Origin of the sequence: Sphaerisporangium melleum, assembly GCF_014646695.1 — a bacterium.
In the GTDB taxonomy this organism is placed as follows: Bacteria; Actinomycetota; Actinomycetes; order Streptosporangiales; family Streptosporangiaceae; genus Sphaerisporangium; species Sphaerisporangium melleum.
This window is the reverse complement of the sequence record NZ_BMNT01000003.1, coordinates 171,399-229,069: the sequence shown is the minus strand read 5'-3', so window position 1 is coordinate 229,069 and position 57,671 is coordinate 171,399. Positions and strand designations below refer to the sequence as shown.

General features: G+C 72.3%; 39 protein-coding genes (1 of these 39 only partly in view). 19 read left to right on the top strand and 20 right to left on the bottom strand.

Annotated elements, in window-relative coordinates:
• The 5 genes in view from IEY93_RS03995 to IEY93_RS03975 are tightly spaced (at most 60 nt apart) and all read right to left on the bottom strand, a layout consistent with a single transcriptional unit that may run on beyond the window.
• Nucleotides 1–789, bottom strand: partial view of a tyrosine-protein kinase domain-containing protein gene (locus IEY93_RS03995; protein WP_189161555.1) — the 5' portion only. The gene continues 597 nt to the left of window position 1, outside the view; 789 of the gene's 1,386 nt are visible here — the first part of the coding sequence; the start codon lies at nucleotides 787–789; its stop codon lies beyond the left edge, outside the window.
• Between the two features lie 4 nt (nucleotides 790–793).
• Entirely contained in the window at nucleotides 794–1,828 is a 1,035-nt protein-coding gene (locus IEY93_RS03990; RefSeq protein WP_189161554.1) for a glycosyltransferase family 4 protein, read from the bottom strand.
• On the bottom strand, nucleotides 1,825–2,820 hold the full coding sequence (locus tag IEY93_RS03985; protein ID WP_189161553.1) for an NAD-dependent epimerase/dehydratase family protein: 996 nt from the start codon (nucleotides 2,818–2,820) through the stop codon (nucleotides 1,825–1,827). The genes IEY93_RS03990 and IEY93_RS03985 overlap by 4 nt, the downstream gene beginning before the upstream one ends.
• 60 nt (nucleotides 2,821–2,880) lie before the next feature.
• The gene (locus tag IEY93_RS03980) at nucleotides 2,881–3,846 is read right to left on the bottom strand and encodes an NAD-dependent epimerase/dehydratase family protein (protein ID WP_189161552.1); all 966 of its coding nucleotides are present in this window, start codon (nucleotides 3,844–3,846) and stop codon (nucleotides 2,881–2,883) included.
• A complete protein-coding gene (locus IEY93_RS03975) occupies nucleotides 3,843–5,060 on the bottom strand; it encodes a glycosyltransferase (RefSeq protein ID WP_229690833.1) in 1,218 nt (405 codons plus the stop codon). Before IEY93_RS03975 ends, IEY93_RS03980 begins: the two co-directional genes overlap by 4 nt.
• Before the next feature lie 280 nt (nucleotides 5,061–5,340).
• Between IEY93_RS03975 and IEY93_RS03970 the strand changes: the two genes are divergently transcribed.
• Nucleotides 5,341–6,708, top strand: coding sequence for a hypothetical protein (locus tag IEY93_RS03970; RefSeq protein ID WP_189161550.1), 1,368 nt, complete (start codon nucleotides 5,341–5,343; stop codon nucleotides 6,706–6,708).
• Nucleotides 6,709–7,887: 1,179 nt separating this feature from the next.
• Here IEY93_RS03970 and IEY93_RS37810 read toward each other — a convergent pair.
• From IEY93_RS37810 to IEY93_RS03950, 3 genes are read right to left on the bottom strand one after another with little or no spacing between them, the layout of a single operon-like run.
• A complete protein-coding gene (locus tag IEY93_RS37810) occupies nucleotides 7,888–9,108 on the bottom strand; it encodes a glycosyltransferase (RefSeq protein WP_229690832.1) in 1,221 nt (406 codons plus the stop codon).
• Nucleotides 9,105–10,124 carry a polysaccharide deacetylase family protein gene (locus IEY93_RS03955; RefSeq protein WP_189161548.1) on the bottom strand — a complete coding sequence of 340 codons (1,020 nt, stop codon included), beginning with the start codon at nucleotides 10,122–10,124 and terminating at the stop codon, nucleotides 9,105–9,107. Before IEY93_RS03955 ends, IEY93_RS37810 begins: the two co-directional genes overlap by 4 nt.
• Complete coding sequence (locus tag IEY93_RS03950) at nucleotides 10,117–11,067, bottom strand: sulfotransferase family protein (RefSeq protein ID WP_189161547.1); 951 nt, start codon at nucleotides 11,065–11,067, stop codon at nucleotides 10,117–10,119. Before IEY93_RS03950 ends, IEY93_RS03955 begins: the two co-directional genes overlap by 8 nt.
• 311 nt (nucleotides 11,068–11,378) lie before the next feature.
• Between IEY93_RS03950 and IEY93_RS03945 the strand changes: the two genes are divergently transcribed.
• On the top strand, nucleotides 11,379–12,446 hold the full coding sequence (locus IEY93_RS03945; RefSeq protein WP_189161546.1) for a glucose-1-phosphate thymidylyltransferase: 1,068 nt from the start codon (nucleotides 11,379–11,381) through the stop codon (nucleotides 12,444–12,446).
• Nucleotides 12,443–13,423: a dTDP-glucose 4,6-dehydratase gene (rfbB, locus tag IEY93_RS03940; protein WP_189161545.1), complete on the top strand. Its 981-nt coding sequence runs from the start codon at nucleotides 12,443–12,445 to the stop codon at nucleotides 13,421–13,423. Before IEY93_RS03945 ends, rfbB begins: the two co-directional genes overlap by 4 nt.
• Before the next feature lie 8 nt (nucleotides 13,424–13,431).
• On the opposite strand, the gene IEY93_RS03935 is transcribed toward rfbB, so the two are convergent.
• Together IEY93_RS03935 and IEY93_RS03930 are read right to left on the bottom strand one after the other, a co-directional pair.
• Complete coding sequence (locus IEY93_RS03935; RefSeq protein ID WP_189161544.1) at nucleotides 13,432–15,789, bottom strand: hypothetical protein; 2,358 nt, start codon at nucleotides 15,787–15,789, stop codon at nucleotides 13,432–13,434.
• Nucleotides 15,790–15,889: 100 nt separating this feature from the next.
• Complete coding sequence (locus tag IEY93_RS03930; protein WP_189161543.1) at nucleotides 15,890–16,585, bottom strand: class I SAM-dependent methyltransferase; 696 nt, start codon at nucleotides 16,583–16,585, stop codon at nucleotides 15,890–15,892.
• A gap of 257 nt (nucleotides 16,586–16,842) precedes the next feature.
• On the opposite strand from IEY93_RS03930, the gene rffA reads away from it, so the two are divergent.
• Entirely contained in the window at nucleotides 16,843–18,003 is a 1,161-nt protein-coding gene (rffA, locus tag IEY93_RS03925; protein WP_189161542.1) for a dTDP-4-amino-4,6-dideoxygalactose transaminase, read from the top strand.
• A complete protein-coding gene (locus tag IEY93_RS03920) occupies nucleotides 18,003–18,806 on the top strand; it encodes a GNAT family N-acetyltransferase (RefSeq protein WP_189161541.1) in 804 nt (267 codons plus the stop codon). Before rffA ends, IEY93_RS03920 begins: the two co-directional genes overlap by 1 nt.
• Before the next feature lie 28 nt (nucleotides 18,807–18,834).
• Here the strand turns inward: IEY93_RS03920 and IEY93_RS03915 are convergent, their stop codons facing one another.
• The 3 genes from IEY93_RS03915 to IEY93_RS03905 all read right to left on the bottom strand — a co-directional run bounded on the left by IEY93_RS03915 (nucleotide 18,835) and on the right by IEY93_RS03905 (nucleotide 23,925).
• Nucleotides 18,835–19,764: a glycosyltransferase family 2 protein gene (locus IEY93_RS03915; RefSeq protein WP_189161540.1), complete on the bottom strand. Its 930-nt coding sequence runs from the start codon at nucleotides 19,762–19,764 to the stop codon at nucleotides 18,835–18,837.
• Nucleotides 19,765–20,158: 394 nt separating this feature from the next.
• Nucleotides 20,159–22,543 carry a hypothetical protein gene (locus IEY93_RS03910; RefSeq protein WP_189161539.1) on the bottom strand — a complete coding sequence of 795 codons (2,385 nt, stop codon included), beginning with the start codon at nucleotides 22,541–22,543 and terminating at the stop codon, nucleotides 20,159–20,161.
• Between the two features lie 122 nt (nucleotides 22,544–22,665).
• A complete protein-coding gene (locus IEY93_RS03905; protein WP_189161538.1) occupies nucleotides 22,666–23,925 on the bottom strand; it encodes a nucleotide sugar dehydrogenase in 1,260 nt (419 codons plus the stop codon).
• Between IEY93_RS03905 and IEY93_RS03900 the strand changes: the two genes are divergently transcribed.
• The 4 genes from IEY93_RS03900 to IEY93_RS03885 all read left to right on the top strand — a co-directional run bounded on the left by IEY93_RS03900 (nucleotide 23,924) and on the right by IEY93_RS03885 (nucleotide 27,766).
• Nucleotides 23,924–24,241, top strand: coding sequence for a hypothetical protein (locus tag IEY93_RS03900; RefSeq protein WP_189161537.1), 318 nt, complete (start codon nucleotides 23,924–23,926; stop codon nucleotides 24,239–24,241). The two genes, IEY93_RS03905 and IEY93_RS03900, sit on opposite strands and share 2 nt — an antisense overlap.
• 20 nt (nucleotides 24,242–24,261) lie before the next feature.
• Nucleotides 24,262–25,797, top strand: a complete 1,536-nt coding sequence (locus IEY93_RS03895; protein WP_189161536.1) for a hypothetical protein — start codon at nucleotides 24,262–24,264, stop codon at nucleotides 25,795–25,797.
• A 473-nt stretch (nucleotides 25,798–26,270) separates the two neighbouring features.
• On the top strand, nucleotides 26,271–27,053 hold the full coding sequence (locus IEY93_RS03890) for a hypothetical protein (protein ID WP_189161535.1): 783 nt from the start codon (nucleotides 26,271–26,273) through the stop codon (nucleotides 27,051–27,053).
• A gap of 68 nt (nucleotides 27,054–27,121) precedes the next feature.
• On the top strand, nucleotides 27,122–27,766 hold the full coding sequence (locus IEY93_RS03885; protein ID WP_189161534.1) for a hypothetical protein: 645 nt from the start codon (nucleotides 27,122–27,124) through the stop codon (nucleotides 27,764–27,766).
• 180 nt (nucleotides 27,767–27,946) lie between these two features.
• On the opposite strand, the gene IEY93_RS03880 is transcribed toward IEY93_RS03885, so the two are convergent.
• Both IEY93_RS03880 and IEY93_RS03875 read right to left on the bottom strand, forming a co-directional pair.
• Entirely contained in the window at nucleotides 27,947–28,663 is a 717-nt protein-coding gene (locus tag IEY93_RS03880; protein WP_189161533.1) for a VIT1/CCC1 transporter family protein, read from the bottom strand.
• Between the two features lie 276 nt (nucleotides 28,664–28,939).
• Nucleotides 28,940–30,361, bottom strand: coding sequence for an aldehyde dehydrogenase family protein (locus IEY93_RS03875; protein ID WP_189161532.1), 1,422 nt, complete (start codon nucleotides 30,359–30,361; stop codon nucleotides 28,940–28,942).
• Between the two features lie 209 nt (nucleotides 30,362–30,570).
• Between IEY93_RS03875 and IEY93_RS03870 the strand changes: the two genes are divergently transcribed.
• Nucleotides 30,571–31,404, top strand: coding sequence for a helix-turn-helix transcriptional regulator (locus IEY93_RS03870; protein ID WP_189161531.1), 834 nt, complete (start codon nucleotides 30,571–30,573; stop codon nucleotides 31,402–31,404).
• A gap of 40 nt (nucleotides 31,405–31,444) precedes the next feature.
• Here the strand turns inward: IEY93_RS03870 and IEY93_RS03865 are convergent, their stop codons facing one another.
• Both IEY93_RS03865 and IEY93_RS03860 read right to left on the bottom strand, forming a co-directional pair.
• Nucleotides 31,445–32,191, bottom strand: coding sequence for an SDR family NAD(P)-dependent oxidoreductase (locus IEY93_RS03865; RefSeq protein ID WP_189161530.1), 747 nt, complete (start codon nucleotides 32,189–32,191; stop codon nucleotides 31,445–31,447).
• Nucleotides 32,192–32,292: 101 nt separating this feature from the next.
• The gene (locus IEY93_RS03860; protein ID WP_189161529.1) at nucleotides 32,293–33,078 is read right to left on the bottom strand and encodes a pirin family protein; all 786 of its coding nucleotides are present in this window, start codon (nucleotides 33,076–33,078) and stop codon (nucleotides 32,293–32,295) included.
• Between the two features lie 503 nt (nucleotides 33,079–33,581).
• Between IEY93_RS03860 and IEY93_RS03855 the strand changes: the two genes are divergently transcribed.
• A complete protein-coding gene (locus IEY93_RS03855) occupies nucleotides 33,582–34,262 on the top strand; it encodes a hypothetical protein (protein WP_229690831.1) in 681 nt (226 codons plus the stop codon).
• A 17-nt stretch (nucleotides 34,263–34,279) separates the two neighbouring features.
• Nucleotides 34,280–37,501 carry an AAA family ATPase gene (locus IEY93_RS03850; RefSeq protein ID WP_229690830.1) on the top strand — a complete coding sequence of 1,074 codons (3,222 nt, stop codon included), beginning with the start codon at nucleotides 34,280–34,282 and terminating at the stop codon, nucleotides 37,499–37,501.
• A 15-nt stretch (nucleotides 37,502–37,516) separates the two neighbouring features.
• Here IEY93_RS03850 and IEY93_RS03845 read toward each other — a convergent pair whose 3' ends face one another.
• Complete coding sequence (locus tag IEY93_RS03845) at nucleotides 37,517–39,058, bottom strand: aldehyde dehydrogenase family protein (protein ID WP_203967938.1); 1,542 nt, start codon at nucleotides 39,056–39,058, stop codon at nucleotides 37,517–37,519.
• 239 nt (nucleotides 39,059–39,297) lie between these two features.
• A complete protein-coding gene (locus IEY93_RS03840) occupies nucleotides 39,298–39,642 on the bottom strand; it encodes a cupin domain-containing protein (RefSeq protein ID WP_307837542.1) in 345 nt (114 codons plus the stop codon).
• 377 nt (nucleotides 39,643–40,019) lie between these two features.
• On the opposite strand from IEY93_RS03840, the gene IEY93_RS03835 reads away from it, so the two are divergent.
• Both IEY93_RS03835 and IEY93_RS03830 read left to right on the top strand, forming a co-directional pair.
• Nucleotides 40,020–46,835 carry a beta strand repeat-containing protein gene (locus IEY93_RS03835; RefSeq protein ID WP_189161526.1) on the top strand — a complete coding sequence of 2,272 codons (6,816 nt, stop codon included), beginning with the start codon at nucleotides 40,020–40,022 and terminating at the stop codon, nucleotides 46,833–46,835.
• Nucleotides 46,836–47,277: 442 nt separating this feature from the next.
• On the top strand, nucleotides 47,278–47,745 hold the full coding sequence (locus IEY93_RS03830; RefSeq protein ID WP_189161525.1) for a hypothetical protein: 468 nt from the start codon (nucleotides 47,278–47,280) through the stop codon (nucleotides 47,743–47,745).
• A 466-nt stretch (nucleotides 47,746–48,211) separates the two neighbouring features.
• Here the strand turns inward: IEY93_RS03830 and IEY93_RS03825 are convergent, their stop codons facing one another.
• Nucleotides 48,212–48,565 carry a VOC family protein gene (locus IEY93_RS03825; RefSeq protein ID WP_189161524.1) on the bottom strand — a complete coding sequence of 118 codons (354 nt, stop codon included), beginning with the start codon at nucleotides 48,563–48,565 and terminating at the stop codon, nucleotides 48,212–48,214.
• A 110-nt stretch (nucleotides 48,566–48,675) separates the two neighbouring features.
• On the opposite strand from IEY93_RS03825, the gene IEY93_RS37805 reads away from it, so the two are divergent.
• The 5 genes from IEY93_RS37805 (at nucleotide 48,676) to IEY93_RS03795 (ending at nucleotide 57,642) form a co-directional block, all read left to right on the top strand.
• Nucleotides 48,676–50,316 carry an SWIM zinc finger family protein gene (locus IEY93_RS37805; RefSeq protein ID WP_372444396.1) on the top strand — a complete coding sequence of 547 codons (1,641 nt, stop codon included), beginning with the start codon at nucleotides 48,676–48,678 and terminating at the stop codon, nucleotides 50,314–50,316.
• A complete protein-coding gene (locus tag IEY93_RS03810) occupies nucleotides 50,313–52,001 on the top strand; it encodes a DUF5691 domain-containing protein (RefSeq protein WP_189161523.1) in 1,689 nt (562 codons plus the stop codon). Before IEY93_RS37805 ends, IEY93_RS03810 begins: the two co-directional genes overlap by 4 nt.
• 129 nt (nucleotides 52,002–52,130) lie before the next feature.
• A complete protein-coding gene (locus IEY93_RS03805) occupies nucleotides 52,131–53,192 on the top strand; it encodes an ATP-binding protein (protein WP_189161522.1) in 1,062 nt (353 codons plus the stop codon).
• 289 nt (nucleotides 53,193–53,481) lie between these two features.
• Nucleotides 53,482–56,163: a DUF5682 family protein gene (locus IEY93_RS03800; RefSeq protein ID WP_189161521.1), complete on the top strand. Its 2,682-nt coding sequence runs from the start codon at nucleotides 53,482–53,484 to the stop codon at nucleotides 56,161–56,163.
• A 306-nt stretch (nucleotides 56,164–56,469) separates the two neighbouring features.
• Nucleotides 56,470–57,642, top strand: a complete 1,173-nt coding sequence (locus tag IEY93_RS03795) for a VWA domain-containing protein (RefSeq protein WP_189161611.1) — start codon at nucleotides 56,470–56,472, stop codon at nucleotides 57,640–57,642.
• The last annotated feature ends 29 nt before the right edge of the window (nucleotides 57,643–57,671 follow it).

Below are 57,671 nucleotides of genomic sequence, written 5' to 3'. Positions count from 1 at the left end.
GATCAGCAGGGACCGCGGCCGGCGGTCCACGCCGATGAACTGCAGGTTGGTGCGCAACGAGCGGAACGCCTCGGCGCGGGTCGAGTGGCCGTCATGCCGCAGGACCAAAGGACGCTGCCGCGCGTCCCGCTCGTAGGCGATGATGCCCAGGGTGGGGCTGCCGGACGTCTCCTGCAGGGCCGCGTTCGTCTTGACCGTGATGTCCAGCCGGTCCCGCAGCACGAAGCAGGTGAAGGCGACGGTCAGCCCGGCGAGCAGGGCGACCAGCAGATTCATCAGCGGGCGCGGGCTCACCGGGTCCTTGGGGACGGTCGCCGGGTCCACCACCCGGATCTTCACGTTCCAGGTGCCCGAGCGGTACGGCCGCTCCAGCTCGTCCACCACGCGCGGGAACTCCGCCCCCAGCCGGTTCGCCAGCCACGTCGCGCGCGCCGGGTCGGTGTCGGTGACCGTCACCCTGAGCAGCGTGGTCAGCGGCACCGCCTCGACCTTGACGCTCGCCGCCACCCGCTCGATCTCCTGGCCCTTGGCCACCCGGCCGATCACGCGGTTGCTGGTCAGCAGGCTGGCGTAGGACTGCACCCGCTGCTGCGACAGCGCCCCTGCCTGGATGGCCGTGGACAGCCCGCCCTCCTTGTCGTGGCCGTACACCAGCAGGCTGGTCGTCGCCTGGTACTGCGGGGGCGTCTGGGCGGTGACGGCCAGTGCCGCGGCCACCGAGACCAGCACCGCCAAGATGACGAACCCCCAGTTCCGGCGGGCCAGTCGGAGAAGGTAGATCAGTTGCACGGGGTCATCGCCTTTCAGTGATGCCGATCGGAGGTTGCTTGGACGGGACGGCCGTGGTGCGCGCCCGGTGCGACAGGCCGACGAGCACGATCGCCGCGACGACCGCGGCCGCCGTCGTGACGGCGGGTGTGACCAGGTGCAGTGCCATCGCCAGCTGGAGCGCGCCCGCCGCACACGCGGTCGCGGCGAGGGTCAGGGCGCTGAGGCGCTTGCCGAGGCCGAGGGAGTTGAGGCGGTGGGAGAGATGGTCGGTGCCGCCCTGGAGCAGGGGCCGCCCGGCTCTGGCCCGGGAGAGCATGACGACGCAGGTGTCGACGGTGGCCACGAAGGTCGGCAGCAGCAGGCCGGCGACGACACCGGCGGCGTCGCCTTCCGCGGTCAGCACCACGGCCGAGGAGGCGAGGACGAACCCGATGAACAGCGACCCCGAGTCGCCCATGAAGATCCTGGCCGGCGCCCAGTTGTGCGGCAGGAACCCGAGGCCGGCGCCGCAGAGCGATGCCAGGAGCAGGGCGACGGCGAGCTCGCCGCTCACGATGGCCGTGATCGAGAGCAGCCCGGCCCCCGCCAGGGTGATCGCGCCGAGGGAGCCGTCGGCGTTGTCCAGCAGGTTGAACGAGTTGGTGATCACCACGATCCACAGGACCGTGAACGGGGCGTCCAGCCAGCCGTCGGTGAGCGGAGCCCGCACGCCGGCCAGCACCACCCCGGTGGCCGCGACCGACTCGACGCCGAGGCGGGTGAGCGGGGAGAGCGGGACGACGTCGTCGATCAGGCCGAGCAGGCCGACGGCGATGGCGGCGCAGAGCACCACGGCGGTCGTGTAGTCCCACAGTCCGGCCCAGATGAGCGTGGGCACGACCGTGCCGAGCATGATCGCGATGCCGCCGAGGTAGGGGACCGGCCGGCTGTGCGCCTTGCGCGGCGTGGGATGGTCGATGAGATCCCAGCGGGTGGCGAGCCTGCCCAGCGGCCGGGTGGTCGCGGCGGCGAGCAGCAGACCGGCCACCACGGCGGAGAGGATCGTCCAGTGGTTCATCCGGTGGCCCTGGCCTCGTCGCGCGCTTCGGCGATGGTCTCGGTGAGGATGTCCAGCAGGGTGCGGTGCGGCGTCCATCCGGTGAGCGCCCGCAGTTTGGCGGTGTCCGGGACGCGCCGCAGCATGTCCTCGAAGCCCGTCACGTACGCCTCGCCGTAGGGGATGTGCTCGATCCCGCTGGTCGACCCGGTGAGGTCGCAGATGGTCTTGGCCAGCTCCAGGATGCTGACCTCGTCGGAGGAGCCGACGTTGTAGGTCTCGCCGATCGCCCGTGCGTCGTCCAGCAGGGCCAGCAGCGCCTGCACGACGTCCTTGACGTGGGCGAAACACCGGGTCTGGGTGCCGTCGCCGAAGACGGTGAGCGGCAGGCCGCCGAGCGCCTGCCTGATGAGCCGGGGGATGACCATGCCGTAGGCGGGGCTCTGCCGCGGCCCGACCGTGTTGAACAGGCGGACGATGATCGTCGGCAGGTCGCGTTCCCGGTGGTAGGCGTTGGCGAGGATCTCGTCGACGGCCTTGGCGGTGCTGTAGGCCCAGCGCACGACGGCCGGGCTGCCGAGGATGCGCTCGGAGTTCTCCGACAGCGGGCCGGCGGAGTTCTTGCCGTAGATCTCGCTCGTGCTGGTGATCAGGATCTTGCGCCGGTAGCGGTGCGCGGCCTCGATGACGATCTCCGAGCCGCGGATGTTGGTGGTGAGCGACCGCAGCGGGTACTCGACGATCAGCTTGACGCCGACCGCGGCGGCCAGGTGCACCACGACATCGCACTGGTGCACCAGCTCGTCCACGACCAGCTCGTCCAGCACCGACCCCTGGACGAACCGCAGGCGCGGGTGCCCGGCGAGGTGGGCGATGTTGGCCCGGCGTCCGGTCGACAGGTTGTCCAGGATGACGACGGAGTCACCGCGCGCGAGCAAGGAGTCGGTGAGGTGGGATCCGATGAACCCGCTCCCACCGGTGATGAGGTACGTCTTTCCTGCCAGGTCGTGCACGACTCCTCCTCGTGAGCATGCAAGGACGAACTAGGTGGTGGGTGCGCCGGTCGCGCTCGATCAGACGCCCGCTTGGAGCTCACGGCCGGCGTTCGTGCCGGTCAGGGTCTCGAACCAGGCCACGGTCCTGCGCAGCCCCTCCTCCAGGGGCAGCGCCCGCAGACCGGGGAAGAGGGACTCCAGCAGCCGGGGCGAGGACCGGGAGTCGCGGATGTCGCCCGGGCGCGACGGGAGGAAGACCGCCTCGACCGGGCGGCCGAGCACGCTCTCCAGCGCGCTCCGGAGCTCCAGGAGGGACACGCGCGTGCCGAAGGCCAGATTGACGGGCCTGCGGCTGGTCACCCCGTGGACGGCCGCGTGGGTGAGGACGCCGGTCACCGACTCGACGTAGGTGAAGTCCCGGGTCTGGGTGCCGTCGCCGTGGATGGTGACCGGCGCGCCGCGCAGCGCGGCGGAGACGAACGCCGGGACCACCGCGGCGTACGCGTGGCCGGCCGGCTGCAGCGGCCCGTAGACGTTGAAGAAGCGGAACGGCAGCACCGGAATGCCGAAGCTCTCGGCGTAGGCGAGAGCGTAGCCCTCCGCCGCGAGCTTGCCCGCGCCGTACGGGCTGAGCGGGCGGGCCGGCAGGTCCTCGTGCTTGAACGCCTCGGCGGCGTTCCCGTACACCGAGGACGACGAGGCGAGCACCAGGTGCGGCCGGTGGCGCCGGCACGCCTCCAGCACGTTCAGCGTGCCGGTGACGTTCACGGCGTGCGAGCTCATCGGGTCCTTCAGCGAGCGGGGCACCGACGGGATGGCGGCCAGGTGGATCACCGAGGTGGCCGCGGCGACCAGCTCGCCGACCAGGTCCCGGTCCAGCACGCTGCCGCGGACGAGGACGGCGCCCGTGCCGTCCAGGTTGCGCGGGTCGCCGGTGCTCAGGTCGTCCAGCACCGTGACGCCGCGCACCTGCGGCCGGCCGGCCAGGGCCCGGCACAGGTTCGCGCCGATGAAGCCCGCGCCGCCGGTCACCAGGACCCTCATATCCGCGCTCCCTCGGGCGCGGTGGAAAGGCCGCGGTCCTGCGCGGCCGTCCGGTACAGGTTCTCGGTGTCGGCCACCAGGCGGTCCGCGGCGAACGCCGAGGCCGTCCAGCGCCGGGCGGCCTCGCCCATCCGCCCGGCGAGCGCCGGATCGGACAGCAGCCGCACCACGTGCCGCGCGAGGTGGCCGGGGGCGCGGTCGGCGAGCAGGCCGGTCCGGCCGTCCAGCACGACCTCCTCGACGCTGCCCACCCGCGTGGAGACGACCGGGGTGCCCGTCATGCCCGCCTCGATGAGACTGAGCGGGGTTCCCTCGTTGTCGGAGGTCAGCAGCACCACGTCCGCGGCCGCGTACACCGCCTCGGTGTCCTTGCGCCAGCCGAGCAGCCGCACCTCGCCGGGCAGCCGGGCGGCCTCACGTTCGACCTCGTCGTACAGGTCGCCGCCGCCGCACAGGACGAACCGGCAGTCCGGCACCCGCTGGAACACCGCGCGCGCGGTGGCGAGCAGCCGGTCGGGCCGCTTCACTTTGGTGAGCCGGCCGACGAAGGCCACGACCGGCGCGTCCTGCGGCAGGCCGAGCTGGAGCCGGGCCGCGGCGCGGGTCGGCACCGGCCGGATGCGGACGCCCGGCGGGATCACCGTGTACTGCGCGGGGCGCCCGATCTTCGCGGCGAGCAGGTCGTCGCGGACCCGCTCGCCGACGGTCACCAGCCGGCAGGTCATCGGGGCCAGCAGCCGCTCGAAGGTCACATAGGCCGCCCGCTTGGGCCGGCTGAAGTACCCGTCCAGCAGGTGCCCGTGGAAGGTGTGCACCCGCGCCGACGGGACGCCGGACAGCGCCGAGGCGATGCGGCCGAGCGCGCCCGCCTTGGCCGTCCGGGTGTGCAGGACGTGCGGGCGGAAATGGCAGATGGCGGTGGCCAGGTGGGCCAGCGCGGCGAGGTCCTTGGCCGGGCTGACCGACCTGCCGAGCCCCGGCACCCGGTGGACGCGGCCGGGCGGCGCCTTCCCGCCGTCACCGCCGGCGAACTCCGGACCGGCGCCGTGCAGCCTGAGGTGGTCGCCCTCCTCCTCGTCGATGTCGCCGACGTACAGGCGGTGGTCGAACGCGTCGCGGTTCAGCCGCCCGATCAGTCCGGATATCTGGGTCGCCGGGCCTCCGACGTTCAACCGCGCGATGATCTCCATGACGCGGATCCGGCTCTCTGGCATCACGCGAGCTCCTTGACGGTGTGCCTGGTCACGTCGAAGAAGCTAGCTCGCCATTTGTGCCGTTCACCGGCACCATCGCGAGGGCCGCGAAGTGTTTCCTCATTCGCTACGCACTCATGGCCGATCTGTGGTACCCGTGCCGGCCCACGGCCGCGGGCGCCGCCTGCGGGACGTACGGGAAAGAGTGCGCATCGCGGAGGTCATCGTCAGGTCAGCGCCCCTCGTCCCGCAGGTCCTCCCCGGGGCGTGGAGGTTAGCGTCGTGCGGACCGTTCAAGCCCGTGACGTGCGCGTTCCACGGGCCGGACCTGGTGGTCCCGATGCCGGCGGAGGTCTCGGCTCTCATGCAACTCCTGATCGTCGTCATGTTCTTCGGGGCGCTGGCCCTGCTCGTCCGAGGCGTCGTCGGGGCGGGCATGGCGCGGCGGGTGCTGCCGGTGCTGCTGCTCGCGCTGGCCGTCCGCCTGGTCGTCTACCTGGTGCTGGACCGCGGCGCGCTGATCGGCTACGGCGGGGACAACGTCGGGTACGAGCTGCTGGGCATCGAGATCGCCGAGAGGTGGCAGGCCGAGGGCATCTCCTACGTCACCGCCGACGGCGTCGGGCGTCCGTACTCGGTGCCTCTGCACTCCAACCTGTTCGCGCTGGTGGTCTACCTGTGCGGCGGCCCGGCCCCGATGGCCTGCACCGCTTTCGTCGGCTTCCTGGCCTGCGTGCTGTGCCTGATCCTGTACCGGTTCGCGCTGCTCATCGGCGCCGACGAGCGGGGGGCGTTCCGGCTGCTGGCGGTGATGGCGTTCATGCCGGCCTTCCTGCTGCACACCGCCGACACCTACAAGGACGGGTTCAACGCGCTGTTCGTGGTGGCCGCGCTCGCCCTCGGCGTCTCGCTCACCCGCCGGTACGCCCTGTGGAAGCTCCTGCTGCTGCCGCCGCTGCTCTGGTGTGTGTGGGGGGTGCGCCCGTACATGGTGTACATGTGCCTGCTGCCGCTGGCCCTCGGGATGACCGGGCTCAAGCGGCTGATCTCCCTGCGCGCCATGGTCATCACGATCGTGGCGCTGTTCGTCGTGCTGTTCGACCCGGCGTCGTTGCAGGAGAGCGCGCCGATGGAGGACATGTGGAGCCGGCTCGCGCAGGGCCAGTCCTCTGCCGCGCTGAACTCCAACGCCGGCCTTTCCGGCATCGCGCGGGGCTCGGGCGTCCGCTTTGAGGACGGCGGCAACGTCTGGAGCCACCTCGGCCCGAAGATCTTCTACACGATCCTGTCGCCGTTCCCGTGGACCGGGGGGAGCCTGGCGCTGCAACTCGGCAAGATCGACACCTTGGTGTGGTACATGCTGCTGGCGCTGGCGGTGGCCGGCGCCCGCAGGCTGTGGTCCACCGACCGCAGCACGCTGCTGATCCTGCTGCTGTTCATCGTCCCGGCCACGGTCGTCTACGCCAGCACGATGGCCAACATCGGCCTGATCTTCCGGCAGCGGATGCCGGTGGTCATGGTGACGAGCCTGCTGGCGGCGGTCGCCTGGTCGGGTGCTCGCCGCGACGGGCCTGCGGCCGGCGAGCCACCGGTCCCGTCCGAGCCGGACGAGGAGCCACGGGTCGTCTCCGAGCCGGACGAGGCGCCGAGCCCGGCGGGCGCGAGGTGACGACGTCCCTGCCCGGATTCGCACAGACCGTCGCACGCCGCCTGCTGCGCGTGCTGCTCTCGGCGCTGAGCGGCGTGCTGATCGCGCACGCGCTGGGCCCGGACGGCAGGGGCGACTACGCGATCATCACCACGACCGTGCTCCTGGCCATGGTCATCGGCCATTTCTCCATCGAGCGGACGCAGATCGCGTGGTGGGCCGACGAGGACCGCCGTCCCCCGCTCACGGTGAACGCCCTGGTCATCGGCGCCGTCCTCGGCACCGTCACCGCGCTGACGGGCATCGCGCTCACCTTGGCCGGCGTGCTGCCGACCCGTTCGCCGCTGCTGTGCGTCGCACTGCTCGCCGTGCCGTTCGCGGTCGTCACCGTCAACCTCACCGCGATCGCGCTCCTGCGCGCCCAGGTGAGCCTGGTCACGCGTGGCTCGGTCATCTCCGGGCTGCTCCAGTTCGTCCCGGCGGTGCTGCTCGCCGCCACCCACCACCTCACGCTGAGCGCCGCCGTGCTCTCCTGGGCGGTCTCCCTGTCGGTGCCCGCCGTCCTGCTCGCGCGGGCGCTCGGCCCGTTCCCGCTCCGGGGAGGCGACGTCCGCCTCGCCCGGGCCCAGCTCGCGGTCGGCGGCCGTCAGCACGTCGGGCTGGTGGCCTTCCACTTCCTGCTGATCGTGGACGTCCTGCTGCTCCACGAACTGGACTCGGCCGCGGCGGCGGGGATCTACGCCGTCGCCGTCACCCTGCTCGAACTGACCCGGATCCCCGGTGAGTCGCTGACGCAGATCGTCCTGGCCCGGCAGGCGGTGGCCGACCTGCCCGACGCCGAGCAGGTCACCGCCCGCACCGTGCGCCTCAACCTGCTGCTGTCCTCAGGGCTCATCGCCTGCCTCATGGCCGTGTCGCCGCTGCTGATCCCGCTGCTCTACGGCCGGGCCTTCGCCGGCAGCGTCGCCCCGCTGCTGGCCCTGGCCCCCGGGATGGTGATCCTCATCGTGCTGCGTCCCATCGAGCAGCACCTGGTGCGGCTGGACCGGCCGGGCACCCTGACGGTGATCGCCGTCACCGCCCTCGCGGTCAACGTCGCGCTCAACCTCCTGCTGATCCCGCACTTCGGCGCGGTGGGCGCCGGCCTGGTGTCGAGCGTGAGCTACGCGCTCATGGCGATCCTGGAGGCGAGGTGGTTCGTCAGGTCCGCCGGCCTGTCCTACGCCCAGCTGGTTCCGCGGCCGGCCGACCTGGGGCGGATGCTGCGTGCGCTACGCCGCGACGTGGCCGCCGCCGGAAGAGGAGCCCGGAAGGAGCCGGGCCGATCTCGTCGTACAGCCGATCGAACCACAGCGCGGCCTCGCTGATGTCGTAGCGCTCGCCGCTCCGCCGGGCGCCCTCGCGCAGCCGCGCGTGCACCTCCGGACGCATCGCCTCCCGGATGGCCGCCGCGAACGCCGGGGTGTCGCCCGGCGGGGTGAGCAGGCCGTTGCGGCCGTCCGCCACGATGTCGGGCACCCCGCCGACCCGGGTGGACACCACGGGCACCCCGGCGGCGAGCGCCTCCATCACGACGACGGGCAGCCCTTCGTAGGTCGAGCAGAGCGCGAGCAGGTCGGCGCAGGCGATCAGGCGCGCGGCCTCCGGGACGTTCCCGAGCAGGCGCACCCGGTCCAGCCCGAGCTCGGCGACCCGCCGCTCGGCCCGCGCCCGCAGCGGGCCGGACCCGGCGAGCAGGAAGGTGGCGCAGGTGTCGCGGACGGCCGGCTCGGCGGCGGCCTCGATGAGGAACGCCTGGTTCTTGACCGCGCGGAAGTTCCCGGCGTGCACGACGAGGAAGGCGTCGCGGGGGACTCCCCACTCCTTCCGGATCACCTCCGCCTCGGCGGCCCACCGGCGCTGGGCCGCGACATCGACACCGTGCACCCGCGTGGCGAGGCCACGCGACCCCCAGGTGGTCACGCTCCGGGCGACCTGCGGCGACACCGCCACCGTACGGGCGTCCAGCCGGCCCGTCATCCGGTCCAGCAGCAGTGTCGGCGGCCGGAACCGCACACTGTGCACCGTGGACACCAGCACCGGCCGCCGGCGCCACAACCGCGACAGCGGGCGGAGCACGGCCGCCGGGAGCGGGGAGTGGTTGTTGACCACGTCCGGGCGCAGCCGCCGGACCACGCCGGGCAGCTTGAGCAGCCGGAGCGGGCGCGGGCACGCGGTGAGGTCGACCAGGGTGATGCCCGCCCGGCGCAGCCCCGCCACGACGACCGTCGGCGCCGCCTCCAGGCAGACGACCGTGTAGCGCGTGGGGTGGGCCGACGCGCGCAGCCGGGAGGCCAGGAGTGTTTCGGCGCCGCCCACCGCGGCCAGCGATTTGATCACTTCGCAGACGCGCACCGGCTCCGTCCGCGCGTCCCCGCTCACCCGGCGCGTCCGGCGAGCGCGGTGAACCGGGCGCGGTACTCGGCCAGCGTGCGCCCCTGGAAACGGCCGGCCACGAAGGCGAACAGGTGCTCCATGTCCCGATAGAGCGCCTCCACACCGCGCCGGGTACGGAAGTACGGACTGCCGCCGGGCATCAGCTCCGAGGAGTGCAGCATGAACTCCACATGGTCGCGGCCGGACCGCAGCGCCTCGCCGGCGAGGGCGGCCATCGCCCGCCGGTTGCGCCCGTTCGGCCGCATCCAGCTCACCTCGGGCAGCAGCCGGGCCGCCACCCGCCGCGGCAGGCCGGTGCGCGGCAGCGCGGCGATCACCCGCTCGGCGGCCGGTGGACGCGTGCGGCGCGCGATGGTCATCGGCACCTCCAGCAGCGGCGGGTCACCCGGTGCGGCGATGTCACGCGGGTCGACGAAGTACGGGTTCTCGGGGAAGAAGGTGTAGTCCCGCGGGCCGCGCCCGCCGGGCGCGCCGGAGCAGCCCCGCCACGAGACGTGCGGGGTGACCGAGCAGTCCACCAGGTAGCCGTGCTCGATCAGCAGCCGCGCGTACCGCTCGTCCAGCATCCACCGGCCCGCCCGGTGGCTCACCGGGGTGACGCCGAAGGTCTCCGACAGCACGGTGGTCGCGGTCTCGATCTTCGCGGCCATCACCTCCCGCGGGTACTCCAGCAGGAACGGCTTGTACCGGTGGTCGTCGGCCGTGAGCGGCACGAGCGGCGGGGTCGTCCACGCGTGCAGGTGCATGCCGAGCTCGGCCGTGCCCCGCTCCAGCACGCCGTGCCCGAACCGCTGGAACAGCGGGCTGCGCGCCATCGCCCAGTCGACCAGGTAGGTGGGCCGCAGCCCGTACCGCTCGCACAGCTCCTGGAACCGCGGCAGGAAGGCCGCGTTGCGCGTGGTGACCGGGCCTGAGCCGCGCCACGCGTCGTCCGCCTCGACGTCGATGGTGATGACGAAGGACGGGCGTGCGGCGTCCGGCGCCGCGGGCCGGTCAGCCATCGCGGTCGGGGGCGTAGCCGCGCGCGGCGAGGTGCGCGCCGAGGGACCGGTTCAGCAGCGCGATCTGGCCGGGGGTGAGGTCGCGGCGGAACGCGTCGACCCGCCCGGTACGGAAGGCGTGCCGGGCGAAGCCGCGCTCGAAGGCGGGCGACCAGGGCAGGCCGAGGAAGTCCAGGATCTCGCCGAACCGTTCGCGCGGGTCGGCGACCAGGTCCTCGTAGCGCACCTCCAGCCACAGGTGCGGGGGAACGCTCGCCGCGGCCGCGTCATAGGCGTCCATGAGCAGCTTCCACCCGATCGCGGCCAGGTGCACCAGGGAGTGGCCCTCGCGCTCCCACTCCCGCGCGTACGCCGGGGGCAGCGGGCCGTAGTGCCAGCCGGAGGGCCCGAGGTGGCCCCGCCACCACCACATCTGCAGCCAGGAGTTCACCACCGCGCGGCCGTCCCGCACGATGTGCACGAAGCGGGCCTGCGGGAAGACCTCGTGCAGGAGACCGGCGCGCGGCCACCCGGTGAACTTGTGCACGTACCGCGTCACCGCCTGGTCCGCCGCCCGGCGCCGGTAGAAGGCCGTGAGCCGCCGGGCCAGCCACGGTGAGGCGTCGGCGGCGACGAGTTCCCGGAACGGGTCGACGATCGCGGGGGACACCTCACGGGCGAGCGCCGCCTGCACCTCGCTCGGCCGCACCCGCCTGCGCGGGAACTCCGGAGGGCACCTGCGGTACACCGCCGCGGCCAGCCGCCGCACCCGCGGCGGCACCCCCGGCAGGCGGTCGTCCAGGTTGGTGGGGAAGCCCACGCCGGGGTGCCGGGCCAGCACGTCGTACAGGAGCGTGGAACCACAGCGCCCGGTGCCCAGCACGAAGCCCAGTTCCGGCTCTCCACTCGCCGGCCTGTGGGGCGCTCCGGGGCGGCTCATCGTGGCGACCGGGGAATGGTCCATCTGGTGCCTCCAGGTTCCGCTGCGGGATGCGCGCGATGCGGCCTCGCCGATGGACTCACATCACCAGGGAAACGTGTACACCGGCCCGCGCGGGTCCCCCGGGCACGTCCAGCGTGCTTGTCGAGTCGCGACCCTATTCATAGGGCGCGTTGACCGGTGGTGTCACGGCCGCGCCCGCCGGGTGTGTCAGCGTTTCCCTCGCGCGGCGGCGAAAGGCGAGCGGGAACGGGCCGCCGATCCACCCCCGGCGTGGACCGTGGCCGGCCTGACCGGCCACCGCCGGGTCGTGTCCCGCGGAAAGGACTCTCTGCATGAAGGCACTTGTGCTCGCGGGCGGCCGTGGAACGAGGTTGCGCCCGCTGACCCACACCTCGGCGAAACAGCTGGTGCCGGTCGCCAACAAGCCGGTCCTCTACTACGGGCTGGAGGCGATCCGCGAGGCGGGCATCACCAGCGTGGGGATCATCACCGGTGACACCGGTCACGAGGTCCGGGAGGCGGTGGGGGACGGCTCGCGGTTCGGGCTTGAGGTGACCTATATTCCCCAGGAGGCCCCCCTGGGGCTGGCCCACTGCGTCCTGATCGCCCGCGAGTTCCTGGCGGGCGACCCGTTCGTGATGTACCTCGGCGACAACTTCCTGGTCGGCGGGATCAGCGGCCTGGTGAGCTCGTTCGAGCGGGGCGGCTACGACGCGCAGATCCTGCTCACCAGGGTCGCCGAGCCGCAGTACTACGGGGTCGCGGAGATCGGGCCCGGCGGGGAGATCCTGCGGCTGCAGGAGAAGCCGGAGTTCCCGGCCAGTGACCTGGCCATCGTGGGGGTGTACACCTTCTCCCCGGCCGTCCACGAGGCGGTCGCGGCGATCAGGCCGTCCGCGCGCGGGGAACTGGAGATCACCGACGCGATCCAGTGGCTGGTCGAGCACGGGTACCAGGTCCACTCGCACCTGGTCGAGGGCTACTGGAAGGACACCGGGCGGCTGCAGGACATCCTGGAGTGCAACCGCATGGTGCTGGAGCGGGTCGAGCCCGACGTCGCGGGCACCGTCGACCAGATGAGCGAGGTCACCGGGCGGGTCGTGCTGGAACGGGGCGCGGTGGTGGAGAACTCCGTGCTGCGCGGCCCGATCGTCGTGGGGGCCGACGCCAAGATCACATCGTCGTACGTCGGGCCCTTCACCTCCATCGGCCCGAGGTGCGTCCTGCGCAACGCCGAGATCGAGTACTCGATCGTGCTGGACGACTCGCGGGTGGAGGGCGTCTCGCGGATCGCGCACTCGCTCATCGGCCGCAACGTCGAGGTGAGCCGGGCCGCGGGTGTGTCCAACACCCACGAGCTCATGATTGGCGACCACAGCAAGATACAGGTGAAGGCATGAGGGTCCTGGTCACCGGCGCCGCCGGGTTCATCGGGTCGCACTACGCCCGCTCGCTCCTCGCCGGGTGCTACCCCGGGTACGAGGACGCCCAGGTGACGGTCCTGGACAAGCTCACCTACGCCGGGAACCCGGCCAACCTGCGGCCGGTGGAGGGCCACCCCCGGTACGCCTTCGTCCACGGCGACGTCACCGACGCGGCGCTGCTGGCGCGGGTGGTCCCCGGCCACGACGTGGTGCTGAACTTCGCCGCCGAGACGCACGTCGACCGGTCCATCTCCGGGGCGGGCGACTTCGCCACCACCAACGTGCTCGGCACCCAGCGGCTGCTGCAGGCCGCCCTGGACGCGCAGGTCCGCAGGTTCGTGCAGGTGTCCACCGACGAGGTGTACGGCTCGGTGGCCGAGGGGGCCTGGACCGAGCGGGAGCCGCTCGAACCCAACTCGCCCTACTCGGCGGCCAAGGCCGGGGCGGACCTGATGTGCCGGGCCTACCACCGGACCTACGGGCTGGACGTCCGGGTGACCCGGTGCTCCAACAACTACGGCCCTTACCAGTACCCGGAGAAGGTCATCCCGCTGTTCGTGACCAACCTGCTGGACGGCCGGAAGGTGCCGCTGTACGGGGACGGGCTCAACGTGCGGGAGTGGCTGCACGTCGACGACCACTGCCGGGGGATCCAGCTCGTGCTGGACAAGGGGAGCGCCGGTGAGGTGTACAACATCGGCGGCGGCGTCGAGCTGACCAACCGGGAGCTCACCGAACGGCTGCTCGCCGCGCTCGGCGCCGGCTGGGAGATGGTGGAACACGTTCCGGACCGGCCCGGGCACGACCGCCGCTACGCCGTGGACGACCGCAAGATCAGATCGCTCGGTTACGAGCCGGCGGTGCCCTTCGAGCGCGGGCTCGCCGAGGTGGTCCGCTGGTACCGCGACCACCAGGAGTGGTGGCGCCCGCTGAGGGGGACGCCGGGGGGATGACGTCCTCCTCAGCCGCCTGAGCGGTCCGGGATCCGGTAGACGTCGTAGTCGCCGGAGCGGTACATCAGGGTCGCGAACCGGCCGAGGTCGGTGCCGGGCACCACCAGCAGCCGGTCGGCCAGCAGCCAGCGCACGTGGTAGCGGTCGCGCAGCCGCGCGACCGCCGCCGCCGTCGGCCGGTTGATGGCCGTGTCGTTGTCGCGCAGCCGCTCGGGGTCCCAGAACGGCAGGTGCAGAAAGCCCTGCTCGGGACGCCAGGAGTCGTTGGTCTTCTGGCTGGTGGACCACCCTTCGACGAGCATGCGCCGCTCGGTCAGCGCGGCGCCCAGGAACTGCCCGGGGTAGCACGGATCCAGTCCCGGCCGGCAGTGGTTGTTGGTGGCCACCAGATCATCCGGGGTGGAGTGCGCGCGCAGCCACCGCGCCGCGTCCAGGGTGCCGGCCGGCACCGACGCCAGCTCGCTGTCCATGCCGCGGCCGACCAGCTCGATGCCCCGCGCGGCGACCTTGCCGGGAAACCAGAGCACTCGGGCGTAGCCGCACGCCAGCAGGGCGACGGCGGTGCATCCGGTCACCATCAGGGCCGCGGCGCGGGCCCGGCCGAGGGTGCGGGCCATGATCACTGCGGCCACGCCGGCCACGATCGCCAGCGTGAGGTACGGCAGCCACAGCACGGCCGGTGACCTGCCGGGGGGAAGCGGGATGGTGACCCCCCAGCCGACCGCGATGACGCAGACGGTCGCCACCGCGCCGCCGGCGGCGAAGGCGGCCGCCCTGGCGGAGACCCGGGCGCGGCGCAGCGAGCGCATGGTGCCGTGCACCGCGAGGATCACCAGGTACGGGTAGGCGGCCCAGGAGAACAGGAAGTTGCTGTACCCGGGGTGGGTGAACACGATCGTGACCGCGTGCCCGGCGAGTGCCATGCCCAGGATGAACACCACCGCCGGCCGCGCGGCCGTGCGCCGGTCGCGCAGCAGCGCGACGACGCCGCACCATAGCACCGCGAGGGACAGCACGAACACCACCGCGAGGCCGAGCACCTGCGCGAAGGGGGCCTCGGTCATCGGCCGGCCGGTGAGCGACGCCCACCGTTCCTGCATGGTGCCCCACGGCATCAGGAGCATGCCCTGCCGGGCCATGCCGAACAGGACGGTCTGCGCGAAGACCAGGCAGGCGGCGCACACCGCGGCGACCGTGACCGCCGGCCACAACGGCCGCCGTCCGGAGTAGAGCCGTACCAGGATCACCGCGACCGTCCCCGCCAGCAGCACCGGCAGGTACACGGCCTTGCCACCCATGATCGTCACCATCAGCACGCCGATGAGCAGCCAGGGGCCGAGCCGGCGCGGTGCGCGGTGGGTGAGCACCTCCAGCAGCGGGATCATCAGGGCGGCGAACAGCAGCCCGCCGAAGGTCTGGGCGGGACCACGCCAGGCGGTGCCCTGCAGGCTTCCCCAGCCGAGGACCATGGTGGGGCTCAGGTAGAGACTCGGGCTGCTCACCAGCACCGTGCCGAAGACGACGGCCGGAGCGCCCCGCCAGGTGCCCATCACCCGGCGGGACGCCATCCCGACCAGCACCAGCAGCGCGGCCAGCATCGGCAGCATGGCCAGCCGGGACAGCATCACCAGCGGCTCGATGCCGGTGAGCCAGCTCGCCGCCGCCATGTGCGCGTAGACGAACCAGTGGTAGAGCAGCGGCTCTCCGGCCGTCATGGGGAACTGCGGCGGGAAGTGGTGCTTGAGCTCCACCACCAGGGCCAGGTGCATTCCGACGTCGTGGCCGCCGGCCCCCAGCAGCGGCCAGGTGAGCGCGTTGTTGCGGAAGTAGGGGATGCCGCTCCAGCACAGCAGGAACACGAAGGTCAGCGCCAGGCACCACGACCACCACAGCGGGGCGCGCACCCTGGCCGCGCTCTTCCAGTGCCGGCGCAGCGCCGGGATCGCCAGGAAGGCCAGGTAGGTGGCGACCGGCCAGATCAGCACCAGCCGGGGAACGCCCAGCGCCCGCGCGGGAAGGTAGGTCAGGACCTCGACGGCGTACCCGAGGGCGAGGCCGAGCGCGACCTCCTCGGCCCTGGTCCTGGTTCCCCGGTACAGCGCGCGGACCAGCAGGGTGCCGGGCACCGCCAGGGCGAGCACGACGTACAGGCCGAACAGCGCCATGTCGGCGACCGGCGTGCCGAACACGATCAGCATGCCCACCGTGGCGGCGAGCGTGAACGCCGGCGCGGCCAGGCGCGCGGCCGGTGCCCGCCATCGGCCGGGCCGTCCGGGAAGGCGCCGCCGGCCGGGCCGTCGGTCCTGCTCCACCGGGCCGGGGATTCCCGGCCGGGTGGAGGGGTGAAGTTTCGGAGTATCGACCATGGTCGCGATTCTGATGATCAAGACCCCGCGGGCGGGCTCCGCGACACGTGGCCCGCCCGGTCATCGCCGCATTTTTAACCGGCCGTGTGCCGGGGTGTCGTCAGGGGCGGTGCGCCCGCAGCATGATGGACACGCCGGGCAGCGCGCCGACCGGCAGGTAGCGCTCCATCGCGATGACCGTCCGCAGGCAGGCGTTCAGCACGGGCGGCACCTCGCCGACGGCGTTGCCCTGGTGCTTGCGCCGGTGCCAGGCCGCGGCCGGGCGCAGCAGTACGTTCCAGCTCCACATGCGGTCGACGACCAGGCCGCTTCCGGCGATGAGAGCCTTCAGCTCCGGTTTGGTGTAGCGGCGGAAATGGCCGCTGATCACGTCGTGCTCCGACCACAGGCGCATGTCGCACGGAACCGCGATGAGGGCGGTGCCCCCGGGACGCAGCACCCGGGCCAGCTCGCGAGCGGCCTGGTCGTCCTCCTTGATGTGCTCCAGCACGTCGAAGGCGACGATGAGGTCGAATCCGGCGTCGGGGAACGGCAGGTCCCGCGCGTCGGCGTGGATCGCGTCCAGGCCGCGTTCCCGGGCGATCTCCACCGCCTCCGGCGAGTAGTCCGCGACCTTGACGTCCCAGCCGCGCCGCCGGAGCACCCGCGCGTTGCCGCCGCCGGCGCCGCCGACGTCCAGCGCCCTGCCCGTACGGCCGAGCCGCCGGACATGGCGATCGATGATCGCCCGCCGTTCCTGGAACCACCAGTGCCGGTCCTCGACGGTGGCCGTGAGTCGTAGAAGTGTGTCTTCCATGCGATCCCTCCCGGGACATGGCTACACGGTCAGGGACGACGGCCGTGGCCGCCGTCCGCCGCCTTGCCGGAACGGTTCCCCAAGAATGACCACGGGGTGACATTCCGGTCCGCGCCGCCGGACCGTTTCACCCGGATATCTCATCGCCGCCGGTCGCACCGCCGGCGGCCGGGCTGAAAAGGGTTCCACTGCTTGGGCAAGAAAACCCCAAAGCCCGGCAGTTCGATCGCGACCCGGCCGGTCGATTGCTGTTCGTTATGCGCGTGACCACATCAGAGCTGACCCCGATTCCGTTCAACCGGACGTACGTGGCGGAGAACCAGCACGAATACGTGCTGTCCGCCATGCACGGCAAATGGGCCTCCGGTTACGGCCGGTTCAACGAGCAGGCGACCGACCTCATCAGGAAGATATCGGGGGCCGAGCACGCGGTGCTCACCACCTCCGGGAGCACCGCCCTGGACCTCGCCGCGTTCCTGGTCGACGTCGAGCCCGGCGACGAGGTGCTCGTCCCGTCCTACACCTTCGTGGCGGTGGCCAACGTGTGGGCCGTGCGCGGCGCCGTCCCGGTGTTCGTCGACTGCCGTCCCGACACCCTCAACATCGACGAGGAGGCGATCGAGGCCGCGATCACCAGTCGGACCAGGGCGATCGTCGCCATGCACTACGGCGGTGTCGCCTGTGAGATGACGCGGCTCGTCAAGATCGCCGAGCGGTACGACCTGGCGCTGGTCGAGGACAACGCGCACGGCTTCGGCGCGTCCTACCACGGCCGGCCGCTGGGCACCTTCGGGAACCTCGCCGCGCTGAGCTTCCACGCCTCCAAGAACGTGCAGTGCGGCGAGGGCGGCGGGGTGATGCTGCCGGACGCCGAGATCGCCAGGCGGGCGGACATCGCCCGGGAGAACGGTACGAACCGGCGGGAGTTCTTCCGCGGCCAGGTGGACAAGTACCGCTGGATCGAGAAGGGGGCCAACTACATGCTCGCCGAGCTGCTGGCGGCGCAGTTGACCGCCCAGCTCGAGGCGTTCGACGAGATCCAGCGGCAGCGGCACGAGGTGTGGCGCTTCTACGACGAGGAGCTCGCGGACTGGGCGGCGGCGAACGGGGTGGCGCGGCCCGGCGTTCCGGACGGGTGCGACCACGCGGCGCACCTTTACTACCTGCTGCTGCCCGACCTGGCGAGCCGTGAGGGCATGATCGCGCACCTCGCGCGGCACGGGGTGCAGGCCCACTTCCACTACATGCCGCTGCACAACTCGGTGGCGGGGCTGCGGTTCGGCCGCGTCGCCCCCGATGGCTGCCCGGTCGCCGAGAGCGTGAGCGACCGCCTGATCCGGCTGCCGCTGTACGCCGGACTGACCGAGGGGGAACGGGAGCGGGTCGTGCGTGCGGTGACCGGCTACCGGGTGCGCTGATGTCCTGGAGCCAGGTGACCTCGGCGACTCCCGCCCGGACGGAGCCCTCTCCACTCGACTCGGCGCGGTTCGGGCGCTCGGTCGAGCGCCTCACCGTGGGCGGCGGCGACGACGGCGACGGCGGCGACGGCGCGGTGCCGTTCGCCGCGGTGGCGGCGGCGATCCGGGAGTCGGCGGCGGACGTGATCGTGCTGCGCTATCCGGCGCGGCGGATGGAGTGGTTCGCCCGGCTGCTCGCCCTCGGCCGCACCGTACTGCTGGCCGACTCCCTGGTGTACTGGCGGCTGGAGGCGGGGCGCGGCCGGCAGGTCCCGCCGGTGCCGGGGCTGTGGACCGAGCCGTTGCGGGACCCCGCGGCGGTCGAGCCCGCGGTCCTTTCGATCTTCGCCGGGTACCGGTCGCACTATCTGGCCAACCCGCTGTTCGGCGACGCCGACGTCATCGCGGGGTACGCCGAGTGGGCGCGCGGGTCGGCGGTCGCGGGAGACTGCCTGGGCCTGCTGCGTGCCGCGCCGGGAGTGGGCGGGCCGCGGGTGGCCGGGCTCGCCACCGTGGCCGACGACGGGCCCTCGACGGAGATCCTGCTGGCCGGGGTGATGCCGCGCGAGCAGGGCCGCGGGCGGTACGCGCACATCCTGCGGGCCGTGGAGGAGCGGACGCTGGCGCGTGGCGGCACGCAGGTCGTCATCTCGACGCAGGGCCATCACACCAGCGTGCAACGCGCCTGGGCGAGGTACGGCTTCGAGCCGGTGCTCACCCTGCTCACCGTGCACCTGCTGCGCGCGGGGCTCTGCCCGTCCTGACCGGCCGGGGTGCGCCGCTCGCCGCGGCTCACACCTTGACCGACGCTCCGGTCCGCTCGCGGATCACGTACGTCGGCCGTCCCATGCCGTTGGTGTGCAGGCGGCCGACGTACTCGCCGAGCAGCCCGATGGCCATGAGCTGCGCCGAGGAGAACATGGCGATCATCAGGCAGATGCTGGTGAATCCCGCCACCGTGGTGTCGCCGGCCGCGAAGCTCCACAGCACCAGCGCGCCGAGGACCACTCCGATCAGCCCGACGGCGAAGCCCAGATAGCTGGCCGCCCGCAGCGGCAGGGCGCTGAAGCCGAACAGCATGTTGGCCGTGTGCCGGACCAGCATCCGCAGGTTGTAGTTGGACGGACCGTCGCGGTGATCCATGCGCACCCGTACCGGACCCACCCGCGTGGTCGCCCAGGACAGCGCGACGTCGATGGAGGCGTGCGGGCCGGAGAACCCGTCGAAACCGTCGCGCAGATGGGTGCGGAAGGCGCGGAAGGCGCTGATCATCCCGGCGGTGCGGATGCCGAGCACGCCGGACATGGCCGCTTTCACCGACCGGGAGGCGAGGCTGCGCAGCGGGCCGTGCTCCTCGGCGTACGGCACGCCGTAGACCAGGTCGAGGTCGTCGCGCAGCCCGGCCAGCAGCGCCGGGATCTGCTCCGGCGGATGCTGCAGGTCGTCGTCCATCGTGACCGTGACCTCGAACCGCGCGTCCCGCAGCCCGGCGAGCAGCGCGTTGTGCTGCCCGTAGTTGCGCGAGAGCCGCAACGCGCGCACGTGGGGGAACCTGGCGGCGAGCCCGGCGGCCACCTCCCAGGTGTCGTCCGGGCTGCCGTCCACGACGAGGACCACCTCGTACGGGGCGTACCGGCCGTCCATCACGGCGACGACCCTGCTCACCAGGTCCGGCAGGGTCCGCGTGGAGCGGTAGCACGGGATGACCACCGACACTGACATTCGTTCCCCCATTGCTCGGCGTTCGTCGGCGAGACGGTTATTGCGATGTTCGCGACATGACATTCGGCCGCGCTTCGGGGGGAACGCACATGGTCGGAACCGAAGGTCGGGCCGGTCGCGACGCGGTGACCTGGTCCGGCTCGGCCGGCCCGGGGTCCCGCGTTCGGTGGCCACCCCATCACATATCTGGCGGGCGACGTTTTCCCGGCGCTCCTGTCCTACGTCATCTTGGTCGCGCGATTGCCCCCGGCGGGCGATCGGGTGCCCTGTCTTTGTGCCGCGCTGGTGAGCCGTGCACCGACCGCGCCGCCGGTTCGTCCCTCAGGCCGGCCAGCGGAGTTCCCGGCGGAACCCGGTCACGGTCCGCCGATGCCGCACGGTTCAATGTGATGTCCTAGCCGGTCGCAGGCCGGGGGGAGGGGCCGCCGGCCGCGGGCACCTGGTAGACGGCGCAGTCGCCCGAGCGGAACCGCAGCGCCGCGAAGTCGGCGATCCGCGCCCCCGGCGGGACGTGGCGCTCGTCGGAGAGCAGCCAGCGCACCCCGTAGCGGTCCCGCAGCACGGCCACCGCGTCCGCCGAAGGCGCGGTGAAGACCACGTTGTTGGCCCGCAGCCGCTCCTGGTCCCAGAACGGGACCCCTTCGAACCCGGCGTTGGTCTTCGAGCGGTCCAGGGCGGTCGGGGTGTACCCCCACCCGGCGATCAGCATCCGCCGTTCGGACAGCGCCGCGGTCCAGAACTCCCGGCTGTCGCACGGGTTCTCGTGCCCCCACCGGCACTGGTCGTTGGTGGCGACCAGGTCATCGGGCCGGGAATGGTCGCGCAGCCATCGCGCGGCGGCGAGCAGGCCGCGCGGCACGGCGTCGGGCTCGGTGCGGATATGGGTGTACATGCCGCGGTCCAGGCCGTGGAACACGGTCAGCTCGGTGCGGGTCGCCCAGGCCGCGATCGGTCCCACCCCCACCGCCGCCGCGATCAGCAGCGCCCAGGGCCGGGGCCGCCGCCGGATCAGCGCGAACGCCGGCACCGCCGCCGCGGCGATGGCGGCCAGGGCCAGATACGGCAGGTAGAGGAGGTACTCCGGCTCGCCGGGCCGCAGGGGCACCCGAACACCGCAGACGAACCGGATCAGATAGGCCACCGCCACGCCCGCCCCCGCCGCGGCGATCGCGAAGGCCGGTGTCACCCGTTGCCGGCGGGCCAGGGTCAGGTATCCGAGTACCGACAGCATCGCCAGGTAGGGCATGACCGCCACCAGGAAGTACACCTGGTTGAACGAGATCGGGCTGCCGAGCAGCAGGCTCAAGGCGAAGCCCGGCACCGCCATGCCGAGAGCGAGCACCGCGGGCACGCGCAGCGCGAGCCGGCGGTCGGCCACCAGCCCGGCCACGCCGCACCACATGAACGCCCAGCCCACCAGATACAGCACGGTGATGCCGGCGATCGCGGGCAGCGGAGCCCGGGACACGTCGCCTCCGGTCAGCATCGCCCAGGAGGAGCGGGCGATGGACATCGGATCCAGCGCGACCCCCTGCCGCACCCTGCCGTACAGCACGATCTGCGCGAACGCCAGGAACACCAGGCAGACGGCCATGACCGCCAGCGCCCGCCGTGGCGGTCTGCGCCGCCGGACCACCTCGACGGCGACGAACACCGTGAGCCCGGCGAGCAGCAGCGGAATGTAGATCGCCTTGCCGCCCATCACCACGAGCAGAAGGACCACCAGCATGGTCCAGGCTCCGGCGCCCGCCCCCGGGCGGGCGAGGATCCGGGCGAGCGGCAGCAGCAGCGCGGCGAACAGCAGGGCGCCGAACGTCGTGGTGGGAGTGCTCCACGGGACGACGTGGATGCCCGTCCAGATCAGCAGCCCGTTGGCGTTGACGTAGAGGCTCGGCATCGCGGCGAACACCATGAGCGCGACCGACAGCGCCGCCCCCGCCCACGAGCCGATGATCCGGCGCGCGACCATCGCGACCAGGACGAGGAAGGCGGCGTACATCGGCAGCGTGCCGAGGCGGAACAGCAGGATCAGCGGCTCGATGCCGGTGATCCAGCTCGACGCCGCGTAGTGCGCGTACATGAACCAGTGGTAGTAGAGGGGTTCACCGGCCACCTGCGGGACATGCGGCGGGAAGTGGTGCTTGATCTCGGTGAGCAGGGACAGGTTGTAGGCGTTGTCGAGGTGCGCCGTCCCGGCCGCCGGCCAGGTGACGGCGGCCGACCTGAAGAACATCAGCGCGCTGGTCCCCAGCATGTAGGTCATCATCAGGCTCAGGAACCACGGCCACCAGGCCGGAGCCTGCCCGCGCCGGCCGGCCCCCCTCCAGTGCCTTCTCAGGGACGGCACCACGAGGAAGGCCGTGTACGTGGCGGCCGGCCACACCAGCACCAGCAGGGGGGCGCCCGCGGCGCGGGCCGCGATATAGGTGAGGATCTCCACCGCGTACCCGAAGGTCAGCCCCAGCGCGGCGTCCTCCACGAGGGTCCGCGCGGTCAGCGCGCGGCAGGTCAGCGCGCGCACCAGCAGCGTGCCGGGCACCAGGACGCACACGGTGAGGTACCCGAAGAAGGTCGCCAGGTCGGTCAGCGACGTCCCGTAGTGGTGCAGGACGGTGACCGCGAGCGCGGCCACCGCGGTGCCGGGCACCCACCCCGACGTGACGAGACGCCGCCCCCGGCGCACTGGGGGAAGGACGGCGGCGGGGGGATGGGGGGCGATCGTCAGGGTGCCCGGGTGCGGGCTCTTCGTGGAGCCGCCGAGCGGCGGAGAATCGGACATGTGCGTAGTCTCGTGGCCGGTACTCACCCGGCCGGGACGCCACCTGCGATGATCGTCATGCCCTTGCCGACGCTTTTCCTCCAGCTAGGGTCACCGCGGCCCCGGTCGGCGCGTGCCGGTGGTCAGAGCCGTTCGACGTTGGCGCCGCGGCACCGGTCGCGGGTGTCGAACACGAACGCGCCGGCCCGCTGGATCAGGTCGAAGTCGAAGGCGTCGTGGTCGGTGAGCACGACCACCGCGTCCGCTCGGGTGATCTCGCCGGGCGTCGGCTCGGTCATCTCGATGTCGATCGGCAGCAGGTGCGGGTCGACGTGCGGGTCGGCGGCCAGCACGGTGGCGCCGAGCTTGCGCAGCGCCCTGGCGACCTCGACGGCCGGCGACTCGCGCACGTCGCCGGTGTTCTTCTTGTACGCCAGGCCCAGCAGCAGCAGGCGGCTGCCCTTGACCGGCTTGGACCGCTGGTTGAGGGCCAGGGTGAGCCGGTGCACGACGTGCTCGGGCATGTGGTCGTTGATGTCGTTGGCCAGCTCGACGAAGCGGAAGTTGTGCCCGAGGGTGTTCTTGACCTTCCACGACAGGTAGGACGGGTCGACGGGCAGGCAGTGGCCGCCGACGCCGGGGCCCGGGGTGAAGCGCATGTAGCCGAACGGCTTGGTGGAGGCCGCGTCGATGGCCTCCCACACGTCGATGTCGAGCTGCCTGGCGAAGATGGACAGCTCGTTCACCAGCGCCACGTTCACGTGGCGGAACATGTTCTCCAGCAGCTTGCACAGCTCGGCCACCTGCGGGGACGAGACGGGCACGGTGTGGTCGACCAGCCGCCGGTAGAACGCGTCCACCCTGGCCAGCGAGGTCTCGTCGATCCCCGAGACGACCTTGGGGGTGTTGTCCAGGCGCCACCGCTCGTTTCCCGGGTCGATGCGCTCGGGGCTGTAGCCGAGCAGGAAGTCCTCCGGGGCGCGCAGGCCCGACCCCTCCTCCAGCAGCGGGAGGAGGTACTCCTGCGTGGTGCCGGGATAGGTGGTCGATTCGAGGATCACCAGGGCCCCGGGCGAGAGGTAGGGGGCGATCGAGCGGCCGGCGTCCGCCACGTGGCGCAGGTCGGGGGCGCCGTCTCTGAGTGGAGTGGGCACCGTGATGACGCACACATCGAAACCTTGGGCCTGGGCGTAGTCGGTGGCGGCGCGGTAGCGGCCGCTGCGGTGGGCGGCGTCCAGAACGTCGCTCCCGACGTCCTGGACGTAGGTCTCGCCGGTGTTGAGCCTCTTCACCCGCCATTCGTCGACGTCGATCCCGACCACGGTGAATCCCGCGGCGACCGCGCGCATCGCGAGCGGGAGGCCGACGTATCCCTGTCCGACGACGACGACCTTGTCACCCATGTTCCGCCTCCCGGATTCGCACACGAAGGCCGACTTTAAACGCCCGCCGCACCGGCACGGTGTTCGGCCGGAAATCGGGCGTGTCGCGATCAGGATGACGAATCACTATCCATACGGTTTTTTCGTATTTCCCGGCACGGGGGAGATCCACCGAGGCATTGACCCGTTCTTTCGCCGGCGGCCGGTTTACCGGGCGGCTGATTCCGCGACCGGCGCCGAGATCGATCGCCTCGATAAAACTCTCTCATCCACCGGTGGCGTCATCGGCCAGGCCGCCGGTGCGTCGCATAGGAAGGTGCCCGTTGTCTTTTCGTGATTCATTCGGGAGGTGGCGCGATGCGCCAAGGGAGAAATGTCATCGGCAGCCGCGGGAGCCGTGGAGCCGTGCGCTTCGGCGGCGGGGTGGTGCTCGCGACGGCGCTGACCCTCGCGGCGTCCGGGACCGGGCCGGCCGGAGCGGTCACCGGAACGCCGGGCCCGGGAGCGGGCGAGCCGGGTCCGGCGGTGGTGCACCGGCCCGGTGACCCGAAACCGGACGCGACCAAGAAACCGGGCGTGGCCAAGAAGCCGGGTGCGGCGAGCCCGTCCAAGACCAAGGCCGGCGCGAAGAAGGTTCCCGCCGACACCGCGCTTCCGCCGACGGGAGTGCGCACCGGCCTCGACGTGTTCACGCCGATCCTGTTCAACCAGACGGTGGGACCCAACATCGGCCTGCACGCCTGGGTCATCGCCCACCATGGCAATGTCTCGCAGACCGCGCCGAAGATCTCCTGCGTCAACGTCGCCGACGGCACGTTCTGCCGCGACCCGGCAGGCCTGCCCACCACCTGGCCGAAGGGCCTGAACACCACGGGCGGAGTGCTGCCCGCCGTCAGCAACCTCGCCACCACCCAGGCTCCGGCGTTCGTGTTGCACCCCGTGGACACGAGTCACGTCTTCTATCCCGCGGTCACCACCTCGGCGGTCGGGGTGTTCCCCGACGGGTCGGTCGGCGCCAACTGCTTCGACATGAGCGTCCAGCAGGGCTGTGGGTACACGCCGCTCGCGTCGCTCACCAACAACGCCGGGGAGAGCAACGTCAACGGCCTCACCGGTTTCGCGCTGGTGGGCAACAACATCTACGGCACCACCACCAGCGGGCTCGAACTGTGCATGAACATCCTCACGTTCGTCCCGTGCAACGGCCAGCCGTACACCACCGGTTTCCAGCCCAACAACGACGTCGCGGGGCTCGGCCCCGCCGACTACCTCGGGGCGACCACGACGATCAACGGGCGGGTCTACGTCTCGTCGAATCCGTCCGCCAACTCGACCGTCCAGCATCCACCGGTCCTGAACTGCTTCGACCCGGTCGTCAACGCGCCGTGCGAGGGATGGACATCGCAGGCGGACGGCGGGGCGAACGCCTCCCGGATCCTGGCGATCTTCGCGCAGCGGGACGAGGCCGACAACGAGGTCGGGGTCTGCACCGTGACCGGGCTGAAGTCCAACGCGTCGCCGGTCGTGACCTGCCACGACTTCACCGGCGCGGTCGTGGCGACCCCGGCCGGACTGCAGGGGATCTTCCCCTCGGGAGGGTACGGCAGCGTGGTCTTCGCGCCGGCCAACGCCGTCGTCGCCGGGCAGCGGCGCCTGTACTTCCCGTTCTACACCGAGGACAGGACATACCTGGGCGACACGCTCTGCTACAACTGGGCCACCACCTCGGCCTGTGCCGGCTTCCCCAACCCCTCCCCGCATCCCACGGTGAACAACGGCAGAACCACGGACTACGGCTACGCCTACAACGCGTCCGTCGGATGCCTGATCGGGGCCGGTGACAAGAGCTACGTCTTCGCGGTGAACCCGCAGAGCGGAGCCACCACCTGCTGACGCACACCCGTCCAGATGGACGATGACACCTGGTCGCCGAGGCGGCCGGCCGTCGAACGGCCGGCCGCCTCCGGCGTTCCCCGACCGGGTTCACCGACCAGAACAGATCTCCCTATCGCCTGCACAGGTGAATCTCGCTGGCATTCCGGGCATTGTAGCTTTGTCGTGATTCAGGGCGTGAAGACCGGCCCCGCGCGCAGGTGATTTCCCCATCGTGCGGCCAAGGCCCGGCTTTCCTGTCGTTCGTTTACACCGCTGAGGTGGGATCAGGGCGGATAATCGCCGATCGTGGCCTGTCGCGTCGTTCGCGTAAAGCTCTCGTGCGCGGCGAGTGCGCCTGGCGGTGGTGCGTCGTCGCGTCGAATAGAAAGAAGCCGAACCCCGCGACGCCCATCACGAAATGAGGTGGCTCTGTGCGTCGAATCGCACATCAATCCGGACTTTCCACGAATGTTCTCCCGCGGATCAGGCCGGTGACGACCCTTGCCGTCGCGATGCTGCTTTCCCTGCCCGTGGGCGCGGCCTACGCGGCCTCCACCCCGCCCGGCCCGCGGGCGGACGCCGCGCCGGTCGCGGCCGCGACACCGAAACCGGGCACGGGCGATCCCAAGCCCACGGCGAAGGAGAAGCTGAAGCCCGCGCCGGGGATCCATATCCCCTCGTGGCACAAACCCGTGAAACCGCCGACGTCGCTCGACCTCAAACGCAAGATGCGGCGGGGCATGCCACCGGAGGGCATCCACTCGGCGATCGACTCCTTCGCGCCGCTGCTGTTCCTGCAGAGCGGGCCGAACCCGGGCCTGCAGGCCTGGTCCATCGCTCACCACGCCTTCGCGGTGCCGTCGGCCCCCAAGGTCACCTGCATCAACATCGCCGACGGCACTCACTGCACCAACCCGGAGGGCGGCGCGACCACCTGGCCCAAACCACTGAGCACCCAGCCGGGGTCGCTCTCCACCGTCCCCGGCGACATCTCGACGACCCAGGTGCCGCAGTACGTCATCAACCCGCTGGACACCTCGCTCATCCTGTATCCGGCGGTGACCAAGACGCCGTTCGCGGGGTTCCCGGACGGTTCGGTGGGCGTCGGCTGCCTGCTGCTCGCGGCGCAGTACAACTGCGGGTACCACCCGCTGGCGCCGCTGACCAACAATGCCGGGCAGAGCAACACCAACGGCCTGACCGGGTTCGTGCAGGTGGGCAACGAGCTCTACGGCGCGACCACCAGCGGCCTGGAGCTCTGCTACAACAGCTGACGCTGATTCCCTGCGCCGGCCAGCCGTTCAACAACTCGGGCATCATCCCGAACAACGACAAGGCGGGAGTGGGGCCGCAGGACTTCCTGGGCGTCACCGCGGCCGTGAACGACAAGGTGTACATCTCATCGAACAACAGTTCGACGAACGACACCATGCCGCACCCGCCGACCGTCACCTGCTTCGACCCGGCCATCAAGGCGCCGTGCGCGGGCTGGACGCCGCAGGCGGACGGCGGGCCCAACGCCACCCGCATTCTGGCGATCTTCACGGAACGGGACGCCGCCGACAACGCCATCGGCGTGTGCACCGTGGCGGGGCAGTCCACCACCGACGCGCCTGTGGTCACCTGTCACCGCTTCGACGGAACGATCCACCCGACACCGCCGGGCCTGCAGGACATCTTCCCGTCGGGCGGCAAGGGCAGCGTGGTCTTCCAGCCCGCCGACATCGTCTACAGCCAGCGGCACCGGCTGTACTTCCCGTTCTACACCGAGGACTACAAGTTCCCCGGGAACACCCTCTGCTACAGCTGGACCGCTCAGGCGGCCTGCCCGGGCTACCCGCAGCCGGCCGGGCATCCGCTGGTCAACGGCGGGAAGACCCTCGACTACGGCTACGTCTTCTACCAGCCCACCGGATGCCTGTTCGGCTCCGGCCACTTCGGCTGGATCTTCGGTGTCCATCCGACGAACGGGACGAGCACCTGCTGAGCCGCTGATGTCCTGGTGCTCGCCCGTCACCGGCCGGGAACGACGGCCGGTGACGGGCGAGGCCCCGCGATCCATCGGCACCGCGAGAGGGGTGACCTCAGGCGCGCCGGCCGGTCCGCTTTGTGGCGGACCGGCCGGCGTCGTCGCGTTCGCGACCTGGGTGCCCGCCGCCGGGCCTGATCAGGAGACGACGGTGCCGACGAGGTGGCCGATCTGGTGGGTGGCCAGGGCCGCGGCGCCGCCGAGCAGGAGCTGGCGGGCGCCGCCGAGCGCGACGGGACGATCGGTGAGCCGGGCGACCAGCGCCCCGGTGCCGAACAATCCCAGCGCGGTGAGCGCCACGGCGGCGGCGAGGGAGTCCACGCCGAGCAGGAACGGCAGCAGGGGGATGAGCGCGCCGAGCGCGAAGGCCAGGAACGACGACGCGGCCGCCACCCAGGGCGAGGGCAGGTCGTCGGGGTCGACGCCGAGCTCCTCACGGGCGTGCACCCGCCAGGCGACGTCCTCGTCCTGGTGCACCTGGCGCGCCACCTCGCGCGCCAGGTCGGCGGTGAGGCCGCGCGCCTGGTAGATCGTCGCCAGCTCCCGCTCCTCGGCCTCGGGGTTCCTGGCGATCCGCAGCCGCTCCACCGCGATCTCGGCCTGGGTCATCTCGGTCTGCGAGCGCACCGAGGTGTACTCGCCGGCGGCCATCGAGAACGCCCCGGCGGCGAGCCCGGCGAGGCCGGTGACCGCCACGGCACGGACGCCCGCGCTGCCGCCGACCACGCCCGCGATCAGCGCGGCGTTGGACACCAGCCCGTCCATGACGCCGAACACCGCCGGGCGCAGCCAGCCGCCGGTCAGGTCTCTGCGCTCGTACGGCGCCTCGGTGAGCCGAGGGTGAACGGCGGTCATGCCAGGGCTCCGCCCGACCTCGAGACGATCATGCACTGCCTGGCCTCCGTCGCGCCGCCGCCGCTCACCGGAGGGCCCACGCGCGGTGCCGCCTCTTCGGTGGAGATCGATCCGAACAGGACGTTTCTATCGGCCGACTCGCCTCAGAAGCCGCGAACGACGCCAAAGACACAGCACAACTATGCTCAACGAAATCCGCCCGCTATCCGTACTTCCCGCCAAAGCGTCTTCCGCCCCGCGCCGCCGCCCGCACGGCGGCGGCGCGGGGCGGAAAGGTCAGCGCTGAATGGACTTGACCTCCAGGTACTCCTCCAGGCCGAGCACGCCGAACTCACGCCCGTTGCCGGACTGCTTGTAGCCGCCGAACGGCGCCAGGACGTTCCAGGAGCCGCCGTTGACGTCCACCTGGCCGGCCCGCAGCCGCCGGGCGACCGCCAGCGCGCGCTCCCGGCCGCCGAACACGCCGCTGGTGAGCCCGTAGGGAGTGCCGTTGGCGATCTCCACGGCCTGGTCCACCGTGTCGTAGGGAGTGATCGTCAGGACCGGCCCGAAGATCTCCTCCTGGGCGATCACCGACTCCGGGTCCACGCGCGCGAAGATCGTCGGCCGCACGTACGCGCCCTCGTCCAGCCCGTCCGGCCGGCCCGGGCCGCCGAACACCAGGGTGGCGCCGTCGGCGACGCCCCGTTCGATGTAGCCGTTCACCTTCTCGCGGTGCCGCTCGGAGACCATCGGGCCGACGACGGTCGACTCCTGCGCCGGGTCGCCGACGGTGTACGCGGCGGCCGCGGCGACGGCCAGCTCCACCACCCGGTCGTGCAGCGCGGCGGGGACGATCATCCGGGGCCACGAGCCGCAGACCTGCCCGCCGTTGGTGAAGGCCATCTGCACGCCGTGCGCCACGGCCTGGGCCAGGTCGGCGTCGTCCAGGATCACGTTGGCGCCCTTGCCGCCGAGCTCCAGCGCGACCCGCTTGACGGTCTGGGACGCGACGGCCGCGATCCGCCGGCCCGCACGGGTGGAGCCGGTGAACGACACCATGTCGATGCCGGGGTGCGCGGTGATGGCCTCGCCCACCACCTCGCCGGTGCCGTGCACGATGTTGAACACCCCGGCGGGCAGGCCCGCCTCGGCGGTGACCTCGGCCAGGATGCCCGCCGTCAGCGGCGCGATCTCCGACGGCTTGAGGACCATGGTGTCGCCCGCGACCAGGGCGGGCGCCAGCTTGGAGACGATCTGCTGCAGCGGGAAGTTCCACGGCGTGATCGCGCCGACCACGCCGATCGGCTCCCGTACGACCAGCGAGGTGCCGATCTCCTCGGTCCAGCGGAACTCCTCGGCCAGCGCGGCGAAGGAGGAGGCCACGGCGACCGGGAAGGTCGCCTGCGCGGCGCGGGACAGGCTGATGGGCGCGCCCATCTCGGCGGTGATGGTGGTGGCGATCTCCTCGGCCCGGGCGTGCAGGCCCTCGGCGATGCGGCGGACGACGGCGGCGCGCTCGGCCGGGCCGGTCGCGGCCCAGGCGGGGAAGGCCGCCCGGGCGGCGGCGACGGCCCGGTCCACGTCGGCGGCGGTGCCCGCGGGCACCTGGGCGATGGTCGTGCCGTTCGCGGGGTTCACCACGTCGATCAGGTCGGCCGCCGTGCCGGCCCGGCCGTCGATCCAGTGGGCCGCGGTGGTGTGTGCTGTAGTGCTCATGTCTCGACCCTGGCCCGGGCGGGCGGCGGGAGGAATGCCTCGTCGAACCATGTCATCGCAGTACATGGCTATGGCGGGCCGGCGCGGCGACCCTGGTATCGGGAGGAAACCACCCCGCCGCGACGTTGTTGTGTCAGGCGGCCGGGGAGAACCACCGGAGAAGAGACCGTCCGGGTGACACCGGCCGCAGACACAAGGAGCGCGACGCCGTGGACCGGGCCCGACTCGCCGACTTCCTGCGCAGCCGCCGCGAGGCGCTGCAACCCGAGGACGTGGGGCTGCCCCGCGGCGGGCGGCGGCGCACCGGCGGGCTGCGCCGCGAGGAGGTCGCCGTACTGTCCGACATGTCGGTCGACTACTACAGCCGGCTGGAGCAGCCGCACGGGCCGCACCCGTCCGAGCAGATGCTGGCGGCGCTCGCCCGCGGGCTGCGGCTGTCCCTGGAGGAACGCGACCACCTGTTCCGGCTCGCCGGGTACGCCACCCCGCAGCGGGCCATGCGCGCCGATCACATCAACCCCGGGATGATGCGCATCTTCGACGGGCTGGCGGACGCCGCGGCCCAGGTGGTGAACCACGTCGGCGAGACCCTGCGGCAGACCCGGCTGTCCCGGGCGCTGATCGGCGACGAGACCGCCCGCACCGGGATGGACCGCAGCATGCACTACCGGTGGTTCACCGACCCCGGGACCCGGGCGATCTACCCCGAGGACGACCACGCCCTGCACAGCAGGCTGCTCGCGGCGAACCTGCACGAGGTCTACACTCGCGACGACGAGGACCCGCGAGCCGCGGCGATCGTCGCGGCGCTGCTCGACCGGAGCGAGGAGTTCGCCCGGCTCTGGCGCGAGCACCCGGTCATGGGCCCGTACTGCCCGCCGAAACGGATCAGGCACCCCGAGCTCGGCCTCATCGAACTGCACTGCCAGACCCTGGTCGACCCCGGCCAGTCGCAGATGCTGGTCGTCTACACCGCCCCGTCGGGCACCGACAGCCACGACAAACTCCGCCTGCTGTCCGTCATCGGCGACCAGCGCCTCTGACACCGCACGCGTCCCGCCTCAGCCGGCGGCCGGTGTGCGCTCAGGAGTCGCGGACGATGTCGCGGCGGAGCAGGCGGCGCGGTGCGTACCGGGCGATGGCGGCGACCACCTTGTAGCGGATGTCGGGCACGCTGACCGGCACACCCCGGGCGAAGTCGCGCATGGCGGTGCGCACGACGCGGTCGGCCGACAGCCACAGCAGCTCAGGGATGTGCGACATGTCGAGCTCGGCCCGCTCGTGGAACTCGGTGCGTACGAAACCCGGGCACAGCGCCATGACCCGCACCCGGGGCTCGGGGATGTGGCCGGTGAGCGACTCGCTGAAGTTGACCACCCACGCCTTGGACGCGCTGTAGGTGCCGTAGGGCAGGAACGCCGCGACCGACGCGACGTTGATCACCCCGCCGCGTCCCCGCGCGCGGATGGCGGGCAGCGCCGCCATGGTCAGCCGGAGCACGGCCTCGCAGTGCAGGCGCAGCATGGTGATCTCGTCGGCGATCGGCACCTCCAGCGCCTTGCCGTGGTGGCCGAACCCGGCGTTGTTCACCAGCAGGTCGACCCCCTCGCGCAGCCGGCGCTCCGCGGCGGTCATGCCCTCGTCGGTGGCCAGGTCGGCCGGCAGCACCTCACAGGCCACGCCGTAGCGGCGGTGCAGCGCGTCGGCGGCGTCGGCCAGGCGCTTGCCGTCCCGGGCGACCAGGACCAGCGAGAACCCGTCGGCGGCAAGCCTGCGGGCGAAGGCGGCGCCGAGGCCGGCCGTGGCGCCGGTGATCAGTGCGGTGGGCATGCAGGAAGACTAGCGACACCGGGCGGGGCCGGGTCGCACGGCCCGTGTGCTGGTGACCCGGCGGCGGTGGCGGATCGCGCGCGCCGCCGCCGGGGGCCTTGTCAGAAGGCGTCCGCGGGGACCGTGCCCAGGCGTCCCGCCTGGAAGTCCTCGAACGCCTTCACCAGCTCGGCGTGGCTGTTCATCACGAACGGGCCGTAGTGCGCCATCGGCTCGCGGATCGGCAGGCCGCCGAGCAGGACGACCTCGAAGCCGGCGCTGCGGGAGTCCTGGTTCTCGGCGGCGCGGATGGTGATCGCGTCACCGTCGCCGAAGACGACCGACCGTCCCAGGCCGAAGGGCCGCTTCTCCGTGCCCGCGAAGCCCTCGCCGGCCAGGCCGTACGCCAGGGCGTTGAAGTCCGGCCGCCAGGGCAGCGTGACCTCGGCGCCGGGGCTCAGCGTGGCGTGGATCATCGTGATCGGGGTGTGCGTGATGCCCGGCCCCTGGTGGCCGTCCAGCTCGCCCGCGATGATCCGCAGGAGCGCGCCGCCGTCGTCGGAGGTCAGCAGCTTGACGTTGCCGCCGCGGATGTCCTGGTAGCGAGGGTCGGACATCTTGTCCTTGGCCGGCAGGTTGACCCACAGCTGCAGGCCGTGGAAGAGCCCGCCGGACATGACCAGCTCCTCGGGCGGGACCTCGATGTGCAGCAGCCCCGAGCCCGCCGTCATCCACTGGGTGTCGCCGTTGGTGATGGTGCCGCCGCCACCGTGGGAGTCCCGGTGCACGAAGGTGCCGTCGATGCCGGACGGGGCCTTGACCACTTGCAGGACACGACGCTGCCGGGCGGTGGCGGGAGTGGTGACGCGGGGGAGCACGAGCGGGTTGTCTACCGTCACGGCGGGCATGACGTCTCCTTCATCGGTTGAGGGCGAGGGTTCGCGCGGGTGGGCGGCGCGCGGAGGGGGAGAAGGCCGGGCGGCGTCAGGGCTTCGCGGTCACGGCCTGCATGGGTGGTCCCTCCTTCGACGGGCGGCGGGGGCGCCGTCCGATACGACGATACTCCACCTAACAGATATTGATGTTTCAACTATTCCCGCTCGCGGCCACCGTCCCGCCGTGGCCGGAAGGACGATCCAGGCAGGACTGCGGCGCACCCCGGGCGGGCCGGCGACTCGCGGGCGCGTCCTGATCCGGGTGTGAGCGTAGGAGGCGGGGCGGCGGGTGGGAGCAGGGGCGGCGGCGGATCTCACAGCGCGCTATGCCGTGATGTGTAACAAGTGGAGCTAATTTTCCGCCGCGATTTGGTCAAGATTTCCCCATGGGCGCCAGGGGAGCGGCCCTCCGAAAACGGGCACACCTCCTATGTTGACCCGCAAAGCGGAGGTATGGCCCCTTGGGAAGAGCGCGGGTGGGGTCACGGCTGGTCACCACGGCGACCGCGATCGCCGTGCTGGCCGCCGTCCTGGCCGGCTGTGCCGGTGCCGAATTCACCTACGTGATGGGCAGTGACGGGCAGAGCTACTTCAAGGTGCCCGCGTCGTGGCGGAAGGTCGACCAGAAAGCCCTGGACCGCGAGGTCTTCGGCGACCTGAGCTCGGCCACCGCCCAAGCCCGCAAGCAACTGTCCTGGACCGTCGGCTACGACGGGTTCCGCGAGCCCTCGGCCGACCACCTGCTTGGCGGCAAGGGCGACGAACCCTTCGTCTTCGCCATGGTCTCCACCCTCACCGAGACGCAACGGGACGCGGTCTCCCTCGACACGCTGCGGAACACGGTGCTGCCGGTCGCCGTCGACGACGAGACGCGCGAGAAGCTGGAGGACACCTCCGGCTACCCGTACAAAGGCTTCGAACTCCTCAAAGACGAGGTGTTGCAACCCGGGGACGGCGTGCGGGGCGTCCACGTGGTCTACAACCTGAAGGTCCTCGGAGGTCCCGTGCAGACCTTCGACCAGACCACCTACCTCGCCGCGGACGGGACGCGCGTATCGGTCCTCCTCATCCGCTGCTCGGCCACGTGCTACCGCGCGCGTGCCGGGGAGCTCGACAGGATCGCGCAGTCCTTCAAGGTCAAGCGAGTTCCCGGGTGACCGGGTGAGGAGCACCGATGACACAAGCCCCCGCCCCTGACCAGCCGACGGGCCTGCGCGCCCCCGACTCCGGCCCCGGCGCCGGGGGACGGGGCGCCATGCCGCTCTGGGACCGGACCAAGTTCCTGCTCGCGCTCACGATCGCGTTCTTCGTGCTGGTGTGGAGCGCCATGGCGGAGTACGAGGGCATCATGCCCTTCGGCGACGCCGTACGCGTGGCCGCCGCCGGCCGCGCCGGCACGATCATCCTGGCCCTGATGGGCGCCGAGGTGCTGCGGCAGATCCACTTCCTCATCAGCGAGCGCTCACCCGGCTACCACCGGTTCTGGACGCAGAAGGTCTTCGGCGGGTTCGAGCGGTGGAGCCGCCGCCGGTTCAGTGACTGGAACCGCTACCGCATCGCCAGGGCGCTGAAGTGGCTGTTCTGGATCACCGTGCTCGCCCTGGTGCTCGGCCAGATCCTCGACGTGTCGCCGATCGCCGCCCTGTTCCAGGCCCCCGCCCTGCTGTGGTCGGTGCTCCCGTACGGGCTGCAGCTCGCCTTCGGGTTCTTCTTCGTCATCGTCCAGTTCGTCGGCCTGTTCTGGTTCATGTCCAGAGGCGGCGTCGAGACCTACTACCCCGACGACATCAAGACCCGGTTCTCCGACGTGTGGGGCCAGGACCACGTCGTCGAACGGGTCAAGGAGAACATCGTCTTCCTGGAGAAGCCCGACGAGATCGAGGCCAAGGGCGGCTACGTGCCGAGCGGCCTGCTGCTGTGGGGGCCGCCCGGCACCGGCAAGACCCTGATGGCCGAGGCCGTGGCCGGCGAGACCGGCAGGCCGTACGTCTTCGTCGACCCCGGCGCCTTCATCAACATGTTCATGGGCATCGGCATCCTGAAGGTCAAGTCGCTGTTCCGCAAGCTGCGCAAGCTCGCGCTGCGCTACGGAGGCGTCATCGTCTTCTTCGACGAGGCCGACTCGCTCGGACGGCGTGGCGCGCTCGCCCAGCAGGGGCCGCCCGGCTCGGCCGGCTTCTCCGCGGCGGCACCCGGCGCGCCGTTCCGGGTGGACGGCTGCCACGGGTTCGGCTACCTGTCCGAGCACGCCCGCGCCGAGCTGACCCGCCAGGCGCTCGGCCCGAAGGCGCCCGAGGCCGGCCGCGACCGCGTCGTGATGGGCGGCATGGGCGGCATGGGCGGCGGCGACCAGGGCACCCTGCAGGCGCTGCTCACCGAGCTGTCGGGGTTGAAGAAGCCGCGCGGCTTCCTCAACCGCTACGTGCGCCGGCTGCTCGGCATGCGGCCCAAGCCGCCGCCGAAGTACCGCATCCTCGTCATGATGGCCACCAACATGCCGAACTCCCTGGACGAGGCGCTGCTGCGGCCCGGCCGCATCGACCGCATCTACAAGGTCGGCTACCCGTCCAAGGCCGGGCGGGTGCGCACCTACCAGGGCTACTTCGGCAAGGTGCGGCACGAGCTGACCGCCGAGCAGCTCGACAAGCTCGCCACCATCACCCCGTACGCCACCGGCGCCACCATCAAGGACCTGGTCAACGAGTCCCTGATCACCGCCATCCGGGGCGGGCGCGAGGTCATCACCTGGGCGGACGTGATGACGGCCAAGCGGCTCAAGCAACTCGGGCCGCCGGAGGACGTGGAGTACATCGAGCGCGAGCGGCACGCGGTCGCCGTCCACGAGGCCTGCCACGCGGTCACGGCCTACCGCACCCGCCAGCACCTGGAGATCGACCTGGCCACGATCGAGAAGGGAGCCGACTACCTCGGCATGGTGTCCAGCATCAAGCCCGAGGACCAGTTCACCCGGTGGCGCAGCGAGTACGAGGCCGACATCATGGTCTCGCTCGCCTCGCTGGCCGGTGAGCGGATGTTCTTCGGCGAGGACAACTCCTCCGGCGTCTCCGGTGACCTGGAGAGCGCCACCATGGTCACCGGCCTGATGGAGGCGTACTGGGGCATGGGCGTCGGCGTCGCGTCCCTGCCCGCGCTGCAGCAGCTCGGCATCCGCGACGGCAAGGCCGCGCAGCGGCCCGGCGGCGGCGACGTCCAGGACGCGGGCGGGCGAGGCGACCAGCTCGCCCCCGACACCCTCGCCGAGCGCATCGAGTACAACCTCGCCCGGATGCTGAGGAAGACCGAGGAACTGCTCAGGGAGAACCGCCGCGAGATCCTGGCCGTCGCCCACGCCCTGGAGCAGCACAAGACCCTGACCGGCGATGACGTGGTCGCCGTCATCGAGGGCAGGCGGGGCCCGCTGGTGGACGGCACGTTGTACACCTCGGAGGGGTTCCACGAGCAGATCGAGGCCTACCACGAGGTGGCCGCGGACGCCCACCGCACACACAGCCACGTCACCACCCCGCTGCCCCGGCCGCGCCCGGCCGAGCTTCCCGTGGCCGTCATCGCCGGCCGGCTCGTCCCGTACGACGAGGCCGGCCCGCCCACGATGACGCCGCCATCCGGGGCCGGGCTCCCGGGCAACGGCACACCCGTTCCCGGCAACGGCGCGGGCGGCGTGGCGGGGGCGGAGAGCGGAAACGGGGCGCGGGTCCCGGAGATGAGGCCGCCCGAGGGCTGGGCCTCGCCCACCGTCCCGTACGTCTCCCGGCCGGCGTCGCCTCCGGAGCAGGGGGAGTCCACGGCGTTCGCGGCCCAGCAGGCGCCCGCCGCGCGTCCGGTCTTCCATGACCCCGCCTCGGCGGCCGGCGCCGCTCCCGCCGGGTATCCGGCCACCGGCCAGGCGGGGCGTCCCGTTCCCGCCGGGTACGCCGAGCCGGCCGGCGGGCCGGAGTTCATCCCGTGGAGCCCTGACGGCGATCGGCCGGGCGGGGAGCCGCAGGTGCCCGGCGCGGGGCAGGCGCCGGCGCCGCGGCCCCGGTCGCTGCGGCCGATCGCCATCACCCTGGCGGCGGCCGCCGCGCTGGCGCTGTTCGTGCTCGCGGGGCTCGCCGTATTCGGCGGCGGTCCCGGGACGGGCGAGCAGGACGCGGCGATGACGTCCGCCGGCGTGGTGCTGGGGCTGCTCGTCCTGGTGGCGCTGCTGGCCGCCTGCGGAACGGTCGCCGTCGTGATGGTCAAGGCCCAGCAGGCCGCGAGGGCCAAGGCCGAGGAGGCCAGGGACCGGTCCGCCGAGCGGGCCCAGCTCCTCGCGGCGGCCATGGATCCCGAGACCGCCATGCGCCTGCTCGGCTACGACGCCCGCAAGGGCCGGCCCGGCCCGCCGGGCACCTGACCTCCGGCGCGCGGCTCAGAGACGGAACGCGAGATCCGGGATGATCTCGGCGACGTCCATCTGGGCCTTCTGCAGCCGGCCCGAATAGTCCCAGTTCATCGCCTGCCAGCGGGTGAACTGGTCCAGCACCCACTGGCCCGACTGCCGGCTGCCGTTGCCCGACCTGCCGTTGCCGCCGAACGGCAGGTGGGCCTCGGCGCCGGAGGTGGAGTTGTTGACGCTGACCATGCCGGCCCCGATGCCCTCCCGGAACCGGAACGCGGCGGCCGGATCGGTGGTGTAGATCGACGACGAGAGCCCGTACCCCGGCCGGTTGGCCAGCTCGATCGCCTCCTCCAGGCGGTCGAAGGAGGTGACGCCGACGATCGGCCCGAACGTCTCCTCCAGGAACAGCCGATCGCCGGAGCGCACCCCGTCCACCACCACCGGGTGGTAGTACAGCCCGCCCTCGCCGTCGAAGCCGCCCCGCGGGGTGGCGGCGGTGATGCGCCCGACCGGGCCGGTCACCACGGTGTGGTGCGGCTCGATCCAGCCCAGGTAGTCCTCGTAGCGCTCGGCGAACCGCCGGTCGAGCATCGGGCCGTACAGCACGTCGCCCGCCGGATCGCCGACCGCGGCCTTCGCCACGGCACCGGCGAACCGGGTGACGAACTCCTCGTGCACCGACCGGTGCACCAGCACGGTGCCGAGTGAGGTGCAGCGCTGCCCGGCCGTGCCGAAGCCGGAGAACAACGCGCCCTCCACGGCCAGGTCGAGGTCGGCGTCGGGCATGACGACCATGGGATTCTTGCCGCCCAGCTCCAGGCACGGCGACTGCAGGTGGCGGCCGCACAGCTCGCCGATCTCGCGTCCCACCGCGGTGGACCCGGTGAAGCCGACCTTCTGCACGGTGCCCTCGCCGAGCGCCTGGGCCAGCCCCGCGAAGGTCGCCGCCCCGTCGGCGAACACCAGGTTGAGCACCCCGTCGGGCAGCCCGGCCGCCGCGAACAGGCGGTACAGCGCGTGCGCCGACGCCGAGGCGTACTCGGCCGGCTTCCACACCACGCTGTTGCCGCACAGCAGCGCGGGGACGAGGTACCAGCTCGGCACCGCCACCGGGAAGTTGCCCGCGGTGATCACCGCGGCGACCCCGACCGGCGTCCGGAAGGTGAACAGGCTCTTGTCCGGCATCTCCGACGGCACCGTCTGGCCGTACAGCCGCCGGCCCTCCCCGAGGAAGAAGTCGCAGGTGTCGACGATCTCGCGGACCTCGCCGAGCGCCTCGGCGTACGGCTTGCCGATCTCCTCGGTCACCAGGTGGGCCAGCGTCTCGGCGTTGGCCTCCACCAGGCGCCCGATCGAGGCGATCACCCGTCCCCTGACCGGCGCGGGCACCCGCGCCCACTCGCGCTGCGCCGCGGCCGCCGCGCTGCACGCCCAGGCGAACGTGGCGGGGCCCGCGAGCCGGACCTGGGCCACCGTCTCGGCCGTCCTGGCGGGGTTGACCGAGTCGTAGGTCGCGGCGTTGGCGTCGTCCGCGGCCTTGCCGCCGACGACGGAGACGATCTGCCGAGTCACCGTTGACCTCCTTGAATGGGATCCTGCCAGCATTCTTCCGCCTCGCGGGCCATCGGATACCTCCCAGGGGACCCGCACGTGCGTATCGTGACGGCGGGGATCACGCGGCGCGCCGGCCGGGCCGGTCAGCGCGCCGTCCATCTCCGGGACGCCAGGGGTGACACGGCCGGTGAACGGCAGGCGTGAGGTTGCCCAGACGGACACTTCCCGGCCCGCCGTCCCGCCGGACGGACGCCGGGTCAGAGGGCCGTGAAGTCGGCGAAGTCGAAGCCGGGGGAGACCACGCAGCTCACCAGCACCTCCTGGTCGCCGGCCCGGCGGGCCGCCTGCCAGGTGCCCGCGGGCACGAGGGCCTGCGGCACCTGCCCCTGCTCCACGCCCGGGCCGAGCGTGATCTCCTGCCCGATGCCGGGCCGGTCACCGTCGCCGCCGAGCACCAGGGTCAGCGGGCCGCCCCGGTGCCAGAACCACACCTCGTCCGACCGGACGGCGTGCCACACCGACTCCTCGCCCGGCTGGAAACGGCCGCCGTCCCACGCGAGGCGCGCCGGCCGGTTCTTCCGGCCCGCGAAGCGGATCGTCACAGTCCGGGATGGCGAATGGCGACCGGAGATACGGACCGATTGTGGCGGTTTCGTGAGTGAACGCGGCCATAGGGGCGATTAGCCGGTGCGTGGATGATCCCTGTGAATTCCTGGCCGTATTCAGCCGTTCCCCCCGTCGTTTCGAGAGCCGGTCGCCGTTGGGCGGACTGTTAGCCTCTGGATGTCCTGCCCCGGTGAATGCTGTTCGACCTGGTGGTGAGCCGGCCGGCTCGCCGCCGACGGACAAGGCGTGGTGCCCTCGGCGGACGAATCGTCTCCCCCCGATATGACCTCGGCGATGTGTACCGGGATATGTCCGGGAGGGTGGCGTGCTGGTGCGGAAATATGCGGGTAGATGTTGTCTCAGAAGCGGTCTGGTGGGATTGCTGACGTGTGCCGTCGGTCTCGGGCCGATGGTGTACGCCGCATCCGCCGCGACCCCGACGAGTCCCTCGTTCATCGTCGAGTGTGGTCCGGAACGTACGGGCCCTGCACTGCGGCTGACGCATGACATCCGGCGTGACGGGGACCAGGCGATCATCACGGTCGGCGTGGTGAACACCGGAGGCGCCGACGCGGAGGGCGCGACCTTCGCCGAGGACCTCACCACGGTGCCGGGGCAGCGGATCGCCGGAGAGACCTGGGCCGGTTCGGGCAGGTTGAGCTTCGAGAAACCCCTGCTGCGCTGGACGGGCGATCTGGCCCCGGGGGAGAGCGCGGCCTTCCGGTTCGCGGTCGCGATGCCCGAGGAGCGGATGTCCATCCCGGTGGTCGGCGCCCGCGCCTCGCGGACCTGTCCCGACGCGGTCGTCCGTACCGAGACCACCGGTGGGCCGGCGGCCGATCCGGAGGCCACGGCGGACACCACGCCCGGTGCGACCGCCAAGCCCGGTGCGACCGCCACGCCTGATGCGTCCGCCACGGCGGGTTCCACTGTGCAGCCCGATGCCACCACTCCCGGTCCGACCGTGAAGCCCGGTCCGACCGCCGCCTCCGGCACGACCGCGAAGCCGGGTGCGGCGGCGAGCGCTCCGGAAGGCGCGGCGCCCGAGACCGGCCCGGAGGGCAAGGGCGAGCGACCGCAGGAGCGTTCACCGGCTGAGCCGGGAGCGTCGTCCGGCGCGGTGGCGAAGCAGCCGGAGGCGCGGGCCGTGCGGCCCGTGGCCCAGCGGGCGCCGATCCCGTTCTCGCAGCGCTACGCGGACGACTACCACGGCGCGGTGACCCGGGCGGGGAACGCGGTGGTCACCTGCTATCCGCCCGAGGTCTCGGACTGCCTGACCCGCCGGAACGGCCGGGGCAACAACAACGTCGCCGCCACCTACATCGACGTGGATGGCGACTCCTCGACCTTCGACTCCAGCACGGCAGACCTGATCGTCCCGCCCCGCGCGCAGATCGCCTACGCGCGGCTCTTCTGGGGCGGGCGCGGCCAGACCACGACCGACACCCGGGGCCTGCCGGCGGGCAACCGTTTCGCGCCCGCCATCGACCTGCGCGACCAGGTGCTGATCAAGGCACCGAGGGGGACCGGCTACGAGACGATCACCGCCGCGCGGGGCGACTCCGGCTCCACCCCCGACGGCGTCACCGCGAACGGGATCGTGTACGGGGCGTCGGCGGACGTGACCTCGCTGGTGGCCGCCGCGGGCCCGGGCACGTACACGGTGGCGAACGTGCAGGCGGCGCGGGGCGTCGACGGTCTGGGCGCCTTCGGCGGCTGGTCGCTCGTGGTCGCCTACCGGGACGCGACCCTGCCGTTGCGCAACATCGCCATCTTCGACGGCTTCCTCTACCAGCAGCCCAACACGGCGCCCACGACCATCACCCTGTCCGGGTTCCAGACGCCCATCACCGGAGCGGTGAAGGCCAACCTCGGAGAGATCACCTATGACGGCGACAACAACATCACCGGTGACTCGCTGACCGTCAAGACCGTCAACGGGCCGAGGACGACGCTGAGCGACGCGCTCCACCCCGCCGACAACTTCTTCAACTCCACCATCGCCACCCTGGGCAGCCAGGTGACGACCCGCAACCCCACCTACACCAACACCCTGGGCTACGACTCCAACATCATCGACGCCTCCCCGGCGTTCCGCAACGACGACACCTCCGCCCAGTTCACCTTCAGCACCTCGGGGGACGCGTACTGGCCGCACGCCCTCTACACCCAGATCGACCTGCACCAGGCCGGCATCCGGCTCACCAAGACGGCCCGCGTGGTGGGCGGGGGAGACCCTGTGCCCGGTGCGGTCGTCGAGTACACGATGACCGCGACCAACACCGGAGACGACAACGCCATCGACGTGGTGCTGACCGATCTCGTCCCCGCCGGCATGGCCTATGTGCCCGAGTCCATCGACGTGGTCTCCGGACCCAACGCGGGCCCCAAGACCGACGCCGTGGGAGATGACCAGGGCCAGTTCGTCGGCAACGAGGTCACCGTGTTCCTCGGCACCGGGGCGACCCCGTTCGCGGGCGGCACCCTGGCGGTCGGGCAGTCCACCTCGGTGACCTTCCGTGCGACGGTGACGGCGCAGGCGGCCGGTTCGACGGTGACCAACACCGCGACCACGACCTACGCGAGCGCGGACACACCGGAGGAGCCGGGAACCACGCAGGCCGAGACGTCGATCGTGGTCCCCCAGCAGGTGTCGTCGCTGGCGTTGCTGAAGACGGCTTCGCCGACCACGGTGACGGCCGCGGGCCAGGTCATCACCTACTCGCACCAGGTCACCAACACCGGCCAGACCACCCTCACGGGTGTGAACGTACGGACCACGAACTTCTCCGGCACGGAGCCACCGCCGGTGGTCACCTGCATGGTGACGACGCTGACCCCGGGGCAGCAGACGACGTGCACCGGGACGTACACCGTGACCCAGGCGGACATCGACGCGGGGTCCATCGTGAACACCGCGGTCGCCTCCGGCACCCCGCCGAGCGGCCCGGCGATCGACTCCAATCCCTTCACGGCGACGGTGACCACGACAGGCGCGCCGAGCCTGTCGCTGCTGAAGACGGCGAGTCCGGCCACGGCGACGGCCGCCGGTGCGACGATCACCTACTCGTACGAGGTTCACAACTCCGGCAACGTGACGCTGACGAACATCAGCGCGCGGGACACCGCGTTCTCGGGCACCGGAACGCGACCGAGGATCACCTGCCCGGTGACCACGCTGGCACCCCAGGCGACGACGACCTGCGCCGGGACGTACACGGTGACGCAGGCGGACATCGACGCGGGGCCGATCGTGAACACCGCGACCGCGTCCGGCACGCCGCCGACAGGTCCGGCCGTCACCTCGGAGCCGTCCACCGCGACGGTCACCACCCAGTCGATCCCCGGCCTGGCACTGCTGAAGTCCGCAAAGCCGGCCACCGTGACGGCGGCAGGTCAGACGGTCACCTACTCCTACCGGGTGACCAACGTCGGTAACGTGACGATCACCGGCCTGAGCGTGGCCGACGTCATCGTCCGGGGCACCGGGGCGCCGCCGGTCGTCACCTGCCCGGTGACCGGGCTGGCGCCGGGGGAGCAGACGACGTGTACCGGGACGTACACAGTGACGCAGGCCGACATGAACGCCGGGTCGATCGTCAACGTCGCGCGGGCCACCGGCACACCGCCGACCGGGCCGGCGATCACCTCTCCGCCGTCCACCACGACGGTCGGCGCGGATCAGATCGCCGCCGTGGCGCTGGTGAAGTCGGCCAGCCCGGTCACGGTGACGGCAGCCGGTCAGACGGTGACCTACTCCTATGAGGTGACCAACACCGGCAACGTGGCGCTCACCGGCATCCGGGCCACGGACCTGTCCTTCTCCGGCACGGGCACGCCGCCGGTGATCACCTGTCCGGCGACGACTCTGGACCCGGACCAGCGGACGACGTGCACGGGGACGTACACGGTGACGCAGGCGGACATCGACGCGGGAGAGATCACCAACACCGCGATCGCCTCCGGCACCCCGCCCACGGGCCCGGCCGTCAACTCGAACGCTTCGACGGCCCGGGTGACGGCGCCGGCGGGTTCCTCGCTCAACCTGGTCAAGTCGGCGAGCCCCGCCACGGTGACGGCCGCCGGCCAGACCGTGACCTACTCCTACCAGGTCACCAACACCGGCAACGTGACGCTCGCGAACCTCACGGTGTCCGACCAGACCTTCTCCGGCACCGGCACGCCGCCGGCGATCGCCTGTCCGGTCGCGACGCTGCCCCCGGGACAGCGGACGACGTGCACCGCGACGTACACGACGACGCAGGCGGACATCGACGCGGGGTCGATCGTGAACACCGCGACCGCCTCCGGCACGCAGCCCTCGGGCGCGCTGACCGGGTCCAACGTCTCGACCGCGGCCGTCACCAGCACGGTCACCGCGGGGATGACGCTGGCCAAGTCGGCCAACCCGAGCGTGGTGACGACCGCCGGTCAGACGGTGACCTACTCCTACCAGGTCACCAACACCGGCAACGTCACGCTGACCGGGATCACCGCGGCCGACACCGTCTTCACCGGCACCGGGCCGCGACCGGTGGTCACCTGCCCGGCCGCGCCGCTGCAGCCCGGGCGGGCGGTCACCTGCACCGGCACCTACACGGTGACGCAGGCCGACGTCGACAGCAGGGCGATCCTGAACACGGCGGTGGCCTCGGGCACGCCGCCGACCGGTCCGGCGATCCACTCCGAGCCCTCGACGGCGCGGGTGGTCGCGCCGGCGACGCCCGGCCTGTCGCTGGGCAAGACCGCCGCCCCGACGTCCATCGGGGCGGCCGGCCAGCGGGTGACCTACTCCTACAAGATCGTCAACACCGGCAACACGACGGTGACGGGCGTGGGCGCCACCGACATCGCCTTCTCCGGCACGGGAACGCCGCCGTTGGTCACCTGCCCGCTGACGACGCTGCGTCCCGCGCAGACGACCACCTGTACCGGGACGTACACGGTGACGCAGACCGACGTCGACGCGGGGACGATCGTGGACACCGCGATCGCCGTCGGCGTCGCGCCGTCCGGCCTGGCCGTCACCTCGCAGCCGTCGACGGCGACGGTGACCGCGCCGGAGGATCCGGGTGTGTCGCTGCTGAAGACGGCCGACCCGTCCTCGGTGTCGGCGGCGGGCCAGACGATCACCTATTCCTATCTGGTCACCAACACCGGGAACAGCACCTTGATCAACGTCGGTGCCAAAGACGCCGCGTTCTCGGGTTCGGGGACACGACCGGTGATCTCCTGCCCGGTGACGACGCTGGTGCCGGGGCAGCAGACCACCTGTACCGGGACGTACACGACGACGCAGGTGGACATCAACGCGGGGTCGATCAAGAACACCGCCACCGCTTCGGGTACGTCGCCCTCGGACCGGCCGGTGACGTCGGACCCGTCGGCGGCGACCGTCGGCACCACGCCCGCGCCCGGCGTGTCGCTGCTGAAGACGGCCGGCCCGGCGACGGTGACGTCGGCCGGGCAGACGGTCGCCTACACCTACCTGGTGGCCAACACCGGGAACGTCACCCTCACGAACGTGAGGGCGCGGGACACCTCGTTCTCGGGCACGGGGACGCGACCGGTGATCACGTGCCGGGCGACGGAGTTGGATCCGGGGCGGTCGACGACGTGTACGGCGACGTACACGGTGACGCAGGCCGACGTCGACGCGGGGTCGATCGTGAACACCGCGGTGGCCTCCGGCACTCCGCCGGAGGGGCCCGCGGTCACCTCGCAGCCGTCGACGGCGACGGTGACCGCGCCGGAGGACCCGGGCGTGTCGCTGCTGAAGACGGCCGACCCGGCGACGGTGACGGCCGCCGGGCAGACGGTCGCCTACACCTATCAGGTGGGCAACCTGGGCAACACGACGCTGACGGCCGTGAGCGTCACGGACCGGGTCTTCTCCGGCACCGGGCCCAAGCCGGAGATCAGGTGTGAGGGGACGACGCTGACGCCGGGACGGCCGATGACGTGTACCGGGACCTACACGACGACGCAGGCCGACGTCGACGCGGGGAGGATCGTGAACACCGCGACGGCCTCCGGAAGGCTGCAGTCGGGCGAACTCGTCACCTCCGACGACTCGACCGCGACGGTCCAGGCCACCGCGAGCCCGTCCCTGTCACTGGTGAAGTCGGCCGAACCTCGCATGGTGTCGGCGGCGGGCGAGACGGTCGCCTACTCCTACCTGGCGACCAACACCGGGAACGTCACCATCACGAACGTGAGCGTGCAGGACACCTCGTTCTCGGGCTCGGGGTCCAAGCCGATGATCAGATGTGACGGGACGGCGCTGACCCCGGGACAGCAGATGAGGTGTACCGGGACGTACACGACGACGCAGGCGGACATCGACGCGGGGAGGATCGTGAACACCGCGACCGTCTCCGGCGATCCGCCGGAGGGGCCGGCGGTCACCTCCCTGCCGTCCGCCGCGTCGGTGACCGCACCGCGGGCCCCCGGCCTCACACTGGTCAAGACGGCCGACCCCACGACGGTGACGGCGGCCGGTGACACGGTGACGTACCACTACACCATCACCAACACCGGCAACGTGACCGTGAGCGGTCTCACCGTGATGGACACCGACATCGCCGGCACGGGAACGCAGAGATCGATCGGCTGCGAGGTGGACAGCCTGGCGCCGGGAGGCTCGGCCACCTGTACGTGGACGTACACCGTGACGCAGGCCGACATGGACGCCTGCACGATCACCAACCGGGCGAGGGCCTCGGGCCTGGATCCATCCGGGGCGGCCGTGATCTCCGACACCTCGACCGCGACGGTCACGGTCACGGTCAGCCCGTCGCTGACCCTGGTCACGACGGCCGATCCGGGCATCGTCCACAAGGCGGGCACCCGGCTCGACTACTCGTACCTGGTCACCAACACCGGCAACGTCACGCTCACCGACATCGCGGTGGAGTCGGTCGCCTTCTCCGGCTCTCGTGCCAGGCCCCCGGTGGACTGCCCCGACGTCAGCCTGGAGCCCGGCCGGTCGATGAGATGTACCGCCGGATACGTGGTGAAGCGGGGCGACCTGAAGGCGAAGTCCATCGTCGATACCACGGTCGCCACGGCCGAGGCCTACTGCTGTGCGGACGCCAGGTCCGGCGAGGCGACGGTGACCGTTCGCGTAGCAGGGAAGAAGTCCCGGCATCAGCACCACCACGGGCCCCGGCACCACGAGGACCGCTGACGGGCGTGGCCGCGGCGGGGGACCGAACCCGCCGCGGCCCTCGGCCCGCTCCGCCCGGCCGCCGCTCCGCCCGGGCCTGCCCCGCTCTCCGGATGCCGCGGGACGACTCGCGGCCGGCCCGGAAATGGAGCACCGCGGGTGCGGGCGCCGAATGGGCCTTTCTGCGGCGCCCGAGGCCGGAACGGCCGCCATGGCCTGGCAAAAGCCTTCATCAAATGACCGCCGTTCGTCGGCGGTGCGCGACGCTGGTCGCAGGGGGCGTCCCTAGGCTCGTGGCCGATATGGCATCGACCGCCGCGTGGAAAGGGAATCACGTTTCCCCCCGGTTCCACGGCGGCCCTCGCGCGGATTGGGATACGAGCGTTCCGGCGGAAATGGCGGGGTCGTCCGCCGGTCGATCGAACATTCGCAACGATTCAGTCGATATCGCGGGAGCTGTGCAGTGACACGACATACTCCGCTTTCGGCGGCAGGCGCGACCACCGCGCTGGCGCTGACGGCCGCCACGCTGGTCTGCACCCTGGCCGGATGTTCCTCATCTGGCGAGCACGCTGCGCCCAAGCCGCCCGCGCGGCCGCAGGAACCACCGGTGGGGGTGAATGCCCAGGCCAACCCGCTGCCGAAGAAGATCGCGAACGATCCGGAGGTCCGCAGGAACGTCGCGCTGACGAAGTGCGCGGCGATGCCCGGCGGATGGGAGGCCAGGGGAACCGCCAGGAACCCCGGGGGCAAACCGGTGACCTACAAGATCGTCGTGTTCTTCACCACGACCCAGGCGACGACGCTGGATTACGCCCAGGCGTTGGTGAAGGTCCCCCCGGGTGAAACGGTCGACTGGCACGCCTCGAAGAAGTTCAGGGCCGAGCAGGAGATGCTCTGTCCGGTACCGGGAATCAGCACGGTGACCTGACCGTCCCGTGCGGCTCCTGTAGCCGCACGGGCAGGCGTGCTGGCACCTGCTGTACGAGACCGGTGCCCCCGTCGAACGGGTGCTCGCGCTCGACGTGGACGACCTCGACCTGGCGGGCAGGCGGATCCGCGGGACACCGGGCCCGCGCTGGGGCCCGGGAACGGCCCGGCTTCTGCCGCTGCTCCTGCTCGGCCGTACCACCGGGCCCCTGTTGCTCACCCGCCATCGGGCCGGGGCCGGCACCTCAGGCCGGGACCGCTGCCCGGTGACCGGGCGTGGCCGGTTGTCGTACCGGCGGGCGGCCGAACTGTTCACCGCCGCCACCCGGCCGCGGATGGACGTTGCGCCACCTCCGCTCGGCCGGCCTCGCCCACCGCCGATCCCCCCGAGGGCCGTCACCGGCCGTCGAGCGTGGTCGTCGAGACCGCGAAATGCGCGGCCGGAACTCGTGCGGCGGTTTCCTCGGTCAGGCGGGACGGGGGCCGAGGACGCAGAACTCGTTGCCCTCCGGGTCGGCGAGCACGACCCACGGCTCGTCCTGCTGCCCTACGTCGGCCGGGCGGGCGCCGAGCGCCAGCAGCCGCTCGACCTCGGCTCGCTGGTCCTGCGGCCGGAAGTCCAGGTGCAACCGGTTCTTCACCTTCTTCTCCTCCGGCACCGGTGTGAAGATCAACCCCGGCAGGATGTCCGGAGCCAGCCGGATCTCGTACTCGTTCTCGGCGTCGTTCACCACCGTCCAGCCGAGCGCCTTGCACCACCACGCGCCGAGCTTGACCGGGTCGGCCGCGTCTATCACCACTTGCTCCCACACGAGGCTCATGTCACTCCTAGCAGAAGGGTCGTGGCAGTCTCGTACCCGCCGAACGCGAGGTATTCCCGGCCCTGATCACGGCCCGGTTTTTGTCGGAGGCCGTCGCTAGTGTGCCGTGTGTGATCGAACGTTGGAGCCGTGAACACGTGCTCGCGCTCGCCCCCGACGCCTCCTCCCAGAAGGGCGCGCAGAGCATGAGCACACCGGCGAAGTGGTCGGGCATGGGGGTGATGCCCGACGTGCTCTGGGGTGAGTGCGAGGGCAGCGGCGCCACGCCCTACCGCGCCTGCGTCGACCTGGGCGAGACCGCATACCGGTGCAGTTGCCCGAGCCGCAAGTTCCCCTGCAAGCACGCGCTCGGCCTGCTGCTGCTGTGGTCGGCCGACGGCGTGCCCGCCGCCGGCGCCTCGCCCGGCTGGGTCACCGAATGGCTGGCGCAGCGCCGAGCCAGGGCCGCCGGCGCCCGCGGCGTCGCGCCCTCGGTCTCGGCGGAGCCTGGCGCTTCGGGCGACGCCCCTGGTCACGGCCTGGTGGCGGGCGATTCCGGAGTCACCGTGAGCGACCGCCACGACCTCAACGACGATCGCCACGACCGCCCTGCGCGCGGTGATCGCCATGACCCCCTCGACCGGGCCGGTGGTGCCCGCGGCGCCGGCCGCAGGGGCGCGGCCGTTCCGGCCGCCGATGGCGGCGAGGCGGCGCGGCGGGCCGCCCAGCGCGAGCAGCGGGTCGCCGCCGGCCTATCCGAGCTGGAGCGCTGGCTGGCCGACCAGATCGGGCACGGGCTGGCCGGAGCGCGGCGTGACGCTCCCACCCAGTGGGAGGAGCTCGCCAGGCGGCTGGTCGACGCGCAGGCGCCCGGCGTCGCGGTGGTCGTCTCCCGGCTGCCCCGCCTGCTCGCCGAGGAAGACTGGCCCGCCCGTCTGCTCGGTGAGTACGGCCTGCTTCACCTGCTCGCGGTGGGCTACCGCCGGGCGGGCGAGCTGCCCGCGCCGCTGCGTGACACGATCCGGTCGCGCGTCGGCTTCCCCACCTCTCGCGAGGAGGTGCTCGCCGGGCCGGTCGTCCGTGACCGCTGGCACGTGCTCGGCGTCCGTGACGACGAGCAGGACCGCCTCGTCTCCCGCAGGGTGTGGCTGCGCGGGCACGACACCGGCAGGCCCGCCCTGGTGCTGTCGTTCGCCCCGCCGGGCCACGCCCTCGACGCATCGCTGGTCACCGGCACCACCGTGGACGCCGGCCTGGCGTTCTACCCGGGCGCCGCGCCGCTGCGCGCCCTGGTCGCCGTCCGGCATCGGACCATGGCGCTCGGGCCCCCGCCGGGATGCGCGGCAGCGGCGGCGCCGGCCGAGATCGCCGCCGCACTGGCGGCGGACCCATGGCTGGATTCCTGGCCGGTCGTGCTCGGCGACGTCGTCCCCGCGCGGTCACCGGCCGGCTGGCTGCTGACCGACGCCGCGGCGGTCCATCGTGCGGGTCACGACGCCGGCGCGGCCGGGGTCCACCGCACGGGCGATGACATCGGCGCGACGGTGGTCCGCGGTGCGGGCGCCGCCGCCGGTTCGGTCGCTGCGGCGGGCGAGGGTGACGCCATGCGCGGCGAGGCCGCCGGGATGCCGCTGCACCCCTCCGGCGGTGTCCCGTGGCGGCTGCTGGCGGTGTCAGGGGGCCGTCCGGTCACCGTCGCCGCCGAGTGGACTCCTTACGGGCTGCGTCCCCTCACAGTCTGGGACGGAGAAGGGCAGGTGGTGGTGCTGTGATCACGGCCGACGAGTGGGAGCGACTGGTGTCCGCGGCGCTGGTCGGCACCGACCGGCGCCCGATGCCCGATCTGCTGGGCCGGGCCGCGGCGCACACGGCCGGGGCGCGCGCGGGGTGGCGGCTGCACAGGGGCGAGCCGCTGCCCGTCGCGCCACCCGAGGAGCAGCCGCCGTTGCCAGGGGCCGCGGGCGAGCGCGTGGCGCGCATCCTCGGTGGTGAGCACCCGCGGCTGCTGCCGGAGTGGCTGGAGGCCGCCGCCGCGCGCGGATATCGCCTGCCGGCCAAGGTGCTCCCCGAGGTGCTCGACCAGGGCGTTCGCGACCGGTCGCTCCGACCGCCGATCGGCGTGCTGGCCGGGGCCCGCGGTCGGTGGCTCGCCTCCCTCAACACCGCCTGGGCCTACCTCCTGGAGGAGGTCTCGACCCATCTCGCCACCGGCGAGCATGCCGCAGACCTGTCGGAGGTGGCCGGAGCCGCCGAGCGCCGTGCCACGCCACCCGCCGGCGGATCGGCGCGGCCCGGCGGCGCGGGCGAGCCGAGGGCCGGCTCCGGCGGCCCTGGACGGAGGACGCCGGCCGACGATCCCGGGAGGCCGGCACAAGACCCGGGTGGACCGGAGGCGTCGGCGACGGGCTCGGGCGGGCCGGAGGGGGGTTCCGGCGGGCCGGGGGAGCCCGCAGCGGCCGGTGCCGGGCCGGAAGGGGCGGCCGGTGAGCCGGAGGAGGTGCGAAGCGTGCCGGTCCATCCGCTCTGGGAGTTCGGCACCAGGGGCGACCGCATCGCCTACCTGCGCAGGCTGCGGGCCGGCGATCCGGCCGCGGCGCGGGCACTGCTGCGACGCGGATGGGAGGCCGAGGCCCCCGAAGACCGGGCGGCGTTCGTCCACGCGATGGCCGAGGGCCTGTCGATGGCGGACGAGCCGTTCCTGGAGGCCGCGCTGGACGACCGGCGGCGCGAGGTCAGGAGCCAGGCCGCCGACCTGCTCACCCGGCTGCCCGACTCCCGCCTCGGCCACCGGATGGCCGAGCGCGCCGGGCGGTGCCTGCGACTGTCCGGTGACCGGCTGGCCGCCGAGCCGCCGGCCGACTGCGACGCCGCCATGGAACGCGACGGCGTCCGCCCGCGGCCTCCGGGCGGCACCGGCCGGCGCAGCTGGTGGCTCCAGCAGGTCGTCGCGCACACCCCGCTCGCCTTCTGGACCGGCCATTTCGGCCGCACCGCCAAGCAGATCGTCGCACTCAACACCGGTGAGTGGTCGCGCGAGGTCAGGCTGGGCTGGGAGCGGGCGGCGGTGCTGCAGAACGACCCGACCTGGGCGAGAGCGCTGTTCGCCGTCGAGCCGCTGACCGACCTGCTGACAGTGCTGCCCCCTGAGGAACGCGCCGGCAAGGCGGCCGAGCTGGTGCGCGACCAGCCCGTCGACGGCCAGTTGATCATGATGCTCGGCGGTGTCCCCGCGCCATGGGGCGCGGCCCTGGCCAAGGCCGTCCTCGCGAAGATTCTCGACACGGTGGAGCGCCAGCCGTGGAACCTCGGCGAGCTGGTGCGGCTGGCCGGCGAGCGGGTGGACCCGGCGTACCACGAGATCGCGGCGCGGTGGTCCGCCGAGCCGCCGGTCCAGGAGGTCGCCGCCACCCTGCGGTTCCGTTCCGACATGCTCGCCGAGCTGGAGCCCCGCCCGTGACCCGCCGAAACCCTCCGATCCTGCCTGTGTCGCCCGCGACGCCGGGCCGTTCTTCGTCCTGCTCGTCCTGTTCGCTGAGGGCGGGCTTCGTCACTATGGCCGACCACGCGAGAGCGAGCTGAACCCGTCATGACCGTTCTGCGCCCGCACGCGGAAGATCTGTACGCCGACGAGCTGGCCGTCCTGGCCAAGTCGGACGACCGGCCGCGGCCACCCGGCTGGCGGCTGTCCCCCTGGGCGGTGACCACCTATCTCCTCGGCGACGGCCGGGAGATCACCCCCAAGTACATCGGCCCGCGACGCATCGTCGAGGTGGCCGTGGCCACGCTCGCCACCGACCGGGCGCTGCTGCTGCTCGGCGTTCCCGGCACCGCCAAGACCTGGCTGTCGGAGCACCTCGCCGCGGCCGTCAGCGGTGATTCGACACTGCTGGTGCAGGGCACGGCCGGCACCGCCGAGGAGGCCATCAGGTACGGCTGGAACTACGCGAGACTGCTCGCCGAAGGGCCTTCCCGCGACGCGCTGACCCCGAGCCCGGTGATGCGGGCCATGGCCGAGGGACGCGTCGCCCGGGTGGAGGAACTCACCCGCATGCCCTCCGACGTGCAGGACGCCCTGATCACCGTCCTGTCGGAGAAGACACTGCCGATCCCCGAGCTCAACGAAGAGGTGCAGGCGTCGCGGGGGTTCAACGTCATCGCCACCGCCAACGACCGCGACCGCGGCGTCAACGAGCTGTCCAGCGCCCTGCGCAGGCGCTTCAACACCGTCGTGCTGCCCGTCCCGGCCAGCGCCGAGGAGGAGGTCGAGATCGTCTCCCGGCGGGTCGCCCAGCTCGGCCGGTCGCTCGAACTGCCCGCCGCGGGGGGCCTTGAGGAGATCCGGCGGGTGGTGACGGTGTTCCGCGAGCTGCGCTCCGGGACGACCACCGACGGCCGCACGACGGTGAAGTCACCCAGCGGCACGCTCAGCACCGCCGAGGCCATCTCGGTGGTGACCAGCGGCATCGCCCTCGCCACCCACTTCGGTGACGGCGTGCTGCGGCCCGGGGACATCGCGGCCGGCATCGTCGGCGCCGTCGTCCAGGACCCGGTGTCCGACCGCGTCGTCTGGCAGGAATACCTGGAGACCGTCGTCCGTGAGCGCCCCGACTGGCGCGACTTCTACCGGGCCTGCCGCGATGTCTCCTGACCACACCACCGCCCCACCCGGCCGTTCCCCGGACTCGGCACCCACCCCCGCACTCCGCGATTCGCCGCCCGTCACACCGAGACCCGCGCGAGTCGTCCCGGGTCATGCCACGGATATCGCGCCGGGGACCGTGGGAGTCGTGACCGGTTCCGCTCCGGCCGCCACGCCGAGGAGTGCGCGGGGCGCAGCGGCTTCCGCGCAGGCCGCTACGCCGGAGCCCGGGCCCGCCGGTGGCGTGACCGAACGGACGGCGGCCCTGGCGCGGCGGGGCGGGGGAGGGAAAGGGGGCATGGCCGATCCGGCGGTCGTGGTGCTCGGCGTCCGGCACCACGGGCCGGGGTCGGCCAGGGCACTGCTGGCCGAGCTGGAGCGGCTGCGGCCCGGCATCGTGCTCATCGAGGGGCCGCCCGAGGCCGACCCGCTGGTGGCCCTCGCCGCCGACCCGGGCATGGAGCCTCCGGTCGCCCTGCTGGCCCACGTGCCCGGCGAGCCGTCCCGAGCCGCCTTCTGGCCGTTCGCGGCGTTCTCTCCGGAATGGCAGGCGATCCGGTACGCCATCCGCGCAGGCATCCCTGTCCGCTTCTGCGACCTGCCCGCCGCGCACGGCCTCGCGTCCCGTCCCGACACCGACTCCGCCCCTGATCCCGGCCCTGCTCCTGGTCCTGGTCCGGCTCCTGGTCCTGGCCCCGCTCCTGGTCCCGGTCCGGCTCCTGGTCCCGGCCTGGCTCCTGGTCCTGGCCCTGCTCCTGGTTCCGGCCTGGCTCCTGGCGTCGAGCCCCGCTCGGCTCCTGCTCCGGGCGCCGCTGCGCAGAGCCCTGCTCCTGCTCCGGGCTCGGCTTTCGATCCCGGTGCCGTGCCCGACTCCGTCCCTGGTTCAGGCGCCGCCGCTCCCGGAGCCGCCGCGGGCCCTGGACGGCTCCCTGGTCGCGGCCTTGATCTGCCGGACGAGCCGGGGGGTGGTGGGCGCGATGAGGACGAGGTGGTCGCCCAGTCCTCCGCAAGGGCTCCGGCGTCCGGGGAGCCGGCGGCCGACGCCTTCGACGAGGCCGGGGGAGCCGGGCCGGCTCAGGGGGACGGCGACGACGCAGAGGTGTGGATGCCGCTCGACCCCATCGGTGAGCTGGCCAAGGCCGGCGGATACGACGATCCGGAGCGGTGGTGGGAGGACGTCGTCGAGCACCGCGGCGACACCCCGTTCGAGGTGATCGCCGAGGCGATGGCGGCGGTCAGGGAGGGCTACGTCCCGCACGGGCACGAGGCGCGCCGCGAGGCGTACATGCGCAAGACCATCAGGGCCGCCCTCAAGCAGGGGTACGACAGGGTGGCCGTCGTCTGCGGCGCCTGGCACGTGCCGGCGCTGCGCGAGCTCGGCCCCGCCGCGCCCGACGACCGCCTCCTGCGTGGCCTGCCCAGGGTCAAGGTGGAGATGACCTGGGTCCCCTGGACATACGGGCGCCTTGCGTCCCGCAGCGGCTACGGCGCGGGCATCACCTCGCCCGGCTGGTACGACCACCTGTTCCGCGTTCCCGACCGGCCGGTGGAGCGCTGGCTGGCCGCTGCCGCCGAGGTGCTGCGCGAGGAGGACCTTCCGGTCTCCTCCGCTCACGTCATCGAGGGTGTGCGGCTGGCCCATGGCCTGGCCGCCGTCCGGGGCCGGCCGCTGGCCGGGCTGAGCGAGGTGACCGAGGCGATCCGGGCGGTGCTCTGCGAGGGCGACGAGCTGCCGGTGGAGCTCATCCAACGGCGCATGGTGGTCGGCGAGCGTCTCGGCCGGGTCCCCGACAGCACTCCGATGGTCCCCCTCCAGCGTGACCTGCGCGACCGGCAGCGGCGGCTGACGCTCCGGCCGGAGGCGATCGAACGCGACCTCGATCTGGACCTGCGTAAGCCCCTCCACCTCGACCGCAGCCGCCTGCTCCACCGGCTCGCCCTGATCGGCATCGACTGGGGGACGACGCGTGAGGCGCGCGGCAAGGGCACCTTCCGCGAGTCCTGGACCCTCCAGTGGCGCCCCGAGTTCGACATCGACCTCATCGAGGCCGGCGCGTACGGCACCACGGTGCCTGCCGCGGCGACCGCGCGGGTGCGCGAGCTGGTCGACCTCGGCACCGGGCGGGCGCCGCGGGCCCGCCATGCCACGCCCGGCACCGCGGCCCGCGCCGCCCGGCCGGCGACGACGCTGGCCGAGCTGACCGGGGTGGCCGAGCGGTGCCTGCTCGCCGGCCTGCCCGAGGCCCTGCCCGAGGTGCTGGCCGCCATCTCGGCGAGGGCTGCCCTCGACAGCGACGTCACCCACCTGATGGCGGCCCTCCCCGCCCTGGTGCGCACGCAGCGGTACGGCGACGTGCGCGGCACCCCGGCGGCGGGGCTCGCGGCGATCGTCGAGTCGCTGCTGACCCGCATCTGCGCCGGGTTCCCCGCGGCGGTGACCGGGCTGGACGACGACGCCGCCCGCGCGTTGCTCCACCACGTCGACTCCGTCCACGCCGCGGTGGGGCTGCTGGAGTCCGGCAGAGAGAGCTGGCTGGCGGCGCTGCGCGGGGTCGCCGGACGCCGCGACCCGCACGGCCTGATCGCCGGACGGCTGACCCGCATCCTGCTGGACGCGGCCACCATCCCGGCCGAGGAGGTCGCCGTGCGCATGTCCCGTGCCATGTCGGCGGGCAATCCGCCGGCACAGGCGGCGGCCTGGGTGGAGGGGTTCCTGTCCGGCAGCGGCCTGCTGCTCGTCCATGACGCCGCTCTGCTCGGCCTGGTCGACACCTGGCTGACCGAGCTCGGCGACGAGGCGTTCGTGGACGTCCTTCCGCTGCTACGCCGCACGTTCGCCGCGTTCGCGCCGCCCGAGCGCCGGGCCATCGGTGGCCGGGTCGCCTCAGGTGAGGCGCGGGGCGCGACCGCGGCCGAGGTGGACGATGACCGCGCGGCCCCCGCCGTGCGCACCGTCCTGTCCATCCTGGGGAGCTCCTGATGCGCGCCCGCCCGTGCGCGTCCTGGGACCGGCGACCGCCCGACGGGACCGGGCGACCGGTGGCTGAACGGCAGATCCGGTCCTGCTCGGCCGTCCCCGGGAACCAGTTCGGCGGGTCGTCGTACAGCATCGTCAGATGGCCCGGTAGCGGCGTCCCCCGCGGCCCCGCCCGCCGCGGTCCCGCCACTCACGGAGTATCTGGCGGCCAGGAGCGGGTGTCCCGGGTGAGGCGGAGAGTCGGCGGCGGGCTGAGAGGGGTGGGGCATGGACGGCGACGAGATCACGAGTAGCGGGAGAGGGCGCGTGATGGACGAGCGGATGCGGCGCTGGCGGCTGGTGCTGGGCGGGGACGCCGACGGCACCGGATGCGCGCTGGGCGGCACCGATGTCCAGATGGACGCGGCCCTGGCGGCGCTCTACAACGGCGGCCGCGCGGGGGATCCGGAGCGCGAGGGCGACCCCCGGCGCGGCGCCGGTCTCGGCGCGTCGGCGCCCCGCGTGGCGCGCTGGCTGGGCGATATCCGCACCTACTTCCCGTCCACGGTCGTCCAGGTGATGCAGAAGGACGCCATCGAACGGCTCAGCCTGACCCGTCTGCTCCTCGAACCCGAGATGCTGGAAGCCGTCGAGCCCGACGTGCACCTCGTCGGCACGATCCTGTCGCTCAACAGGGTGATGCCCGAGACCGCCCGGCGATCGGCCCGCGAGGTGGTCAGAAAGGTCGTCGAAGACCTCGAGCGGCGGCTGGCCCAGCGCACCAGGACCGCCGTCAGCGGCGCGCTCGACCGCTCGGCCCGCACGCACCGGCCCCGCCGCGGCGCGGACATCGACTGGGAGCGGACGATCCGCGCCAATCTGAAGAACTACCTGCCGGAGAAGAACACCGTGGTGCCCTCCCGGCTGGTCGGCTACGCCCGCCGGCAGCAGGCGGTGGTCCGTGAGGTCACGCTGTGCATCGACCAGAGCGGCTCGATGGCGGCGTCGGTGGTGTACGCGAGCGTCTTCGGCGCGGTGCTCGCGTCGATGCGGTCCCTGCGCACCTCACTGGTGGTGTTCGACACCAGCGTGGTCGACCTCACCGACCGGTTGCACGACCCGGTGGAGCTGCTCTTCGGCACCCAGCTCGGCGGCGGCACAGACATCAACCGCGCCATCGCCTACTGTCAAGGGTCGATCACCCGCCCGGCGAACTCCATCTTCGTCCTGATCAGCGACCTGTACGAGGGCGGGGTGCGGGAGGAGATGCTGCGCCGGGTCGCGGCGATGACGGCGGCGGGCGTCCAGGTCATCGTGCTGCTCGCCCTCTCCGACGAGGGGCAGCCGCACTACGACCGCGACAACGCCGAGGCGCTGGCCGCGCTGGGCGTGCCCGCGTTCGCCTGCACGCCGGACGCCTTCCCCGACCTGATGGCCGCCGTGATCGAACGACGCGACATCGCCCATTGGGCCGAACGCACCCTCGCCGTCCGCGCGACATGACTCCCGGACCGGCGCCGAGGCAGAGCGCG

Coding starts and splice junctions, on each gene's coding strand:
- IEY93_RS03990 (WP_189161554.1), bottom strand. CDS start 1,828: ATGAACCACTGGACGATCCTCTCCGCCGTGGTGGCCGGTCTGCTGCTC.
- IEY93_RS03980 (WP_189161552.1), bottom strand. CDS start 3,846: ATGAGGGTCCTGGTGACCGGCGGCGCGGGCTTCATCGGCGCGAACCTG.
- IEY93_RS03975 (WP_229690833.1), bottom strand. CDS start 5,060: ATGCCAGAGAGCCGGATCCGCGTCATGGAGATCATCGCGCGGTTGAAC.
- IEY93_RS03955 (WP_189161548.1), bottom strand. CDS start 10,124: ATGGCTGACCGGCCCGCGGCGCCGGACGCCGCACGCCCGTCCTTCGTC.
- IEY93_RS03950 (WP_189161547.1), bottom strand. CDS start 11,067: ATGGACCATTCCCCGGTCGCCACGATGAGCCGCCCCGGAGCGCCCCAC.
- IEY93_RS03945 (WP_189161546.1), top strand. CDS start 11,379: ATGAAGGCACTTGTGCTCGCGGGCGGCCGTGGAACGAGGTTGCGCCCG.
- rfbB (WP_189161545.1), top strand. CDS start 12,443: ATGAGGGTCCTGGTCACCGGCGCCGCCGGGTTCATCGGGTCGCACTAC.
- IEY93_RS03935 (WP_189161544.1), bottom strand. CDS start 15,789: ATGGTCGATACTCCGAAACTTCACCCCTCCACCCGGCCGGGAATCCCC.
- IEY93_RS03930 (WP_189161543.1), bottom strand. CDS start 16,585: ATGGAAGACACACTTCTACGACTCACGGCCACCGTCGAGGACCGGCAC.
- rffA (WP_189161542.1), top strand. CDS start 16,843: ATGCGCGTGACCACATCAGAGCTGACCCCGATTCCGTTCAACCGGACG.
- IEY93_RS03920 (WP_189161541.1), top strand. CDS start 18,003: ATGTCCTGGAGCCAGGTGACCTCGGCGACTCCCGCCCGGACGGAGCCC.
- IEY93_RS03915 (WP_189161540.1), bottom strand. CDS start 19,764: ATGTCAGTGTCGGTGGTCATCCCGTGCTACCGCTCCACGCGGACCCTG.
- IEY93_RS03910 (WP_189161539.1), bottom strand. CDS start 22,543: ATGTCCGATTCTCCGCCGCTCGGCGGCTCCACGAAGAGCCCGCACCCG.
- IEY93_RS03900 (WP_189161537.1), top strand. CDS start 23,924: ATGTTCCGCCTCCCGGATTCGCACACGAAGGCCGACTTTAAACGCCCG.
- IEY93_RS03905 (WP_189161538.1), bottom strand. CDS start 23,925: ATGGGTGACAAGGTCGTCGTCGTCGGACAGGGATACGTCGGCCTCCCG.
- IEY93_RS03895 (WP_189161536.1), top strand. CDS start 24,262: ATGCGCCAAGGGAGAAATGTCATCGGCAGCCGCGGGAGCCGTGGAGCC.
- IEY93_RS03880 (WP_189161533.1), bottom strand. CDS start 28,663: ATGACCGCCGTTCACCCTCGGCTCACCGAGGCGCCGTACGAGCGCAGA.
- IEY93_RS03875 (WP_189161532.1), bottom strand. CDS start 30,361: ATGAGCACTACAGCACACACCACCGCGGCCCACTGGATCGACGGCCGG.
- IEY93_RS03865 (WP_189161530.1), bottom strand. CDS start 32,191: ATGCCCACCGCACTGATCACCGGCGCCACGGCCGGCCTCGGCGCCGCC.
- IEY93_RS03860 (WP_189161529.1), bottom strand. CDS start 33,078: ATGCCCGCCGTGACGGTAGACAACCCGCTCGTGCTCCCCCGCGTCACC.
- IEY93_RS03850 (WP_229690830.1), top strand. CDS start 34,280: ATGACACAAGCCCCCGCCCCTGACCAGCCGACGGGCCTGCGCGCCCCC.
- IEY93_RS03825 (WP_189161524.1), bottom strand. CDS start 48,565: ATGAGCCTCGTGTGGGAGCAAGTGGTGATAGACGCGGCCGACCCGGTC.
- IEY93_RS03805 (WP_189161522.1), top strand. CDS start 52,131: ATGACCGTTCTGCGCCCGCACGCGGAAGATCTGTACGCCGACGAGCTG.
- IEY93_RS03800 (WP_189161521.1), top strand. CDS start 53,482: ATGGCCGATCCGGCGGTCGTGGTGCTCGGCGTCCGGCACCACGGGCCG.
- IEY93_RS03795 (WP_189161611.1), top strand. CDS start 56,470: ATGGACGAGCGGATGCGGCGCTGGCGGCTGGTGCTGGGCGGGGACGCC.